Raw genomic sequence first — 57,671 nt, 5'->3', positions numbered from 1 at the left:
TATTCAATGAATTTTCCTCATGCTGGTGTGATTGAAACTCAGTTAGATGATCTTATATATAAGGAAGAAGATGATTGGGCTAATTATCCGAAAGGGGTCGTAGATGTTTTCCAAAAAGAAGGGAAATCCATTCCAGCAGGACTAGATTTGCTTTTTTACGGGAATATCCCTAACGGAGCGGGTCTTTCCTCATCAGCGTCGATTGAACTTGCAACCGGTGTTATGCTTAATGAACTTTTTAATTTAAATATTGATCGTGTACAAATTGTAAAATATGCTCAAAAGGCTGAAAATGAATTTGTCGGTGTAAATTGTGGAATCATGGATCAATTTGCCTGTGGAATGGGAAAAGAAGGTCATGCGATTTTACTTGATTGCCAATCGTTGGACTATAAATACACCCCGTTGCAATTATCAGATCATGTTCTCGTCATTGCCAACACGAATAAGCGCAGAGGATTAGCCGATTCGAAATACAATGAGCGCCGAGCTGAGTGTGAAAGAGCACTTGCCGAGTTGCAAAAAGAGCTTGATATTCAAACACTTAGCGATTTAACAGTCGATGAATTTGAAGCTCATAAATATTTGATAGAAAATGAAACGGATCGTAAACGTGCTAAACATGCAGTGTCAGAAAATGCACGTACATTAGTTGCTGTTGATAAATTAAACGATGGGGACCTTGAAGCATTTGGTAAATTAATGAATGCCTCGCACTTATCACTGATGAAAGATTATGAAGTAACAGGAAAAGAGCTAGATGCTCTTGTCGAAGCAGCGTGGAATGAAGATGTTCTTGGAGCTAGGATGACAGGAGCAGGATTTGGCGGCTGTACGATTAATCTTGTCAATAAAGAAAAGCTAGATGATTTTATTAAAAATGTCGGTGATGCGTATGAAGAAGCAACTGGTCTCAAAGCTGATTTCTATGTAGTCGGAATTGGCGATGGAGCAAAAGAAATCGTAGAGTGACAGACATTCAATTCGAGGAGGAATCAGGATGGCAATTTTAGTTTGCGGTGGAGCTGGATATATAGGAAGTCACGCGGTGGCTGAATTACTAGCACGTGGGGAAGATGTCGTCGTAATCGACAACTTACAAAAGGGACATTCTGCAGCACTTTTAGATGGAGCTGTATTTTATGATGGTGATTTACGGGATGAACCTTTTCTAGATCTCATTTTTACTGAAAATAATATAGATTCGATCATGCACTTTGCAGCCGATTCATTAGTGGGAGAGAGTGTCCTAAAACCGCTTCAATATTACGATAATAACGTAGGCGGCGCTATTTCCCTCGTTAAAGCGATGAACAAATACAATGTGAAAAATATTGTATTTTCATCGACCGCTGCTGTTTACGGAGAACCTAAGGAAATACCAATTCAAGAATCTGCTGTTACTAATCCAACCAATCCATATGGCGAAACGAAACTTGCTATTGAAAAAATGTTGAAATGGTGCGAACAGGCATACGGTATACACTATGTCGTCCTACGCTACTTCAATGTAGCTGGCGCCCATACGAATGGAATTATCGGTGAAGACCATACCCCTGAAACACATTTAATACCGATTATATTGGAAGCAGCGCTTGGAAAACGTGATGAAATTGCTATCTTTGGCGATGATTACGACACTCCGGACGGCACGTGCATCCGTGACTATATACATGTAATGGATCTAGTCGACGCTCATATTTTAGCGATTGAAAAATTACGGAAAACGGGTGAAAGTGGAACGTACAATTTGGGGAACGGAAATGGATTTAGTGTAAAAGAAGTTATTGAGACAGCCCGAAAAGTAACCGGAAAAGAAATCCCGGAAAAGGTAGCCCCTAGACGCGCTGGAGATCCGGCCAAACTCGTAGCCTCATCAGAAAAAGCGAAAAAAGAATTAGGCTGGAATCTAAAGCACGATTCACTCGAGTCCATGATTGAAAGTGCGTGGGCATGGTTCCAAAAACATCCGAATGGGTATGTGGAGTGATGGATAATTCTGTTCTATTGTAGGATAGACACATTCTATAATCGAATAATAGCAGGCAATTGGCGGATAAGAGATTCCAATTATCGAATGCGGTAGAATCCATCACCATACGGACCCCCAAAAAAGTTCTGAGAAAAAATAAAATGAAAGGAGCGATAGCATGTATATATATGAAGCTTTGGAAGAGCTGATTCAATATGGATTGAAAAAAAAGCTGATTGAAACGTGGGACGTTGATTTTGTACGGAATGAGTTACTTTCCACGTTAGGTCTTGAAGATTGGCAATCCGTTGATGTGAAGGCTTCGGACGACCATTCCCCCGCGAGAATTCTTGCCAATATTTTAGATTGGGCGGCGGAAAATGGTAGGCTTCCTCATAACACAGTCACGTTTCGAGATTTACTGGATACGGAATTAATGGGTGCTTTTATCGCTCGTCCATCAACGATTATTCATACGTTTTATGACATCTATAAAAATGAAGGTGCCGAGGCGGCTACTAGTTTTTTTTATCGTCTATCTCAAGATTCTCATTATATTCGTACCGACAGGGTGGCGAAAAATGAACATTGGTTTTCTCCGACTCCTTATGGCGATTTGGAGATTACGATCAATTTATCGAAGCCGGAAAAAGATCCCGTTGCCATTGCAGCCAATAAAAATAAAAAAGAAGCCGCTACTTATCCAGAATGTTTGCTTTGCAAGGAGAATGTCGGATATGCAGGACGAGTCGATCACCCGGCAAGACAAAATCATCGCATAATTCCGGTGAATTTAAATGGTGAAGAATGGTTTCTGCAATTTTCTCCATATGTTTACTACAATGAGCACGCGATTGTTTTTTCAGGAGAGCATCGACCAATGAAAATATCGAAGGCTGGCTTTGAAAGACTGCTAGCTTTCGCTGAACAGTTTCCTCATTATTTTATTGGTTCTAATGCAGATATTCCGATCGTCGGTGGGTCGATCTTAAGCCACGACCATTTCCAAGGCGGGAATCATGTATTCCCTATGGCGAAAGCGGAAATGGAAGATACTTTCACCATTCCAGGTTATGAAGAAATCGAAGCCGGAATCGTACGCTGGCCGATGTCAGTCATTCGTCTACGCGGTAAGGATCGCAGTCAAATGGCTGAACTTGCTTCTTATATTTTGAACTCGTGGAAATATTATAGCGACCCCGAAGTAGAAATCCATGCTTCAAGTGGATCAGAACCACATAATACGGTCACACCTATCGTCCGGATGGTGAACGGAATGTTTGAATTCGACATTGTCCTACGAAATAATCGTACGAATGACGAACATCCACTCGGTATTTTCCATCCTCACGATGAAGTCCATCATATTAAAAAAGAAAATATCGGTTTGATCGAAGTGATGGGACTCGCCGTTTTACCTGGAAGGTTAAAAGAAGAACTCCACGTCGTTGGGGAATATTTACTTGAGTCAAACTTTAAAACAAGACTGGAAGAAGACGATCTTACAAACAAACATGCCGATTGGGCTTGTAAAGTAATCGAAAAACATCCAGAACTTAACGAAAATAGTGTTCATGAAATTTTACGAGAAGAAGTTGGCCATGTTTTTTCTACAGTTCTTGAACATGCAGGTGTTTTTAAAAGAACGGCAGAAGGTAAAGCAGCATTTAAAAAGTTTATTGATCATATGATTAAAAATTCTTAAGCCAGCTTACTTGCTGGTTTTTTTTTTAGATAATTTTGCCTGCCGATATGGTAGACTAAGAGGAAAAGTACATAAATAGGATGGAGTGTTAAAAATATGCTTGGAGCCATTGAAGCAGGCGGTACGAAGTTCGTTTGTGCAGTCGGGAATGAGGACGGAACAATCATTGAACGAATTAAAATAGATACGTTAACGCCAGAACAAACGATGCCGGAAGTGATCCATTTTTTCAAAAAATATGATGTAAAGTCGCTTGGTATTGGATCTTTTGGTCCGGTTGATATAGATAAAAATAGTCCTACTTACGGAAATATTACATCTACTCCAAAACCGGGCTGGACGAACTATCCTTTCTTGAAAACGATGCAAGAAGCTTTACAAATTCCGATTGAGTTCAATACTGACGTAAATGTGGCTGCACTTGGCGAAATGTTGAAAGGAGCAGCTCAAGGACTTGATAGTTGCTTATACATAACAGTAGGAACTGGAGTTGGGGCTGGCGCTGTCGTCCAAGGGAATTTATTACAAGGACTATCTCATCCTGAAATGGGACATGTTTTAGTAAAACGACATCCAGACGATACATTCGAAGGATCTTGCCCATATCATAAGGATTGCTTAGAAGGAATGGCAGCTGGTCCAGCAATCGAAAAGCGTTGGGGACAAAAAGGACATGAGCTTCAGGATAAGCAGGAAGTGTGGGAAATCGAAGCATATTATCTTGCTCAGGCGCTCATGCAATACATTTTAACGATTTCACCAAAAAAAATCATCATGGGCGGCGGAGTCATGAAGCAAGCTCAAATTTTTCCGCTCGTTCGCAAACAAGTTCAAGAACTATTAAATGGGTATGTTCCCCTTCCACAAATCACCGAACATATTGAAGTCTACATTGTTCCGCCTTCACTAGGAGATGACGCAGGGATTACGGGAGCATTGATGCTTGCAAAGCGGGCTTTGGAAACGAGAAAAGCAACTAATTAGTAACAGCATAATCCTAATATTTTTTAGGATTATGCTGTTATTTTTTTAAGGCTCTTTTTGCTATTTTTTTTTAAATGGAGTGCTGATTTTGTATAAGAATAATGGAGGAATGAGACAAATTGACTATTTTGCTTTGTGTTACAGCACCAACACTATAGCAAAATTAGTTGAATTCTGGCGATATTCGTGAATATTTGTTTTTGAATGAATAATAGGAACTATCTGATATTTCAATTGACAAATCAACCAAACTTTTCTATGATTTTTTAAAAGCGATAAATGGTTTTCCATGGATCTATTTATCTTCAGCTAGAATCTTTATACTGCTATTGTGCAAACGCTTTCCAGATTTAGGGGTAGACTTAAAAAAAGAAAACGGGGTGCAGAGTATGGCAAAAAGAAAAGTATTTAGTTTTTTAGCAATCATTATGTTAGTACTTTCTATGGTTGGTTGCAGCAAGTCTTCCTCAGGTGGGAAAGACGGAAAAGTCACGCTTACTTTGTGGTATTGGAATCGATCAATTGATGACGAGTTGATCAAAAAGGTAAGCGATCAGTTCCCTGATATTAAGATCAATGCTCAAAAAATTGACGGCGGCGAGTATAAAACAAAGCTGCAAACAGCCTTGACAACTGGCACTGGCGCTCCGGATATTGTCGGATTAAACGACTGGGTAACAGAATTCCTTCCAAACCATGATAAGTTTGTAAATCTATTAGACTATGGTGCAGATAAAATTAAAAGTGATTATCTAGAGTGGAAATGGAATTTTGGTTTAACGCCTGACCAAAAGAACCTAATCGCTTTACCTATGGATACTGGTCCCACAGCACTATTTTACCGTGAAGATCTTTTTGCAGAGGCAGGCTTGCCAACTGATCCGGATGAAGTATCCAAGGAACTGGCATCTTGGGACGATTATATCGCGGCAGGTGAAAAATTACAGGCAGCTACTGGTGTAAAAATGTTTGATACGCTGAACAGGGTCTTCACTCAATCTTTGAGCCAGGGAGACAAAGCATATTTTGATGAGAATGATAATTTTATAGGTGATTCTGGAAATATTAAAGAATCTTGGGATAGAGCGATTACGGTTCATAAAAAAGGCCTATCCGCTAATCTTGACGATAGTACAGAATGGAATGCAGGTATGAATAATGGTCAAGTAGCATCATTTATTGGTGCTGTTTGGATGAAAAACATTTTGAAGGATGCGGCGCCAGATACTGATGGTAAATGGAGAATTGCTCGAGCTCCAGGTGGAGATGGAAACAACGGTGGATCTTTTATTGGGATATTGAAAAGCTCAAAGCATCCAGAAGAGGCTTATAAAGTCATTGAGTGGATGATGAATCCAGAAAATCAACTTCAATCCTATGTAAAGATGGATTTATTCCCATCGACTCCAAGTATTTTTGAAGATGAAAAAATGAGTAATCCAGAAGAGTTTTTCGGTAATCAAGAAACGACTAAAGTATTTTCAGAATCAGCTAAAAATGTAAAACCTAGATACTTTGGTGTTGATTATTCAAGGGTAAACTCTATTTATACTGAGACATTGTCAGATATTGCGAAATCAAATAAAGATCCTGACAAAGCTTGGGAAGAAGTATTAGATAAGGTAAAGAAAGAGCTTAATAGATAATAAACTTAGGAATCAGATGGAAAAACCATCTGATTCCTTATCATACTTAATCAACTGTATTTTCAACAAATAGGTGTTGAAAAGGAGAGATTGTTATGGAACACCCAATAAAGCCAACAGTAGGTAAGCCTATTGAAATCACTTCTAAGACAAGTCTTTGGAAGGAAATTTATAAGAATAGGGCACTATACTTATTTATTTCGCCTTTTTACATATTGTTTATCGTGTTCGGTTTGTTTCCTATTATATTTTCATTATATTTATCGTTCCAGAAATGGGACGGTATTGGCCAAATGGAGTTTGTGGGACTACGCCAATTTAAGTATTTACTATCCGACTCAATGTTCTGGCAAGCAGTTGGCAATACCTTTATTATTTGGTTTATTTCAACGATACCGATGCTTTGCGGAGCGCTGGTCATTGCCTTTCTACTAAATGCACCATTTGTCCGAGCTAAAGGTTTCTATCGATCCGCTTATTTCATTACAAATGTTACCTCGATTGTAGCTGTTACGATCATATTCAAATCTATTTTTGGAAATCAGTACGGGTTATTGAATTATATATTAACTATTATTGGACTTGAGCCTATTAAATGGCTGGATTCTACTTTCCTAGTAAAAGTAGTTATCGCTTCGATGGTCGTTTGGAGATGGACAGGATACAACGCCATTATTTATTTAGCTGGGTTGCAAGCGATACCTACTGACTTATACGAAGCGGCAAAAATCGATGGGGCCAATACAAGGCAGCAATTTTTCTATATTACAATTCCTCTGTTAAGGCCAGTTATCCTTTTTACCATTCTCATGACAACGATCGGATCCATGCAATTATTTACAGAGCCACAAGTATTGCTGGGTAATTCCGGTGGTGTTGGCGGAGCAGGGATGACCATCACCCTTTATATGTATAAACAAGGGTTTGTTGACAATCAATTCGGATACGCTTCAGTCGTATCTTGGGCGTTGTTCGTCATCATTGCTTTATTCTCGTTAATAAATTGGAAAATCTTTGACAAAACGGGAGCTAGATAAGACTAGAAAGGATGGATTGTTATGAGAATTAAGTCAATAATATTGCATGTATTATTATTGATTGGGGTTGGAATATCCATTTTTCCGTTTTACTGGCTTGCGGTAATGTCAACCAATAAAACGAGTGATATATTAAGATTTCCACCAAAGCTAATTTTCGGTTCAGAGCTAATCACGAACCTTACAAACGTCTTTAGTAACGTAGACTTTTTCCAGGCATTTTTGAACACTTTGTTTGTTACAGTTGTCCAAGTCATTTGTGTATTGTTTTTCTGTTCACTCGCTGGATTCACTTTTGCAAAATTCCAGTTTCCAGGTAAAAACTGGCTATTCGGTCTATTGCTTGTAACGATGATGATTCCTTCCCAGCTATCCTTTATCCCGTCCTATATCATCATTTCGAAACTCGGATGGGTTGGAACGTATAAAGCGTTAATCGTTCCTGGTCTGGCGAATGCGTTCGGAATCTTCTGGGTAAGGCAATTTTCCCAGGAAGCGATCAATGATAGTCTGCTAGATGCTGGCAGACTTGATGGTTGCAGCCATTTTCGCTTATATTGGAATGTTGGATTGCCCATTCTGCGACCAGCTTTAGCATTCTTAGGGATTTTTTCCTTTATCGGAGTATGGAACGACTATTTATGGCCATTAATCGTCTTAAATGACCCAGCACGATACACATTGCAATTAACCTTATCTCAACTTAATGGAATTTACACAACCGATTACGGAATGGTTATGGCCGGAACACTTCTTGCGACACTCCCACTAATCATTATGTTCTTATTCGTAAGTCAACAATTTATTTCCGGTATCGCAGCTGGGGCTGTAAAGGATTAAAAAGGAAGGGGACGGGTTCATTTGAACTCGTCCCCATTATTTCGGCGGTATATCCACCTCAAGATACAATTTTTCACCTTCCACGATGGTAGCCTGTCCATTCGTCATATCGATGATCCATTCGCTAAAAGTCCCCACTTCTGAATCTTCGACGTACACTTCTACCTCAACTTGCTCGGAATAATGAATTTCCTTTAGTTTGTATGTAGATGAGCGTATTTCATTTTCTAGTTTTCCAAGCCATGAGTAGTCGGCATCGATATGCATTACAGTCATTAATTTTCGTTCCACAACTCCGACAGCATTTAGTCCTTCAGTTGTCGATTTCCCATACGCGCGAATTAAGCCGCCTGCCCCGAGCTTGATGCCACCGAAATACCTCGTTACGACTACGACAGTATCTTTTAAATCCCGCTTCTTTAAAACTTCGAGAATGGGCACCCCTGCCGTTCCACTCGGCTCTCCATCGTCATTCGCTTTTTGAATCTGATTATGTTCGCCGATTAAATAAGCAGAGCAATTATGAGTGGCATTCCAATTTTTCTTTTTAATATCTTGAATGAACTGCTGAGCTTCTTCTTCTGTTTCAGCACGGCTAATATGGGCAATAAATCTTGATTTTTGAATAATGATTTCATGTTCTCCCTGTTTTTTTACAGTAAAATAGTTCGGAAGCAATGAACCCGCTCCTCTCACAATATGTAGTATAAGAAAAACTTAATGTGTATCAAAATTATACATGATATAATAAGGAAATAGAATCAAATCCATTTTTTATGAGAATCTCAGATAGGTCTTTTTGTCTATCGGTAGATAAAATGTCCTATTTGGTTACAGTTGATATTAAAGTTTTTTGGTCATTAAGGCTTATTTTGCTTGAATTTTCACTTCAAAAATAGTTGAAATATGCAAATTAATGTAAAATTAATTTAATGCGCAAAGGGGGGTATCCCTCGAGGTAAAAATGTTAAGAAAATTAGATGTTAAAGCGTTGGATTTTATAGTAGAGCAAATGATAGAAACCGTGGATAAAAGTAAGGATGAAATTTTTCGCATCGGCGAGCAATGCAGGCAGGAGCATGATTCTTTAATTGCAGAATTAAAAGAAATTAAAGAACAAGTGAAACATGTGATTGTTGAAGGCGATGAACTTGAAATTAAAGCCAGACTTGCTAGAAAGCGACTTTCCGAGGTCAGTAAAAATTTCCGTGCTTTTAGTGAAACAGAAGTCCGCGAAGTGTATGAAAATGCCCATGAGCTGCAAACGAGGCACACAATCAATGCTCAATTTGAAAAGCAATTGCGTCTAAGGCGTGATGACTTGGAAAGAAGGCTTTTAGGTCTTCAGGAAACGATTGACCGCGCCGAAACACTCGTCTCACAAATCACGATCATCTCTAACTATCTCGTTAGTGATATAAAAGATATTGGTGAAGTATTAGAAGATGCAAAAATGAAACAAGACTTTGGACTTCGCATTATCGAAGCCCAGGAAGAGGAAAGAAAACGAATTTCACGTGAAATTCATGATGGGCCAGCCCAGCTTTTGGCAAACGTTCTCATCAGATCTGACCTGGCTGAAAAAGTTCATAAAGAATTTGGCCCGGAGCAATCGCTGCTTGAAATCCGTAGTTTAAAAGAAATGATTCGCGCAGCATTATACGAGGTTCGCCGTATTATTTATGATTTACGTCCGATGGTGTTGGACGATTTGGGCCTTATTCCGACATTAAAAAGGTATTTAGCGACGATTGAAGAATATAACAAAGTAGTTAAAATAAAATTTGTTCATATTGGCGAGGATAAAAGGCTTCCATCTAAATATGAAGTAGCGCTTTTTCGCCTCATTCAAGAGTCGGTTCAGAATGCTCTGAAGCATTCGAAAGCCAGTGAGATAGTGGTGAAATTCGAAAGAAGACGCGACAGTATAAATGTTGTCGTGAAAGATAATGGTGTTGGATTTAATCCCGATGAAAAGAAAAGTGGTTCGTTTGGATTAATTGGCATGAAGGAGCGAATCGTTATCTTGGAAGGTGTCCTTTCCATTGACTCAAGTCCTTTGACAGGTACTGCTATCACTATGCAAATTCCATTATTGGATTGAGGGTAGCTCCTAATTGATTAGAGTAACAACCTTTTGCTAAAACAGCCAAAGTGTAATATATTACATCCTATGAAACAAGAAAAATGCTAAACATAGAAGCTTGAGGGGGAATTAGTAGTGACAACGAAAATCGTAATCATTGATGATCATCAATTGTTTCGTGAAGGAGTGAAAAGAATCCTTGAGTTTGAAAAATCTTTTACTGTCGTAGCCGAAGGAGAGGATGGCTCCGATGCAGTTGAACTAGTAGAAAAGTATTCGCCAGATGTCGTGCTTCTTGACATTAATATGAAAATGACAAACGGTATTGAAGCAACACGTCAGCTATTAGAGGCATATCCAGAAACAAAAGCAATGATTCTATCAATCCATGATGATGAAGCTTATGTGACACATGCATTAAAAACTGGGGCTTCAGGCTATATGCTGAAAGAAATGGATTCTGATGAACTGATAGAGGCTGTAAAAATTGTCGCTGATGGCGGATCATACATACATCCGAAGGTTACACATAAACTTATTGGAGAATATAGAAGACTGGCAAATCAAACAAATAGCAGCGGCGGCTACCAACAACCAGAAGTTCAAATCCCGCTTCATTTGTTGACAAGCAGAGAGTGCGAAGTGCTCCAGCTCCTCGCCGACGGAAAAAGCAACCGCGGCATTGGCGAAACACTTTTCATCAGCGAAAAAACAGTCAAAAACCACGTAAGCAACATCCTACAAAAAATGAACGTTAACGACCGCACCCAAGCCGTCGTCACAGCTATCAAAAATGGTTGGGTAGAAGTTCGCTAAAAATCTAAACGTTTGGAAAAAATCTGTTCAGACTAAGTTTGAATGGATTTTTTTTGTTTTTAATAGGAAAGTGTTCAATGTTGTATTTAAAAACTGTGTTGAGGTCACGCTTGGTACTCCAATGTGCCCTTTATTGTAGAAAAGTCGCGGTCGAGGTCACGATGAATCATAGAATGTTACTCTGTTCAGGCGCTACCAAACAAGTGTCCGTTTGAAACAATCAAAGTGCCCCTTCCTATACTAAAACCACTTTAAAAGTCCGTTTGAAAGGTTCAAAGCGCCTCCTCGTAAGAAAAACTATTAAAAAGCTGTATTCAAATGATTGCTCCCACTCTATTAAGTTACACCTAAGGCAACTCTATCAAAAATCCCTCTCACCAATGACCATGTCCCCACTCGAAATGCCTCTTTTCAAATATGGTTTAATTGGATAGAATGGGGAGAAGAACATGGAAGTTAGTGAGGTTGATATTTTTGAAGACGGTGGTTGTGACTGATAGTACTTCTTATATACCGAAGCATATACGTGAGATTTTAAATATACATATGATTCCTTTGATTGTTGTTATTAATGGTGAGACGTATCGTGAAGAGATTGATATTTCTGCAAATGATTTTTATGAAGAGGTTAGAAATGGGCAAAAGCTTCCAACGACGACCCAGCCGCCGATTGGGGAGTTTGAGGAATTGTACAATGAATTAGCGAAAGAATACGATGCGATTATCAGCATCCATCTTTCGAGCGGCATAAGCGGAACGTATCAAGGAGCGGTTGCAGCCGCCGATGTAATAGAAGGTGCCAAGGTGTACCCGTATGATTCCGAGATCAGCTGCATGGCTCAAGGTTTCTATGCACTAGAAGCTGCTATAATGGCCCAAGAAGGCAAGACCCCGGATGAAATACTAGCTCGCTTGGATGATCTAAAAGCATCTATGAGAGCGTATTTTATGGTAGATGACCTATCTCATCTTCAGCGCGGTGGAAGACTTTCGAGCGCACAGGCTTTAATTGGCAGCCTGTTAAACATTAAACCACTTCTCCATTTCGTAGATAAAGTCATCGTTCCGTTTGAAAAAATCCGCACGCGCAAGAAGGCGATGAAACGCATCGAAGAATTGCTTGGCGAGGATGCTCGAAAAGGAGAACCGCTTCAAGCAACCATCATCCATGCGAATCGTGTTGAAGATGCTGCGGTCTGGAAAAATGAATTATCCGCGCTTTATCCGAATGTTGAATTTACAATCAGCTATTTTGGCCCTGTCATTGGCACCCATCTCGGTGAAGGTGCAATGGGACTTTGCTGGACGAAAAAATAACAGTGGGTTGTTTCTCCTTCCCACTGTTTTTTTATAAAATAATCCTCGAGGTGATTTGATGAAAAATCTCACTCCCGACCTTCAACTCTTTCTCTCCGGTCGCTCCCTTCTTGCTTCAGAAATCCCCTTTCCTCGGGAAAAATTGGACGAGCAAATCTCCATTGGAAACATTAATACCATTCCGGGTATAGTTAAAAAATCAAAAAGATGGCATTGCAACCGATGTGCGAATTCTACTCAGAGGCTGTTTGCGAATTTTCCATGTGCCAATTGCCAAAACGAAGCAGGCTGCTTTTATTGCCGAAAGTGCATCATGATGGGACGAGTGGCATCATGTACTCCTCTATACACATGGAGCGGCCCTCCTATAAGTAGCCTACGAAAAAAGACATTCAAAATTCCGCGTCAAAAAATCTCTCACCCAACACCATCCAATTTACCAACAAAGTTTCGCCACACCTATTTATCATGGAATGGTCAACTCTCACCAGGCCAAAAAGTGGCATCGCAAGCAACTATCCAAGCTGTACACACAAAAACAGACATCTTGATTTGGGCGGTTTGCGGAGCGGGGAAAACAGAGGTGCTTTTTGAAGCAATTGATAAAGCACTTCTCTCAGGCTACCGTATTTGCATTGCCACTCCAAGAACAGATGTCGTATTAGAACTAGCACCCCGCTTTAAAAAAGTCTTTCCACATACAAAAGTCGTGGCATTGTACGGTGGCACCGAAGATCGCCACGTTTACGCACCACTCACTATCTCAACGACACACCAGCTCATGCGTTTTGAAAAAGCTTTCGATGTCATGATTGTCGATGAAGTCGATGCGTTTCCTTTTTCTTATGATGAAAGCTTACAATGGGCCGTGAAAAAATCCACAAAAAACACCGCGGCACGCATCTTCCTAACCGCCACACCAAATGAAAAATGGCAGGCCGAATGCAAGTACAGTAAAAGAAATCACATTAAAATCCCTTCCCGTTATCATCGGAAACCATTGCCAGTCCCAACATTTAAATGGTGCGGCGATTGGAGGAAGCAATTTCAAAAAGGACGAATTCCCAACAATGTAGAAGCATGGGTCAAAAAAAGAATCACTTCGAACAAGCAGGCACTCGTATTTTTACCCCATATTGAACTAATGGAAAAAGCCCTCCCACTTTTTCGCAAACTCCATCCAGAAATTGAATCCGTTCATGCAGAAGATCTCTACAGAAAAGAAAAAGTTGAAAAAATGCGCCGAAAAAAGATACCACTACTACTCACGACAACTATCTTAGAACGAGGTGTGACGTTCCCAAATATCGATGTCGCGGTCCTTGGAGCGGAGGATGACATCTTTACAGAAGCCGCACTCGTTCAAATCTCCGGACGTGTCGGACGCAGTTCGGAGTTTCCTAGCGGAGAAATTACTTTTTTCCACCACGGACGCACGAAAGCAATGATTCGCGCCCTTATCCATATTGATAATATGAACAAAGAAGCTTTGAAAAAGGGGATGATGGACAATTGACAAACCATTGCCTATATTGCGATGCACTTATAATGAATGAAATAGATTGGATTAACATCATTTTTCCTAAAAAGGAGCCAGCGTTATGTCAGAAATGTAGAGAAAAGCTAGAACTTATCAAGGGATACCTGTGCGATATATGTTCAAGACCTATTAAAGAACTGGATCCGAAATTCGTCACAGACCACACTTGTTTAGACTGTATTCGCTGGGAGCAGGACCCACAATTGAAAAGCACCCTTGATAAAAACTTCTCAATCTTTATATATAATGATTTTTTAAAAGAATTCATTGCGCGCTTCAAATTCCGTGGTGATTATGAGTTGGCAAAAGCTTTTTCCAAAGAAATCTCCTCACAATTAAAATACCTCGACCATGATATACTCGTTTCCATTCCACTCAGTGAAGAACGTATTAAAGAACGTGGGTTCAACCAATCAGAGGCTCTCGCGCGTGAAGCGGGGTTCTCCGCATTCGACCTCCTCATCCGAACCCACTCAGAGAAGCAATCAAAAAAATCTCGCGACGAGCGAATTACCCAAAAGCAAGTGTTTCAATTAAAAGAGCCCACCAACATCATTCAGGGAAAAAATATCCTCCTCATCGACGACATTTACACGACAGGATCCACGTTAAGGCAGGCTGCCAAAATTTTAAAAGAAGCTGGCGCTAATCAAGTTCAATCATTGACAGTCGCTAGGGGGTGAACTACCCACCACTTAGCTAACCTTTCGGTCTGCTTGAAGTTGTGGGCTTCTCGGGTAATAGCCACTTTTACTAGCTGACTAAGTTGACCGAGCTAACCCTCTTGTTCCAAGAGTTTTGATCGTTATGCTTTTTGCTAACATGCGTAGTCCTTCCCTTTTGATATTAATTGCTGAATTATGGTCACGATCTAGTACAAAACCGCAAGAACATTGATATACACGTTCTGATAATGGCATTTCTTTCTCCGCGCCACAGTGGGAACATCTTTTAGTAGAAGGGAACCATTTGTCAATTTTGATAAGCTGTTTTCCTTGCTCTTCCAACTTATATCGTAGGAACCCGGTGAACATTCCCCAACCATTATCATGAACACTTTTTCCAAAGTGGAGGGCTTGCGACATTCCTTTCATGTCCAAGTCCTCCATAATAACAGCATCATAGTTTGTTGATAATTTTTTTGACTTATGATGCAGAAAGTTTTTGCGTTGGTTAGCCGTCTTTTCTTGGAGTTTTGCGACTTTCATACGCTGTTTTTCCCAACGAAGGGAACCTTTTTTTCTTCGAGAAAGAATTCGTTGTTCTTTTGCCAGTTTGTCTAATGATTGTCGATAAAACCTTGGGTAATTGGCTTTCTTACCCTGTTCGCTTTCGACGTAAAGACCATCCATAGAAAAATCTAATCCCACCACATGCTGAATGATAGCTGGAGTAATCTCTTTCTCGTATTCTGTCAAAATAGAAATATAGTATTTTCCCGACTTTGTTTTGGTAATCGTACAGGATTTTATCTTGTAGTCAGCGGGGATTTCCCGATGTTGTTTTATTTTTACAAGTTTTAGTTTAGGTAATTTGATATGACCAGCTTTCAGTTTTATATTTCCGTTTACCATATTCGTTGTATAAGATTGCTTATTCTTTCGGCTTTTGAACTTTGGAAATTCAGCACGATCTTCAAAGAAATTTTTATATGCATTTTGTAAGTTAATCTGTGCGTTAGCTAAAGCTAATGAATCCACTTCTTTCAAAAATGGAAAATCACTTTTGTATTTAGCAGGAGTCGGAAATTTTTGTTTTTTAAGCATTTCTTTATCATCTTTGCATTTTTCATATGTTTCTATACGCTCTTCTAGCATTTTGTTATAAACAAAACGGACACAACCGAAAGTTTTGGTGAGTAATACTTCTTGAACCTTATTTGGCAACAAACGAAATTGGAAAGCTTTATATTGCTTAGTCATACTCCGACCTCATTTTAACAGAACGTTTGTTCTGATTGTATCATAGTGAGAGATTTTTGGCTATCGCCAACCGAAATTCATCTCCCACCTACTCATTGGGTTGATACCCTTCACATTCCTTGAGGATGGGAGACTTCTTTCAGAAAACCGTTAAAAAACTTGTGATGTTGCCGATATAAAAAATAAGAACAGCGAATGAAGGAGGGATTTTTCAATGGATTTATTAAACTGCCCAAACTGTGGCGAAATCTTTGTGAAAAATTCAGTTCGTGATGTATGCGATAAGTGCTATCGCGAAGAAGAAGCACTTTTTGATAAGGTGTACCGATTTTTACGAAAGCAAGAGAACAGGGCTTCAAGAATCGAAAGAGTTTCGGAGGCTACCGGAGCACCCGAAAAACTACTATATAAATGGTTGAAGCGTGGTCGTCTACATACGACACAATTTCCAAACTTAGGTTATCCTTGTGATAGATGTGGGAATATTATTAAAGAAGGTAAGCTTTGTGACGACTGTAAAACAGGCATTAAAGGTGAGTTAGACATATATGAAAAAGAGCAGGAACGCCTTGAAAAATTGAATAAAGCCGTTTATTACTCACAAGATCGGCGAAGATAGTAGAAAATTGGCGACAATTTCCTGTTAAACTTTTTTTGTAGACCACCGATAATAAAAGTACAAGACATAGATAGCGTAGTTAAAGCAATAATAATAAGACATAATGTGTTCCAACTACTGCGCTTTTCCTTAGATGGAAAGTTAGGAGGGACGTAATGAAGATTAATCCATTTCGACATGTGGATGCCAATCCGTATAAAAAACAGCTGAATAAACCGGAAAAAATTCAGACAACAGGTAAAACAGATAAAGTGGAAATTTCTGCTGAAGCGAAAGAAATGCAGAAACTGCCGTCAATCGTTAAAGAACGAGAAATGCGAGTGGCGGAATTAAAAAATCAAGTGCAAAACGGCAACTATAAATTAGACGTAAAGGAAGTTGCTAAAAGCATAGCGAAATTTTACCGACAATAAAAAAAGTAGCGACAGATCGAACGGATTCGAAGCATGGCTCAAGGAGGAGCAGCTAATGAAACGCGGCAAATAAAGAGGGTCTTTTTATGGCTCTATTTAAAGCTGCCGTCATTTCGAGAATCCAAGATAAAAGGGAATCTGCCCCAGAATCTTTGGGTGGGCAGATTCTTTTGTTTTTTACTACTGTCTCTGGAAGGAGATTGATATTATGCAAATTCAAAACGAAACGAAAACAGCTATTTTACCGCAAACCGATACCCCTGTAACGATCAAAGAAGGCGGAACATACACCGCAACTGTAAAGGAAAAGCTTCCGAATAATGAAGCGATTGTTCAGGTTAAGGGTCAGGACTTGCATGTAAAATTCGATGGGAACATGCCTGAATCAGGAAAAATTACGCTGCAAGTAATGGATATGAAACAAGAAATCCCTGTTGTAAAAGCGGTCGCGACACAAACGGCACCTACAGTCGATCGTGGTGCAAGCACAGCCCTTCCTGAAAATGTACGGCAGGCGATTCAAGTTCTGAATCAGTATCATATTCCAATCAATAGAGAAACATTGAACAACATTCGAGCTTACATAGAAAAAGGTCCTGGCACACCTGAACAAAGACTTGAAACGATTATTAATATGGCTAGGAAAAACCTTGATTTTAATCCACAGCAAATAAAAGCAGTGCATGAAGCTTTGCACGGGCGCGCACTTGGAGCAGTGTTGCATGACCTAGCATCGGAATTGGATCCGGATTTTAAGATGGAAAATCCTTCATTAATAAGAAATGAAGCTTATCCAGGTACTCAGCAGATTTACCAAGGAAATAGCGCACCTTCCGAGTCAAATGCATATCAAGCTGCCATTCGCGAAGCGTTGAAACAAGTGAGAACTACCCCTAATCTTTCAACGGTTTTGCAACTTATTAATGGGATGCAGGAAATTCCTGAATCATTGAGCCAGGCTGTAGAAAAGGCAGAGCAGTTGCATTCGTCAGGCAGGGAATTAGCTGCAAGGCAGGAACTCGCAACAACATTGACTAATCTAGCCGAAAATGATGCACCCGAACAAGAAGCGGAATTTGCGTATCGAATGAGCAATGAGATTTTAGCTACCATTCCCGTACAATCCCGGGATCTGATTGTCACGACCATTACGAAAAAACTTTCGCAAGCAGCTCTTGATTTTAAAGCAATCAAGCGAGACATCGTGAATACGTTACGGACTACGGAAAATCTTTTAAGACAATCTCCTATACAAGCTAGGCAGTCTCTTGAAGCAGTCATAAAACAACTAGACAATGCAATTTTAAAGAGCGACTTTATGTTATATACCGACATGGGGACAGAAAAAAAGTTGATGCAAGCAAGCTCTCAACTCCATGAAGCGAGAAAACTTCTTGGAAAAGGGGATTTTACGAAAGCGAGCGAAATCGTAACTCAAGTAAGAAATACGGTAGATAAATTGATGTTCCAGCCTTCTGATCAGCGAGTGCAACATTTTGTGTCAAAAGAAATGATAAATTTGGAGCGGCTTCCACTCGAAAAAGAGATCGTTCGTTCATTTGAAGAGCCTTACCAAATGTTAAGGCAGGAACCAACTGCGCGCCATGCGTTAGAATATATTCGACGATTGGGGCTAACTTATGATTCTGATATCGCTCACCGCCTCGTTTCAGGTGATGGATCCCGAACAGATGACGCCTCTTTAAAAAATAGTTTACTAAGATTAATCCAAGCTGAAGGAAATAATGCGGTAAGTCAAAGAGCGGAGCAGGCATTGAATAACTTAACAGGGCAGCAGCTTATGAGTAAGACAGACAACTCAGGACTGCAAACGATGCTATTTACACTTCCGATTATTTTGCGAGATCAATTGGAGAACGTAAAAGTATTTTTAAAATCCAGCCAGACGAAGCAAAAAATTGATTGGGAAAATTGCAGCTTATACTTTTTACTCGAAACAAAACGGATGGGAGATGTCGGCATTTTATTGACAGCAGTTGATAAAAACTTGTCCGTAACGATAAAAAATGATCGACTCGATTTTCAAAATAAAATGGAACATTTAGTAAAAGCAGCAAAAGGAAGACTATCGGAAATTGGCTATAACATTAGTACAATCCAATTCGCTAGACTGACTCCTTTAGAAAAAACGGGGGAGAGAAGAGAGCAAAGTAAGACCCCTAGTTTTACAGAAAGAGGGTATGATTTTTCAGTATGATGCCATCATATTTTAATCAAAAAAATCGGCGTTTGAAAAATGGACCATCTGCTGCCGTCATTCGCTACGATGAATCGCAAGGTAATGCTCCTCAAGTGGTTGCCCAAGGAACAGGGGCAGTCGCTATGAAAATCATGGAGCTTGCGAAGGAACACGGGGTAGCGATGCAAGAAGATGCTAGCTTAGTAGGACAATTGCTCGATATTGACCTAGGTGACAATGTCCCACCTCAGCTGTATTCTGTTATAGCGGAAATTTTACTTTTACTTGAGGAAATGGACAGAAGCTATTAAAAAATAATTGAAATATCCGATATGTAATATGAATGGAGGCAGGAAAATGGATTTTTTAACGAAAGAATTAATCTATCAAAAAACACCTCAACAACTAACTGCATTCCTATATGAAGCATGCATCGGTCATTTAAATGAAGCGATCGAGTGCATTGAAACGCAAAAATATCCGGAAGCCAACACAAAGCTTCAAAAAGTGAATGACATCATCGAGCGCCTTGGAGTTGGATTAAATTACGAAGCTGGCACAATCGCCAACCAACTTGATACGCTCTATAACTATATGGCAAACCAAGTGATCATGGGCAATTTGAAAAAGGACATTCCGATTTTGCAGGAAGTTTTAAGCATTTTGGAGCAATTAGCAAGTGCTTGGAATGAAGCCATGCTTATGGAAATTACAGATGGACAGCGTGAACTCTATCGAAAGACAAGCGCCTACGAAAAAAACGTCATGGTTACAAGCCGCGATTAATCGATGAAGGGGAAGAAAAACATGAGAATCAATCACAATATACAAGCGTTAAACGCATACCGAAACCTATCCCAAACAATGGGAAGCACATCAAAAAGCTTAGAAAAACTTTCATCTGGACTTCGCATTAACCGTGCGGCGGATGACGCTGCTGGACTAGCTATCTCTGAAAAAATGCGCTCGCAAATTCGCGGACTTGGTATGGCGGAGCGAAATGCGTTGGATGCAGTGTCTTTGATTCAGACTGCGGAAGGGGCATTGAATGAGACACATGCGATTTTACAGAGGATGCGCGAGTTGAGTGTTCAGGCGGCTAATGGGACGTTGGAGGATGAGGATAGAGGATCTATCCATTTAGAAATCGAGCAGCTAAGAGAAGAAATTGACCGAATAGCGGAGACGACTCAATTTAACCAGAAAGTTCTTTTAAATGGAGCTACCTCTGTATCTGGTAGTGCAATTGCATTATCACTAGTTTTCCAAATTGGAGCAAATAGTACAGAAAACTTAACTGTAGAACTAGAAACAATGAATTCGAAAAGTCTGGAAATAGAAACAATTGATGTTTCCACTGCATCGAGTGCATCCGATGCAATAGCAGCTGTCGATAATTCTATTAAAATAGTATCAGAACAACGCGCTAAACTCGGAGCCTACCAAAACCGGCTCGAACATACTGTAACTAACCTTCAGACTGCAAACGAAAACCTAACTGCAGCAGAGTCTCGTATTCGCGACCTTGATATGGCTCTTGAAATGACTAACTTTACGAGAAATAATATATTGAACCAAGCAGGACAAGCGATGTTGGCACAAGCTAATCAGTTGCCGCAAGGAATTTTACAGTTGTTGCAATAATTTTAGTGTTGATCAGCCTTTCTTAACTGGGGAGGCTGGGCTTTCGGTAATATAGTGCTGATATTCAGAAAGTAATCTACTAAGAATCGGTAGTAAAATGGAATATATCTGTAGTTATCGATTTATAATCGATAATAAACTTTCAATATTATGTAATAAGTATCAAAAAATCCGGAGTGATCTTCATGGAAGTGCGTAGGGTCGAAAAAACTGGAATCAATAGCGTACAGAAAAAAGAACAGCAAGCAACGGAATCGATTAGATTTTCCGAAGTAATGGCGAAAGGTCGCGAAAATATCGTTTATGAACGGATGGCCCAACTTCGCCAGGATATCGAAGCGCAAGGCCAGAAACTTGCTAAATCGCAGACAATCGAAGATTTTAAAAAATATAAGCAGCTCGTCAAATCTTTTATGGATGATGCCGTTAAGAACGGACTACAGCTTGAGGAGCAACGTGGTCTTGATTGGCGCGGACGTACAAAGGTATACAAAATCGTAAAAGAAGTGGACAAAAAGCTGATTGATTTGGCAAATACTGTCCTTGACAAAGAAAAAAGAGGGCTTGAAATCCTTAGTCTAGTCGGTGAAATCCAAGGACTACTCATAAACATATACACTTAAGAGGAGGGACCTCATACATGTCGGTCCAGCTACTCATAGAATCGATGGAAAAGCTGCTTAGGTTACATGAACAGTTGCATAATGCAGCATTGGAAAAAACGGAAGCCCTTAAAAAAAATGATATAAAAAGTTTGGACAAGTTGCTTCGTGAAGAACAAAAGCTTGTAACCTCCATACAAATTACGGAAAACAAGAGACAGCAAGCAACCGCTATTTTAACAAATGACGATAAAACAGCGACGATTTCGCAAATTATTCAACAACTGGAAGGTCCAAACAAAGATACGCTTTCCATTTTACAAGTAAAGCTGTCCAATGTGATATCAGAGTTGCAGGAAACGAATACACTCAACCAGCAACTACTGCAATATTCATTGCAATTTATTAACTTAAATCTTGATTTGCTCTCACCTGAACCTGAACTGCCCAACTATACAAAGTCACAGGGTGAAGCTAGCGAAAACGCACTAACAGGTCGATCAGTTTTTGATTCAAAAGCATAGACAATAAAAGGAGGACAGGCGATGCGTTCTACATTTATGGGCCTCGAAACGTCCAAGCGTGGTATGTATTCACAACAAAGTGCCATTTACGTAACTGGCCATAATATCGCTAATGCGAATACACCTGGATACACTCGCCAACGAGTAAATTTTGAAACAACGAAACCATATCCAGCGGCGTCGATGAATCGTCCGCAAATCCCGGGACAATTAGGAACCGGAGTGAAAGATGGAACAATACAACGAATCCGCGATCGATTTGTCGACGAACAGTTTCGTGGAGAAAATAATCAGTTCGGCTATTACGAGACGTTGGCTAAATCTATTTCTCAAATAGAAGACGTTATGAATGAACCAAGTGAAAACGGATTATCGAAAGCTATGGCTCAATTCTGGCAAGCGTTACAGGATTTAAGTACAAATCCAGAAGACGAAGGGGCAAGAAGGGTCGTCATCCAACGTGGGACTGGAGTAGTGGAAACCTTCCAATACTTATCCCGTTCATTAACAACGCTTCGAAATGATACGAAAAAAGAGCTAGATGCAACAGTAACCCAAATCAATAATCTCGCTACTCAAATTGCTTCTGTTAATAAGCAAATTAGTGAGGTAGAGCCTCATGGTTATTTGCCGAATGATCTATACGATGAGCGGGATCGTTTGATTGATGAACTGTCAAAACTAGTCCCAATTGAAACGACTGACATTCATTATGGAGGTAACTCTTTAGACATTGCTGAGGGTGGAAGGAATGTCTTTATTATCGATGCTAGAGGAAACCGAATAAACCTAGTTGATGGGGAAAAAACAACTAAGTTAGAAGATATTGATAAACTCTCACTTTCAGAGGGAAAAGGCAAATTAGCAGCACTCATTTATGCATATGGAAATGACGATGGTACTGGATTATATCCAGAAATCCTTGATCAACTTGATAAATATGCTTATTCGTTTGCTAAAGTTTTTAATGAGGTTCATAAAAAAGGCTTCGATTTGAATGGAACTCAAGGTGGGGACTTTTTTAATCTACCTGATTCGGGCGATTATAAAGGTGTAGCAGGTTCTATAAGTGTAAAAATTAAACTTCCTTCACAAGTAGCAGCATCTTCTGTGGCAAATGAAAAAGGTAACGGACAAAATGCATTGGAACTTGGTAAGGTAAAGGACCTAGTAATTACAAATTGGGAAATTGAAGATTTAAATATAACGGGTCTTCAAATCGAATCCGGCACACTACAATCATTTTACGAAGGAATAATAGGTGTCCTAGCGGTAAAAGGCCAGCAAGCGAATCGCCTTTATTACAATACAGGGGTTCTGCTAAATTCTGTAGAAAATAACCGGAAATCGATAAGTGAAGTTTCACTTGATGAAGAATTCTCCAACTTAATTCAATTTCAGCATGCATATGCAGCATCTGCAAGAATGATCTCAGTTGTAGATGAAATGCTGGATAAAATCATTAACGGCATGGGGAATGTCGGTAGATAAGGAGTGTGAGCCATGCGCGTAACTAATGGAATGATAGCTAAAAATGTCATGACTAATATAAACCAAAGCTATAGTCGTCTTGATAAGCTTTTTACGCAAGTCCAAACTCAGAAAAAAATTTCTCGTCCATCCGACGACCCTGTCGTTGCGATGAAAGGGATGTTTTATCGCATGAATGTCATTGAAGTCGAGCAATTTAAACGCAATTTTTCTGAAGCGCATAACTGGGTGGAAACAACGGACTCGGCAATTGGGGAAGCAAGTAAAGTACTAGCGCGGATTCGCGAATTGACCGTGCAAGCAAGTAACGAAACTTATGATGAAGGTCAATTAAAGGCAATAAAGGAAGAAATAGCCCAGCTAAAGGACCATATAAAATCAATTGCTAATTCAAAAGTTGGAAATAAATATATTTTCAATGGGACAGATACATTAACTCCTCCTATTGATGCAGAAGGTGTAGTTAATTTTAATACTAATAATGTTGAGTTTGAACTTGCTAAAGGGATTTATGTTCCTGTTAACATGCTTGGAGAAAGTGTATTTGGCACAGGTAATGATAGCATTTTTACAATGTTGGATGAGCTTGAAGAAGCTCTTGGAAATGGAGATTCGCAAGCTGTCGGTGGATTCTTAGACAAAATAGATGGTAGTGCTGATAGAATGCTTTCTGCAAGAGCAGAGCTAGGAGCTCGGACAAATCGTCTTGATTTCATGGAAGAACGAATCGATAACCAAGAAATTATCGCCAAACGCATTATGTCTGATAATGAGGACATTGAGTTTGAAAAGGTTGTTATGGAATTCAAACAACAAGAAGCAATTCACACTGCAGCAATGTCTGTTGGTGCGCGAATCATTCAACCGACATTAATGGATTTTTTAAGATAAGATAGAAGGGATGCTCTCTTAGTTTGGGACATCCCTTTACATTTACAATGAAGGGGCTTGGTGAACGTGCAAATCCCACAAATTAGAATGGAATCCCAGTTTGCGAAAATAGGAATGGAGACAGTATCTGCTAGACAATCGATACAGCAGCCAAATGCTGATCTTCATATTGAGCAGCCACAAGCTGACATGAAAATGCGAACAATTCCAGGCCGATTAACGATTGATCAATCGCAAGCATGGGAAGATATGGATATCAAAAGTATTTTTCAACGTGTGAGAGAAAATGCGCAACGTGGAAGACAGAAGCTTTTAGAAGGAATTGCCCGCGTCGCTAGAGAAGGTAATGAAATGCTTGATATTCATTCAGGACGAGATGTTTTGGTTGAGCAGGCGAAGCGAAAAGCAAATCCACCACCCGTTGATACGAATATCAATTGGGTACCATCACCTTTTTCTGTTATCATTCATTATGAGCCTGGTAAAACAGATATTCAATTTCAGACAAGAAAACCAGTTATTGATGCCAGAATAAGAAAACCCATTATTTCGTACGTGCCAGGTGATGTAAATATCTACTTAAGACAACAAAACAGCCTGAAAATTGACTTTGTAAAATAGAAAGTGGAGCGTGAACTTATGTATATACAAACTAAATACCACAGCGAAGTCGAAATCCAAGAAAATGAAATTTTGACGTTTGAAAAAGGCATCCCTGGATTCCCGGAAGAAAAGAAATTTACTTTGTTGCCATTGCCTGATATGACTTCGGTTTCGATTATGCAATCGGTTGAAACAGCTGGGCTAGCATTCGTTATCGCTGATCCGTATAGTTTTTTTGAAAAATATAATATTATGTTAGATGAAAATACAGTAGAACAATTGGAGATAAAAAGCGAAGCAGATGTAAGTGCCTTCGTAATTTTAACTGTGCAAGATCCATTTGAAGAGAGCACAGCTAATTTACAAGCACCAATAGTTGTTAATATAAATACAAATAGAGCTAAACAAGTTATCTTAAACAACGAAAACTATAAAACAAAGCACCCGCTCTTGGGGCAACTGGCAAAGAGGTGACGAGATGCTCGTACTGACAAGAAAAAAAGGCGAGTCCATTCAAATTGGCGACGACATCGAAATCACAATTGCTTCTATAAAAGGCGATCAAGTCAAAATTGGTATTAACGCTCCAAAGCATGTGGAAATACACCGTAAAGAAGTGTGGATGAATATCCAAAGTGAGAATACCATGGCATCTGCAGAAGTAAGTGATTTATTCGGAATATTAGCGAAGGCGAAAAAATAAATAAGATTAACGAAGATTAACCACTGTCAATCGAAAGGTGAATTGACAGTTTTTTATTTTTTATAAAAATATCGTCAAAAACTATTAAACTTTCATGAACAGTGACGATATTACTAGTGAAGCGAATCACAGGGTGCGGCCGACCCTCAACATTCGCAAAAATAAACACACGATTCACAAGGAAGTGAATCGCACATTCAAGGAGGAAAAAAAGGTATGATTATCAATCATAACATTGCTGCTTTGAATACGCATCGTCAATTAGGTGCTGCATTTAATGCACAATCAAAATCAATGGAAAAATTATCTTCTGGTCTTCGCATTAACCGTGCTGGCGATGATGCAGCTGGATTAGCAATTTCTGAGAAAATGCGTGCACAAGTAAAAGGTCTAGACCAAGCTACACGTAATGCTCAAGATGGAATTTCTTTAATCCAAACAGCTGAAGGTGCATTGAATGAAACTCATTCAATCCTTCAACGTATGCGTGAACTAGCAGTTCAAGCATCGAATGACACAAATACTGCAACAGATCGTGGAGAAATCCAAAAAGAAATTAACCAATTAACTTCCGAAATTAACCGTATTGCCAATACTACCGAGTTCAACACGAAAGCATTATTAAGCGGTGGAGCAGCGGGTGGAGCAGCGGGTACTAAATTCACGGCTACTTTCCAAATTGGTGCAAATATGTCACAAGCAATGGAAGTAGAAATTTTTAAAATGGATGCAGAGGCACTTGGTCTTGTTGGGACTAAAAATTCAAGCCATGTTTCTGGAGCGTCAGTTGGTGCACTTACTAAAGGTACTAAAGTAGACAAGGCAAAATATGCAGCTGATGATGGTGTAAATAACGGTACAGATAACACAAAAATTGGAGCGGCCCTAGATGTTTCAGACCATGAAAAAGCTACTGCAGCAATTAAAGCAATTGACAATGCACTTGAAACAGTTTCTGCTCAACGCTCAAGCTTAGGTGCGTTCCAAAATCGCCTAGAACACACAATCAACAACCTTGGAGCTTCTTCTGAAAACCTAACTGCAGCAGAATCACGCATTAGAGACGTCGATATGGCGAAAGAGATTATGGAACAAACTAAGAGTTCTATTCTTTCACAAGCAGCTCAAGCTATGCTTGCGCAAGCTAACCAAGCTCCACAAGGAGTATTGCAGTTACTTCGTTAATTTTTATTAAAACGAATCCTGGCGTCGCTGGGATTCGTTTTTTTGCTCAGTTTTATAAGTATAAAGAAAGAGCAATATTCTAGAAATACACTATCTTTAATTCTAGTATTCGAACAAACGAATATGATTAAAGTTATCTTCTATTTAAATGCCCCTATTTTATTACTATCATTTATTAACCTTTTTTGCCTCGCATAGATAATATTTGACAATGTAATAATGTAAACAATTTCAACCCGAACTAGTCTTAACTCTACTCGAATTTTGTCGATATATTAAATAGGTATGATAATATGTAATAAAACAATTAACGGAGGCATTCCGATTTATGAAACTAATATTTCAAGAACAAACTATACAGCTTGAAGATTATTCAACAGTTGAAACTGTAATAGATAAAATCAACAAATTATTATCAGATGAATTTTATTTTAGTCACCTTATTGTTGATGGTGTCGAAGTTTATGAGGATCCAAGACAATATTTACAGGGCCAACTCCATATGATAGATCAACTGGAAGTAGTAACAAAGACGATCGGGGAGTTTGTTAATGATTTATTGCTGACAGCGGAAGATTATATTTATCGTGCAATTCCAGAAGTGAAAATTTTAACGGAAGATTTTTATCAGAATCCCACTTCAGAAAGCTGGAGTAAATTCTCCCAATTGCTAGAAGGTATGCTGTGGTTGAATCAAGCAGTTCAAATAATTGATGGTACAAAAAAAAGACCCAGCAATTGGTTCGATTATATGAAACAAAGTGAGAATTTAGTCAATGTGCTAAAAAGTTTAGAAGAGGCAATGGAAAATAATGATGGAATATTGATTGCAGACTTACTATTATATGAAATTATTCCAATCTTTGAATCTTTTAGCACTGTTATTCGGACTACAATTGATACGGAAGGTTATCGTATTGGAGTTAATTAATAACGAAAATGGTCTTTTAAGCCAATAAGCATCATTTGGAGGGCTAACTATGTTAGAAGAAAAAACAATCTTAGTCACTGGAGGAACGGGTTCATTCGGTAAAAAATTTATTGCTAGGGTGCTAAAAGAAAAAATAAAAAAAGTAATTGTGTTCAGTCGTGATGAACTGAAGCAATATGAAATGGCACAAGAATTCAGAGATGAACGAATCCGTTTTTTTATCGGTGATGTTCGTGATAAGGATCGTTTATACCGTGCGTTTGATGGGGTTGATATTGTTATTCATGCAGCGGCGATGAAACATGTGGAAGCATGTGAATATAATCCATTTGAGGCAGTAAAGACGAATATTTACGGTGCGCAAAACATCATTGAGGCTGCGATTGATCGTAATGTAAAAAAAGTGATTGCGCTTAGCACCGATAAAGCAGCGGCACCCGTTAATTTGTATGGTGCAACAAAACTTGCATCTGATAAACTATTTGTCTCAGCTAATTCCTATGTAGGCAGTAAGCAAACACGGTTCGCTGTTGTACGTTATGGTAATGTTGTCGGTAGCCGGGGAAGTGTTATTCCGTTCTTTAATAAAATGAAAGAAATGGGAAAACTTCCAATCACTGATAAACGCATGACGCGTTTCTGGATTACACTTGATCAAGGCGTTCAATTTGTATTAGATAACCTTCAACGGATGCATGGTGGAGAAATATTTGTTCCAAAAATTCCGAGTATGAATATTATCGATTTGGCGAAAGCGATAGCTCCTGATTGTGAAATCGAAATAATTGGAATTCGCCCTGGTGAAAAACTCCATGAGGTAATGATTACGACAGATGATGCTCGTCATACTGAAGAATTTGAGGACTATTATGTTATAACACCGGAGTTTTCCTGGTGGAGTAGAAAAAAATCAGTAGGTAAAAAAGTTAAAGAAAACTTTGTGTATTCAAGTGAATCTAATCAACAATGGCTTACAATAGAGCAGTTACGAGAGATGTCCAATCAATTTGGCATTTAATGGAGGATGAATATGTTCTTCGACAGAAATGTAAAGCGAATAGAAAATAGGTTGCAACCATATAAATTGATGCTAGAAAAAATAAAGAAAGATGACGAACTAGAAAATTATATTTTAGATAAAACAAAAACTGACAACCCAACCTTGAAAATTGAAAAAAACCATAAAACTTTATTTTTGCATAGTAAATATTCACCAGTAGAGGAGGCGAAAACAGTAATTGGTGAATATGAAAGAAAGGTGAACGAGGTTGAACATATCATTTTTTGTGGAGTGGGACTAGGTTATCATGTGGAGCAGTTGATGAGTCAATATACAAATAAAACATTTTCATTAATTGAATATAATCCATTTGTATTTCTTCGATTTTTAGAGAGTCGTTCACTCGATAATATACCTTTTGAAAGAATGAGCTTTCTTTATTTACCGAATGAGGAAATCACAATTAATACTTTTATAAAGACTATAGTAGGGATAGTGGGAAAAGAGTCATTAATAATTACCCTGCCATCTTATACCCGACTATTTAAAGATGAAACAGCTATTTTTTATGAGATTTATAAAGATGCATTGCAATTAGCTAGTTCATCAATAACCGCGAAAGCAGCTTTTGGAAAGCGATGGATATTAAATAGCTTAATGAACTTGCCAACTACATTAATCACGCCAAACATTAAAGAAAAAAAGAGTTTCTTTAAGGGAAAACCAATTATTATTGCTTCAGCGGGTCCATCTTTAACTGATGATATAGAACATTTAAAATACATAAAAGAAAATGGCTTAGCTTATATTTTTGCTGTTGGATCTGCAAACAAAGCGTTATTGAGTAATAATATTGTCCCGGATGCTGTCATAACTTATGATCCACAACCTAATAATGTGAATGTTTATAAAGAAATGATCTCCGCAGGAAGAGATAATATACCTATGATTTTTGGTACGAGCGTAGGGTATGAAACCATTGAGAATTACAAAGGACCTAAATTTCATGTGGTGACATCTGTTGATACAATAAGTAACTTCTATTTAGAACGAAATGCCAATGATAGTGATGTTTCTGATGCTACTACAGTTGCACTAATAGCTGTTCAAATAGCCCATTTTTTAGAGGTCAAAATGATTATATTAACAGGACAAAACTTGGCATTTAAAAGCAAACGTTTCTATGCACAAGGAGTTCAATATGGCAATTGGTCTGGTGAAGTTCGAGAAGATAAAGAAGGTAGCAATATTATTACAGTTCAAGACGTGTACGGTAATCCTATTCAAACAAGCCTAGGTTTAAATAGTATGAAAAAGGATTTTGAAGACTACCTTGAGGCAAATCCTAAATTAAGAGTGATCAACACTACAAAAGGAGGAGCAGTGATAAAGGGTGCTCCATTCCTTCCTATTGAAAAGATAATAAATGATGAATTGAAGGAAAAGGTTGTCGATTCACTTTGGTTTAAAACGACAGAAAGATTGCAACATCCAAAAGTATTAAACCAAGTGAGAAAAATTGAACGGGCAGTCGACAAGTTTTATCAAGATTTTGGTAAATGTTTGATTCTACTGAGAAAAATGGATGAACAAAAAATATCAAAAAACTTCAAGCAAATTAATCAATTGTTCAATAAATTTAATGTAGACTTTGAGAAGTTAATAAGTAATGGTTTTTATCAACTATTTATTAGCACCGTCGTCCAAGTAGAACATGAACAACTAAATAAGATAATTAGAAAGAATTATACAGAATTAGATCAAATCAGGAAAATTGAAGTTATTATTTCAGTTCATACTTTCTTTTTACAAGTAGTAAAAGAAGTATTCGACGAGATGATTGTACATGTAAAAGAATCACTTCATCAAAGGTTATATGAGTTATTTGATACTAATTGGAAATTATATAAACACAATGACGGAGTTTTTCATTTCGAAGGGAAATGGGAACGGGAAAAAGTCATTTTTAATGATTATAGTAGTGGTAAATTAACTAAAAAAATCAATAAACACATTTTTTCCTCATCTAGTACAAAAGGATCAAAGGTAATTTTTCGATTTAAAGGAACAAAACTAAGAATCATAGCTGCAGAACATGCTAAGTTTGCTAGTAATCTTAAAATCATAATAGATGGCAAAATAAAGACATTTACTACAAAAGTATTTACAATTAATGAAAATGTGCTTCCTAACCTTCAAAAAATTGTCTTAGAAGTACAAGGATTGTCTAACAAGTTACATGATGTTTCTATTGAAATGTCCAAAGCAGAAAAGTTTGGGTTCCAAGGTATACAAATAAATCCTGACGGACGCATTTTTCATATCGATGAAGTTACAAGCATGGAAGAGATGAAAGTTAGGAATAGAATTCGTTGCCACCTCACTGGTGATCTAATAGAAGGTATTGCAACAATTACAAACATTGGTGAAGAAACAACTCAGCAGATGCCTGTTTATTCTACAGATGTTTATGGAGACTTTTATTTAATCAAAGTCTTTGAAGACGAAAATGGTAATTCAAAATATGTTTGTAATAGAAATTTAGGGATTAATAAGGTTGAATATAAAATGGGTTATAAATCTAAGGAAATTATAATTAATGAGATACCTTTAATGAATTCAAATAAAAATGAATACGGTAAAGTTTACTGTAGTTCTACTCATTCAAATAATTATAATACTTGGTCAGCTTTTAAAGCTTTTAATAAGAAAATTATGGGTGTATTAAATGCATGGGCTACGAAAAAGGGTATAACACATGGATGGCTCGAATACGAATTCAATAATCCAAAAGTAATAAATTGTTATTCTATGTTAAGTCAAGACCCACAAAACACTCATTACAATACATTAAAAAGAATGCCTAAAAGTTGGGTTTTAGAAGGATGGGACGGAGGAAAATGGATTCTTTTAGATGAAAGATCTAGAGTGGAAAATTGGCAGTATTCACAAAAAAAATATTTTTCATTTATGAATAATATCTCATTTAAAAGATATAGATTTACATTTAGTGAAAATAATGGTGATACTGAATTTTTATCAATAGGTGAGATTGAATTGGTGTAGTAGTTATGAAATTTGAAACAAATTGTAATCAAAAAAGTACACGATAGGTGAGCATATGATATTAGACAGAATTATAACTACATTACTAGATTATAGCAATTTATTATCGAATCAAATAATTGTAATATTCGGTTCTGGGAAAGGAGGGAAGCTTACATACTTTGCCCTTAAACAACTAGGATACAGCTCATTAAGAGTTGTAGATAACGATCAAAAAAAGTGGGGAAACTATGTGGGTAATCAAATAATTGAAAATCCACGAGAAGTATTGTTGCCTAGAAATAAAAATATCAAAATTCTAATTGCCAGTGATTTTTATACAGAAATTGCAGATCAACTTAAAACATACAATTATGTAGAATTAATTGATTTTTTCCCTGCATTAAATGAAATACAAAGAATTAAACAAAATTTCCAAAAGAAGATTGAAGAAAATTTGAAAATTGAAGATGATAGGCGATTAGCAGCAAAGCATAAAACAATAGCTGGTGTTAATATAGGCAAATACACTTATGGATATAAAAGATTCTGTTACCCAGGAACTCTATTAGAAAGTATAGGATCGTTTACTTCAATAAATCGTACTGCCGAAATAAGTAATCCAAATCATTCTCTAAGTTGTATAACAACACATCCTTTCTTAAGTTACAAAAGGGATCAAGTCCTTGGTCCTGAGAAAGTACCAGGGTTTTTAAATGATGAAGATATTATACCAATTGAAAAAATAGCAAATAACGGTAAGGTTTCTGTTGGAAATGATGTATGGATAGGAGCAGGGGTAATTGTTTTACCTTCAGTTAAAATTGGTAATGGTGCAGTAATAGGTGCAGGGGCAGTTGTAACGAAAGATGTTCCTGATTATGCAATTGTAGTAGGGGTTCCTGCAAGGATCATAAAATATAGATTCTCAAAAGAAGAAATAGAAATATTAAATAGGATTAAATGGTGGGACTGGGAAGATGAATACATTCGAGATAATGCAAAACTATTTTTTAATAAAAAGGATTTCTTCCAAAAATTTTCTATTTATTAGGAGACAAGTGAAATTATGCAAAGTAGGCAGTATGGAAAACAAAAATATTAGTATTTGGATTTAGCAAAGGCTCAAAATTTTTATAAGTAAAGTTGAAATTGTAGGATACATCGAAAATAATCATTCAAAGCATAGAAGGAGCAAATCATGAATATAAGAAGATGATTAAAAGGAATTTGTGCTGAAATAGAAACTTTCACTGATTGAGAGTTATCGATTTATATGTTTTGGAGGATAGTGAAGAATGGTTTTGAGTGGCACCATTCTATCCGAAGAATTACAATGATAAAGAGATAAAAAATATTAAACTGTATGTAAGGAGGGGCTTAATATTTGGGGGAAAGTCACACAAACTTAGACTACATTTTTTCTACGGAATTTATTAAGAAATTCAATTTAAGATCTATTCGTTTTAATAAAAATAATAATTTCCTCATATTTTATACTGATACAGTCAATAGTTATATAGACAAAGAAATATCGTCAAAAAAAATCTTTAATAAGGCAAAATTCTTTTTAGAAACACCAAAAATAAAATTTAAAATAGTTTGCCCCAAGACAAGTATTATTATTCAGGATTCATTTTATTCTTACTATTTAAATATATTATTAATAGAGAATATTATTGACTTGGTTGACAAAAATAATATTGTCAAATTAACTAGAGATTTACAAGCTTCGTTGGAAAAGAAAATTAGAGAGATGTTTATATTATGGGGCAATTTAAGTAGAAAAAATAAGATGGAAATCAATAAAATACTTCGTAATAGAATAATTAAGTTTGAAATATTTAATCGAGAATTTGAAACAGTTTATAGATATGAACAATACGTTGAATTAACAAATAAGCTTTATAATTTAGCTCGGCAAAAAAATGAAGTAAAAAATATTTTATCTCTAGATAGCTCCACAAAGATTGCCATATATGGTGCTGGTAATATAGGGAGAATTCTTTTTAAAATTTTGAAACAAAATAATATAAAAACAAAAATTTTTATTGATCAATATTCAAGCAATGATAGTTTTCAGGGAACTCCAATTATTAGTGCAGAGGCTTTAATGCATAATAGAATTTATGACATAATTATCGTAACACCGATTTACGATTTTGATATTATATATAATAAATTAAAAGACTATACGGATAAACCGATTATTTCGCTAAATGAATTATTATAAAAACATGGTGGGAATAAATGAAAAAAAAAATAACTGTAATTATTCCAATGTATAATACCGAATGCTATATCGCAAATTGCTTGGATTCTTTAAAAAACCAAACGTATAAAAACTTTGAAGCATTAATAATTGACGATGGATCAAGTGATAATAGTTATAAAATTGCTCATGAATATTCAAAAGAGGATAATAGATTTAAGGTGTTTCGACAGGAAAATAAGGGAGCCTCTGCTGCAAGAAATATGGGCCTTAAGCTTGCAAATGGATACTATATATATTTTCTAGATAGTGATGATTATATAAATGAAAAAACTTTTGAGAAATGTATTAGGGAATTCGAACATAATGATGTAGATCTCGTTACATTTGATGCAAAATGCTTCCTCGAAAAGGAATACTTAGACCAAAGAGGTAGGGATTATGAATTTAGTATATCTTCATTTTACGATAGAAGTGACATACTTCCTTTTAAAAAAATGAGCGGGTACGAATATTTAAAAATAAGTATTCATGAAAATAAATTTAGAGGGAATTCGGTATTATTTATTGTAAAAAAAGAAGTGTTAGAAAAGGGAAATGATAAATTTATAGAACACCTTACTTATTTTGAAGACTATATTTTTCTTTACTACTTAATTAAAAATATTAATAAAGTCAAGTACTTACCCGAACCATTGTATTTTAGGCGATTAACAGGGAATTCCTTAGTTACAAAGGATAGTAATAAAGAGCGAATGTTCAAAGATTCGCTAAGATGTTTAAAGATTTTAACAGAAAATCATATTGAAAATGAGCCGAATTATGAAACAATAAATAAAATGTACAAAAAAATGTTTCTTGAAATTGCTAAAAATTTATATGGGAAAATTGAACAGAAACAAAGAGTCCTAGTTCCAATAAAAATTCTAGAAGATCCATTTATGTTTCAGCTATATACTATTGACTATTACAGCTTAATTAAAAATAAGTTAGTAGAACAATATAACGATAATTTAAGAAAATTAGAGTCGCTTGTAGAACATTTATAGTAGGTGTTTTAATAATGTTAAATATAATAATATTCGGGACTGGAAGTAGTGCTGAAAAATTTCTTACAACAATAGATACTAGTAAAGTTAAAGTCATTTGTTTTACTGATAATGATTATAAGAAACATTTTAAGAAATATCATGGTTATGATGTTTTTCCTCCAAATAGAATTCCTGAATTCAACTTTGATTATATTTTTATTGCAAGCCAATATTCAATTGATATAATGCAACAGTTACTAGAATTAGGGGTTTTTTATCAAAAGATTATTCCAACTGATTATACTCTACACAATGCATTAACTAAATCTAGGCATGAAGATATTTATAAAAATATTAGTATTAAGGAAAAGCAAACTAAGTATAAATTAGAAATTGGGTTAATTAATTATAATTATTCTAATTATAATGGATACTCATTATTCAAAAACATGCCGAATTTTATAAGTGAAAAGTACAAAGTGGAGTTAATTGAAGAAAAAAAAATCGATGAATTAAAGACATATGATGTGATTTGTTCTTCTCATTTCGATGGGATTTATGAAGGTGAACAGATTAATATTGAGATGTGGCATGGCTTTCCATTGAAACAAATGGGAGTTATTAATGAAGGTACAGTTAACGATCAGTTCTTAAATTATCAACAAAAAAGAATAGAAAACACACATTTAATCTTATCTTATTCACAGCTATATAATACATTTTTTAACAGTTGTTTCCCAAGTAATGCAAAAAAATATAAAATTACAGGGATGCCTCGTAATGATTTACTTTTTGAGAAAGGAAGCTTGAATAAACTTGAAAAAATAGTAAATAAAAAACTCAATAATAGCAATATAATTTTTTATCTTCCGACTTGGAGGAAAGGTAAGAATTACAAAAAAGAAACAAATAAAGAGTGGAATCAATTAATTGGCTTTGGTGATGAAAATGAAGAGAGTTTTGTAGAAATGGTAGAAAAAAACAATTTGTTTGTGGTAGTTAAACTTCATCCATTTGAATTTAATACATATAAAGATTTAAATATTTTCAAGCATGAACGAATATTTCTACTTTCCGATACACACCTTGTGAATAAGAAAATCCACTTATATGAAATTTTAGGAGCGGCTAAGTTATTAATAACAGATTATTCATCAGTATTTTTTGATTCGCTTTTGATTGATTTACCAGTTATATTTGCTCCTATTGATTTAAAAGAGTATAGCGAAAGTAGAGGATTTTTGATTGAACCGTATGATTATCTTACACCGGGACCAACAGTACATACACTTAAAGAATTAGAAAAAGAGATTATTTACTTGATAAAAGGTCAAGATGCATATAAGAACAAAAGAGCAGAAATTAAGAGTTTAATATTTAAATATTTTGATAATAAATCAAGCTTGAGGGTATGGACTGAAATAGATAACTATCTTGAGTCATGTAAAAATGAAAAAAATAAGTTGATATAAGAGAAACTTTTAATAAGGAGTTATTATTTTGTTACAACTAACAGCTTTAATGTCTGTGTATAATGGTGAAAAGCATATAGAGGAAACTATAAAAAGTGTATTAGATCAATCATTTAAGGATTTTGAATTTGTAATAGTTAATGATGGATCAACCGACAATACTCTTGAGATTTTAAAAACGCAAACTGATTCGAGATTGAAAATATATTCTTTCAAAGAAAATCAAGGAATTCCAACAGCTTTGAATTATGGAATTAATAATTCGAGTGGAAAGTATATTGTAAAAATCGATGGGGATGATATTCAACATCATGAACGATTTGAAAAACAATTATTATTTATGACGAAAAATCCAGAAATTGTTCTTTCTAAAACACTTTTAAGTTATTTTCCAGATGATTCAGAGGTTGAAAAATCACACCGATATCTAACTTTTAAGAAATATATTGAGAATTATAAAAATTCCTCAAAGACTATGGAGGATATTGCTACTAGATTAAAATGGTATTGTTGTATATCTCACTCTACGATGATGATTAGAAAAGAAATTATAAAAAATTACCGTTATAGAAACCTCCCTATTTTTGAAGATTATGATCTTTTTTACAGAATGAATGAAGATGGATTAAAGATGGGCCATTTAGAAGAGAACTTAGTTCGTGTTAGACTATCAAATTATTCAACTACAACCAGAAAGGAAAAAAGTTTATTTGACGAGTATGCTTATCTTATTAAGGAAAAGAGTTTTAACAGCTTTAAAAAGAATGAATTTATTTTCATTTGGGGAGCAGGTGAATTTGGTCGTTCAGTTTTAAATACACTAATGAAAAAAGGTTGGAGAATTCGCGGTTTTATTGACTCAGACGTTAAAAAAGAAGGTACATTAATAGATGGGAACATGACTTTTTCTCCAGCTATAATTGATAATTCTAAGAAAAATAAAGTTATCATTGCTTCACAACCAGGCATGTTTGAAATAATAGACTTTTTAAAAGGTTATAATTATCAATCAGAGTTAGATTTTATGGTTATTAGATAAGAATTTCATTGTGAATGTAAAAAATGAACAGATTTTTTAAAAAATAACATCCACAGTTCGTATTTCCTGCATCCAGCGAAAGCTCAACAAGTAAGATACTTCATTTTGCTAGTTTCGCTGATATAATACGGTTTACGAATGGATGCTGTTCTTAAAGGGATTACAACCTAGAATATTGACATAGATCTATCATGTCATTAGGAAGTGATGTAATAATGAAGAAAGTAATAACTTATGGAACGTTTGATTTACTACATTGGGGACATATACGTTTACTTGAAAGAGCTCGGCAATTGGGAGACCATTTAACTGTTGCACTTTCAACTGATGAATTTAATGCACTAAAACATAAACATGCTTATCATTCATATGAACACCGAAAATATATATTAGAGTCAATCCGATATGTGGATAAAGTAATCCCAGAGTTATCGTGGGAACAGAAAGTTTCGGATATTAAAAAAGAAAAGATCGACATTTTTGTTATGGGAGACGACTGGTCAGAAGAATTTGACTTCTTAAAACCATATTGCGAAGTTATTTATTTGCCAAGAACACTAAACATATCAACTTCAAAAATTAAAAGTGATATAAACGTAATAAGCGGTCGTAATCATTAAAAGGTAAGGTTCAATTGCACAACCTATTTCTTAGAATGATTGTAGACTTTGATGTACTAAAAAATGAGACATTAGGTGTGTGTTACTTTTGATAAAAATAGGGTTGTATTGCTCGACTATTTTTCATTATTTTATATACGAAAACATTGTAAAATATTTACCCAATAATTATATATTCATTTCGCCTATGTTCAACACGTTAGATAATATTATAGAATTAAAAGCTTTTATAGAAAAAAAAGGTTATGACTTAATTGAAGAAGATAAAATACTTATTGAAGAAGTTTCAATTGATGTCATAATCAGTCCATATTGGAAACCAACATTCGAAATCTATCCAACAAATATTAAAATGGTCCGTTTAATGTACGGATATGCAAAAGATGATTGGAATTATGCCGAGTGGAACGAGAATTATGATTTGATATTTAGTTACGGAAACTATTCACAGCAAAAATTAAAAAGATTTCATAATAGTATCCCCGTAGGAAATCCAAGAATAGTAGAGATTGAAGGTAAATCAGAGATTGGCTTGATACAAGATATTAATGGTCAATTACTTTCAGAATTCATAAATTCTGAAAAGCAGACAATTTTGTATGCTCCTACTTGGGGAGAATTTAGTAGTTTTTCAAAAATTGTTCCTTATTTAACAGAGCTTAGTAAGCATTACAATATTATACTGAAAGCTCACCATCTTTTATCAATAAAAGAGTGGAGTCATTTACATTACTTAATAGACAATTATACAATATTTTGTTGTAATGAGAGTGTTGATATATTCTCTCTTATCCCGAACTCGGATTTATTGATTAGTGATTATAGTGGAGCAATTTTTGATGGGATACTGTGTGGGCTTCCAACTGTGTTAGTCAATGGAAAGGCACGCTACCAAGAAGAAAAACTGACACATCTTGAATGCGAAATGAGAAAATATTTAAAGGTTTTACAAACTAATTCTTTTTCATTTTTATTAAATGATATTAATGATGTTATCAATAATTTTGACTATAAAATAAAGATTAGAAACATTCAAAATGAGCTGTATGTTAATCTAGATTCTCCACTAAAAATATTAAATCAAATTCAACAATTACTCGTGTCTTTACATCATTCCTCAAAAAAGAAGATAGAGCGTAATAAAAGGGCTATACTTCTTCGGTTATTAGAATCATGTGATAAAGACATTGTAATATGTGGATGTGGGGAATATGGTCTAGGTGTTTTATCTTTTTGTGAAATGAATGGAAAAAAAGTGGGCTTTTTTATTGATAATTTTAAGAAAGAATCCTCCTTAATACAGGTACCCATAATAAATATCAATGATTTTCTTCCTTTGCCTTTTACCAAAAAAGAACAGTTTTTTTATTTAATTGCTACTAAAGGTGGAGCAAATCAGTTTGAAAAAATACTTATAGATAATGGGTTAAGAGAGGACAGTCATTTTTATATTTTATAAAATTGTTATTGTAATTAGAGGGAGATTTATGACCATAGCAGCTGTTGTACCAACATATAACTCGGAATTATATATTGAACAAACAATTTTAAGCCTTTGTAATCAGACATTGTCATTTGATCAAATTATTATTGTTGATGACGGGAGTAAGGACGATACAGTGGAAATTTTGAAAGAAATGAAAGAAAAATTTCCTATTATCAAGCTTATTCAAATGAGTAACAACTCTGGAGCTGCAAATGCAAGAAACATTGGAGTTGAAAATACAGAATGTGAATGGATATTATTTATGGATTCTGATGATATTGCTCACCCTTCACTGCTGGAAGAACTTACTTCACATTTGGAATATTTGAACAGTAATAATGAAGAAGAAATATATAATCTCGTCCATTCGAACTCCCGACATATAAATGAAGATGGTATATTTATAGATGAATTACTTTATGGGCAAGAATATAACTCGAAAGAGGCATTTGGATATTTGTTATTAAGAAATACGATTACAACATCCGGAGTATTAATAAATAGAGATGAATTTCAAAAACATGGGGGCTTTCAAAAACAGTATCTTTATTCGGAGGACTGGGATTTATGGCTCCGACTAGCAGAAAATAGTGGTATAGCTCATGTGAAAAAAACGTTAGTAGATATAAGACGACATTCAAAAAATTTATCTAGAAACATAAGAAATATGCTTGATTACGAACGGAAAATATTAGAAAACTATTCATATGACAAAATTAAAACAGCCATTTTTAAACGATCACTTCCAAAGTTACGTAACACATGTGATTACGTAGCGCTTTTATATCGCCTAGATCAATGGGATTTGGGTTTCCACCATTTACTAAGTCTAGAGGAAAATGAAACAGATGCTCAATTACTTTTTTTAAAAGGGTTATACTTCTTGAAAAAAGAAAGATTGAATGAAGCAGAGAAATCTTTTAAGAATGTAATTTATATAGATCCGAACGATGGAGCGTCCTTAAATAATTTAGGGGTAATTAAGTTGCTACAGGGATATGAGGACGTAGGGCATAAGTTCCTGGATAAAAGTATAGCGTTATATCCTAATTATATGGATGCTAACCATAACTTGAAATTGAATTCACCTTATTCTATTAAGGATGTTAAATTCACTTGGAGAAGACTACGTTCAAAACTAATTTCGTATGTAAGTCACTAATAATTTATTTTTTCCAATTCAAATCATTTTATGAAGTGAGGGACTTTAGTGAATGTACTAATTACAAGTATCTCAGGAAAAGTACCCTTAATACAAACTGTAGAGAAAGCTATGAAAAAAATAAACTCCAATTCTGTACTATATGGTGGGGATGTTGATGATCAATGTATAGGGAAATATTTTGTTGATCGTTTTTGGTTAATGCCACCTCTAAAAGATATGACTAAAGAGACGTTTGTAAGTTATTGCACCTCTAAAAATATTACAATCATATTTCCAACTAGAGATGCGGATCTTCTTTATTTTTCATCTTTTCTATCTTACTTTACTAATAATGGACTTTATATAATGGTATCTAATAAAAAATCGCTTGAAATAACCATGAACAAAATGAACTTTTTTAAAATAGGTGTTGAAAAAGGTTTTCCGGTGACCATGTCTTCCTTTGAAATCGATACTCTTTACGCTGATACATTTGTTGTCAAAGAATGTGAAGGGTCGGGATCAAAGAACATTGCAATAAACGTATCTAGGGAACAAGCGATACTTCATGCAAAACAATTAAAAGGTCCCCTGTTCCAACCTTATATTAAAGGGGAAGAGTTTAGTATTGATGTATACGTAGATAAACTTGGAAAAAGTAAAGGCGTTATTGTAAGGAAGAGAATTCAAATAAAGGATGGAGAATCCCAAATTACAAGAACGATTAGACATAAAGAGTTAGAGAGACTTGGTGCAGAAATGGCTGAGATGTTTTGCTTATACGGACATGTCATGTTTCAGGTTATTGTCGATTTAAAGGGGAAACCTCATATTATTGAATGTAATCCGCGATTTGGAGGAGCATCCACATTAAGCATTGCAGCTGGACTTGATAGTTTTTATTGGTTCCAATTAGAAGCTGCAGGTGAGGATTTACACAACTATCCATTTCATAGAAGTGAAAAAGAATTAACATTAATCAGACATGCAAAGGACATGATTGTATGAAAGTAATCGTTTTTGATCTTGATGATACTTTATACGACGAATTAACCTATGTAAAAAGTGGCTTTCTGCAGGTAGCCACTTTTTTAGGTTACGAATTTAATATTTCTTCAAAAGAGTTAATAACTTGGATGTGGGAACGTTTGCAAACCCATGGAAGGGGAGCTATCTTTGATGATGTTTTGCAAAATTACGGTCACTATACAAAAACAATGGCTAAACGTTGTGTGGCTGTATATAGAACTCACTTACCAAATATCTCCTTGCCCCAATCTACAGTTGAATGCCTTACCGGTTTATCCGGAGCCCCACTATATATAGTGACGGATGGAAATAAAATTGTACAACATAATAAGTTACAGGCATTAGGATTGTATACTATGGTAAAGCATTGTTATGTTACCCATCGATACGGTAAGCATCATGCGAAACCTTCCCCATATTGCTTTTTAAATATAGTAAAAAAAGAAAAGATTGCGTCTAAAGATGTCATTTATATAGGTGATAATCCTCTGAAAGATTTTGTAGGCATTAAACCTTTAGGATTTAAAACAATCCGAATTATGACTGGGCAACATAAGGATATTGAAATGCCAATTGAATATGAAGCTGATGAACGAATTGAGTCGTTAACTCAATTGAAAAATATGATTGAAAATATGTAAACGAAGTATGGAGCTTTTACTCAAAGTATAATAATTTTTACGGAAGTGATTGTATGAGAATAATCGTGATCATCCAAGCAAGAATGGGTTCTACGCGGTTGCCGGGAAAAGTATTGAAGCCATTAGGTGAGAATGATGTACTTGCATATGTTGTTGAAAGATGCAGAAAAATAAAAGGAATAGCAGATGTTATAGTTGCTACATCGGTGCTGGAGCAAGATAATCAAATTGAAGAATGGTGTGCACAACGTGGTGTTTCTTGTTTTCGAGGGTCAGAAGATGATGTATTGGATCGATATGTTCAATGTGCGAAGCCTTATAATCCTGATTATGTCATGCGTGTCACATCAGATTGTCCATTCGTTGATTTTGGAATGGCTAATGAGATTGTTTCTCTCATAGAAAAAAAGCAGGTGGATATAGTTGATTTAGATGGAGAACTGCCAAGAGGGCTAGCTGTTGAATTAATATCATATCCTGCATTACTGTATATTCATCAACATGGTCAAGAACAACGTCATCGAGAACATGTAACCTACTATGCATATGAATATAGAAATGAATTTAGTCGTGTAAAGTATATGGTTCCAGAAAACCGCCAATTTCCAGTGCTAAGAATTACTCTAGATACACAAGAGGATTACGATTTATGTAGAATGATAGCAGCAAATTTTAATAATCCAATTGTGCCAAGTGATGAAGTTGTTAGCTTCCTAAATAATCACCCCGACATAGCAAAAATAAATCAACATATCGAACAAAAGCCAGTAGTATGAGGAATAAGATGAACATTTTAATTCGAACAGATGCATCTGTAGAAATCGGTACTGGTCATGTTATGAGGTGTTTGACTGTTGCGCAAGAAATGCATAAATATGGACACCAAGTTACGTTTGTAATGAGAAATCTGTATGGGCATCTAGCGAATCTGGTTAAACAACATGGTTTTAGTGTAAAAATGATTCATTATATAGGAGATTTTAAACTGGAAGAAGATGTAAGGGAAACTAAGGGTTTTTTATTGAAAAAAATGTACGATATTTGTGTGGTGGATCATTACAGCATTGATATTGATTGGGAAGAGGAAATTCGTCCATATGTGAAAAAAATAATTGCTATCGATGATCTAGCTAATCGTCACCATGATTGTGATCTATTACTGGATCAAAATATGGTAAGGAATTATTTGAAGAGATACGACGAACTTATACCTAAACATTGTGAAAAGCTATTGGGACCTCGATATTTAGTTTTACGTGAAGAATTCATTAAAGTTCGTCAAATGGCAAAACCTAAAAACGGTCAGATAAGCCGTTTATTAGTTTTTATGGGAGGTAGTGACCCTACTGGTGAAACAGAAAAGGTCCTAAGAGCAATAGATGAATTTGATACAAGCTTTCCCCAAATTGATGTTGTTGTTGGAGCGGCGAACCCTAATAAAGAATTCATCCGAACATTTTGCAAGAAACTTGAACTTTCTTATCATTGTCAAATTAATTACTTAGCCACATTAATGTCAAAGGCGGATTTTTCTATAGGGGCAGGAGGAAGCACATCGTGGGAACGATGCTATTTAGGATTGCCGTCGTCTAGTACAATTGTAGCTAATAATCAAATAGAGGCTACTGAAGAAGCATCAAGGTTAGGCTTACTTTTTAACCTAGGAAATCATAAAAATGTTACTATTGAAACGTATAAATTTTTACTTATGAACCTTGAACACATGGAACAAGAATTACAATCAATGAGCAGGCTAGGTTTAAGTTTTACTGAAAGTCCAGAAGGTCCTAGTAGTTGGGTCGAAAGAATGTTAGAAATGTGGTGATAGAATGTGCAAAGTACAAATAGGTAATCGAATTATTGGAAAAGATGAAAAACCTTTTATTATCGCTGAAATGTCTGGTAATCACAATCAATCTTTAGAGAGGGCTTTAAAAATAGTGGATCTTGCCGCAGAAGCAGGCGTGGATGCAATCAAACTACAAACATATACACCTGAAACGATGACGTTGGATATTCATACTGGTGAGTTTTTTATAGAAAATGATACGAGTTTATGGAAAGGTCAATCTCTATACAACTTATATAAGGAAGCGTATACCCCATGGGAATGGCACGAAGAGATATTTAATCGATGTAAGGAACTAGGAATTATTGCCTTTAGCTCTCCGTTTGATGAAACAGCTGTGGATTTTTTAGAAACGTTAGATGTTCCAGCATACAAAATTGCTTCATTTGAAAATGTTGATATCCCATTAATAAAAAAGGTTGCAGCAACGGGTAAGCCAATTATCATTTCAACTGGAATGGCAACTGTCGCCGAGATAGATGAAGCTGTACAAGCGGTTCGAGAACAGGGAAACAACCAGATTATTTTGTTAAAGTGTACTAGTACCTATCCAGCAACTCCTGAAAACTCAAATATTTATACTATTCCACATATGAAAGATTTGTTTAGAACGGAAGTTGGATTATCTGATCATACTATGGGTATAGGAACATCTATTGCTGCAGTAACACTAGGGGCAGTAGTCATAGAAAAACATTTCACTATTTCTAGAGCGGAAGGTGGGGTTGATGCAGCATTTTCATTAGAGCCACAAGAAATGAAAATGCTAGTAGAAGAAACTAATCGAGCATGGAAAAGCCTTGGGAGTATTATATATGGACCAACAGAAGCTGAAGTATCTTCCCTTGATCACCGTCGTTCCTTATATATTGGAAAAGATTTGAAGAGTGGAGATGTGTTAACGAGAGAAAATGTACGTGTCGTTCGTCCCGGTCATGGTCTCCCACCGAAATATTTGGAACTGGTGCTTGGAAAAAATGTTAAAAAAGATGTATTAAAAGGGACACCAGTTAGTTGGGAGTTATTATTGTGATAAAGAGGGATTCATTTTTATCATATGGTCGTCAATGGATTGATGAAGATGATATAGCGACCGTTGTGGAAACATTGCGGTCACCATTTTTAACACAAGGACCAAAAGTAGCAGAATTTGAAAATGCCATTGCAAATTATGTTGGAGCCAAATATGCTGTAGCATTTTCAAATGGAACAGCGGCATTACATGGTGCCTGCTATACTGCTGGTATTTCAGCAGGCGATGAAGTTATAACTTCGCCAATCACTTTTGCTGCAACATCCAATGCAGTTTTATATTGCGGAGGTACTCCAGTTTTTGCTGATATTGATAAAAAAACTTATAACCTAAATTCAAAAGAAGTAAGAAAAAGAATAACTAATAAAACTAGAGCGATAATACCTGTTGATTTTACTGGCCAACCTGTTGATTTAGATGCATTCTTGGAGATTGCTGAAAAGCAAAATATAGTAGTGATTCAAGATGGAGCTCATTCCCTTGGAGCTACCTATAAAGGACGTAAAGTTGGTACACAGGCCCATATGACAATGTTTAGTTTCCATCCAGTAAAGCCTATTACAACGGGAGAGGGAGGAGTTATTACAACAAATTCCATCCATTTTGCTGAAAAGCTAAGACAGTTTAGAAGCCATGGAATAAGCAAGACACCTTATTCAGTAGAGCAAGGTGATTGGTATTATGAGATGACTGATTTAGGGTACAATTACCGAATGAACGATATTCAAGCGGCTCTAGGATTGTCACAATTACAAAAAATTGATGGATTTATAAAACGGCGCCGTGAAATAGCCTCAATTTATACTAGAACGTTGAAAAACATTCAGGGAATTATTTTACCAGAACAGCTGACTGATACTGAATCAGGATGGCATTTGTATATGATTCAGCTAGACAGTTCTAGGTTGAAAAAATCACGCCGAGAGATTTTTAATAAAATGCGGGAACTTAATATTGGAGTACATGTTCACTATATTCCGGTATATTGGCACCCATACTATCAAAAATTAGGTTATAAAAAGGGTATTTGTCCGATTGCAGAGAATTGGTATAAACAGACAATGACGTTGCCTATTCATCCTAGCATGTCGGATGGGGATGTAAATGATGTAGTAGAGGCATTAAAAGTAGTGGTTCGATAGGATTAAGACTATAATTAAATTGTTGTGGTATTCAAGCATGTGTTTTTAACTTAAGAGGTTAGATGATGCTTTAAAGAAGTAACAATTGAATACTGGGTTTTTATACACCTGATGAGGAGAAAATTATGGCAGAAAATCAAAGTATATCAATTCCAGCACATCATAATATATATAATGGATCATCAGGTAGAGATCTTAGAATTGATTTTTCTATTCCACAATCTGGAGTTACAGCAGAAACTGGAATATTAATATTTGTTCCTGGATTTGGTGGAAATATTGAATCTAACGTTTATAAAAAAATGCGGGAGAGATTTGCGGATAAGTATAATTTAGTCACTCTTCAATGTGCTTATTTCGGTGATGAATATATGCAAGGGGTAGAAAATTTTAACTTGAAAAATGGGATTAGTGATATTTCAAAATACCTTAATTCAGAAGAAATGACGAGTCTCAAAAGGAATCCTTCCGATTTATTAAACTTGTTATCCAATAAATCCCTAACTATTCCTGTTGTAGCAAAACTGAATGAGACGGAAGATAACTTTAATGATATGGGATATATGCAATCAATTGATATCATTACCTCACTAGAAGCAATCCAAATTATTTTGAAGGAGAACAATCTACCTTATAATGAACAGAAAATAATTGGTTATGGTCATTCACATGGAGCATACCTTTTACATTTGGTTAATCGAATGGCTCCTCATCTATTTTCATACATAATAGATAATTCTGCATGGATTGAGCCTGTGTATTTATCTACTAATCGTTACCTATTTCAACAGTACGGATCCATGACATTACAGATTGAATTTGATTATCTATCGAAGTATAAAATTTTAGATAAAGAAGCGCTGAATTTATATACCCTTTATAATAAATTTGAAAATCAGTCAAAAATAATAATATTTCAAGGAACAGATGATAATTTGATAGACCATAAATTGAAAATGAAAATAGTTTCGGATATTAAAAATGCTGAATTTATATTGATTGATGAAAAAGATATAGATAATCACATATTCCGATCAAATAAACATGGATTAGATGCAAACTTTATAGCAATGTTTGATTATGCCTATGGGAAAATGGGTGACTTTGTGAATGGAGCAGAAAAAAGGACCAACAATGAAACATATCTATCAAAAACACGAATTGTAGTCGATTACTTACACGGTTTGCCAGTCTTTCAGTTTCGTTGATAATAATTTATGAATGTTGCTTTTCAAAAATACTTCCATAAAAAATTTACCTCACTGTACACGCACACAGGGGAGGTTCTTTAGTATACAGTTCATCTATTCAATATGGATCATATTTCTCTACATTTAAAAAAGAGTTTTTTTAAACAAAAGTGAAAAATCGGATAGTGTAAGGAGGAATTGAGGGTGAAACACGATCAATACGAAAAAATTCGAAATAAAGCACTAAATCTATTCGAAAAGGCGAATATTATTTTAACAGATTCAGAAAAAGAAAATGTAGAAGTCGCTGATTTTGGATTAGGTAAAATAGAAAATACGGGTTTGCAATTAGTTACATATGTAAATACAGATCTAGTTTGTGCAAAGGAACTAGCTTTACTTCCGAATCAAACTTGTCCCGAACATAAACATCCTAAAAGAGATTTTGATGATGGAAAAGAGGAAACCTTCAGGTGTAGATATGGGATAGTATATCTCTATGTGGAAGGAGAACCAGTAGTGAATCCGGCTACACAACCTCCAAAAGATGATGAAAAATATTATACTGCCTTTCATGAAATCATATTAAAACCTGGTGAGCAATATACAATCCTTCCAAATACCCTTCACTGGTTTAAGGCTAGCAGTGAAGGAGCAGTTGTATCTGAGTTCTCTACTAAGAGCACAGATGAAGATGATATTTTTACAGATTCAAGGATTAAAAGAATACCGGAAATAGAGTAAATAGATAATTGGAAGAAGTTACAGCTCTAATAGGTGTTTATTAAACCGTTCTCGTTTTACAGAGGACGGTTTTTTATGTATAGAAGGGGCCGTTATAAAATCTTAATAAGAGCCCAGTGCTAATTTATTGAACTAGGTCTAAAGTAACGGAAAAATTAGCCGATATACAATATTGAATATCAATATTCACACATTTATATGCTGAAAACATTATTGCTAGTGAATCCGGATTCAAGATGCAGATTTGTCTAAAGAAATGATGAAAAAAATTAAAAACGATATTCTTATACAACTTCACAGGCAATCCTTTCACAAGCAAATTAAGATCCAATGTTATTATTGGAGTTACTTAAATAATTCGTTTGTTTAAACAACTTAACACGTCTATACCTCCAAAGTGGAGTTGGTATGGACAAAGATAAAGACAAAGACACCAAGGGGATGCATGATGATTATCAAACATAACATCACAGCTTTAAACACACAAAGACAATTGAACTATGCTGTAAATAAACAATCAAAGTCCATGATGAAGTTAAGCTCAGGCCTTAGGATTAATAGTGCTTCAGATGATGCAGCAGGTTTGGCTATTTCCGAAAAAATGCGTGCGCAAATAAAGGGATTAACACAGGCATCAAGGAATATCCAAGATTCTATATCATTGATTCAAACAGGAGAAGGCGGACTTCAAGAAATCCATTCTCTTTTACAAAGAGGACGCGAGTTGATGGTTCAGGCTGCAAATGATACAAATGCCGAAAGTGATTTGGAGGCAATTCAATCAGAAGTGTCACAGTTGTTAGAGGAAATTGATCATATTGCAGCGACAACCGAATTTAATGGAATTAGTCTCTTAGGTGGACAAGTCGTTGTTCCACCACCCGCTCCAGGTTCATTTGGAGGCTGGCCAGGTGCACCAACACAAACTGTTCAGAGTAAGGAACTAGATCCAAATCTTTCATTAAAAGAAAAAATTGCTACGGTAATGCGATGGTCGATGCTTGAGCAAAGTGAAAATAGAATTCAAGAATTTTATGGATTGGGAAATGATCCAAATCAGGAAAAAATAAATATGAATGTCAGTTTCGTTAATGAACCTGGCCAATCGTATTTGGCATACGTTAGTTATTATGTAAATAATTCTACCCAGCAAGGATATAATCTTAGCCTTGTGGTGAATGAAGCTTATTTTAATGAAATTGGTTGGCCAGATGGTGGATCCTACCCGATGTATCTTGACAGAACGATTGCTCACGAATTAACCCACGCGATGATGGCAACCTCTATGCGTTTTGGGGAAATGCCGAAGTGGTTTAAAGAAGGGACAGCTGAATTTATCGAAGGTGGAGATGAGCGGTTACTGGCTGATTTAAGTTATCACGGTGTGAATGGAATAATTAATGCATTTGGAAATGGAACAGATAGTAGTTGGAAGGGAAAAAGTTTAGATTATTCTGCTGGATACCTTGCTACCCGCTATTTGCATGAACAATTAAAATTGGATGGAAATGGTGGAATAAAGTCTTTTATGCAAGCATTATCGGGTCCGTCACAACCTTCCATGGATATAGCAATTGCCAATGCATCCAATGGAAAATATGCTAATATGCAAGCTTTTTACACGGATTTTAAAACAAATGGAGGTGCATATTTACAACAATTGATCGACGATGGAAAACTAAGCAACCATGATGTAGGAGCAATAGGTGGAGAAGACGCTGATAATGGCGAACTCCTGAATGCAAGAGATGTCATAAAAGATGTCTATAATCCATTAGATCAGCCATTAGATAGATTTAATTTAATATGGCCTTCTGGTATGGAAATCGTCAGTGGCGAGTATACAGCAAATTCTGCTTTTACTACTCTGAATCAAATGCCGATATTCCGTACCATAGTATTTCAAACAGGTGCAAACGCTGGACAAACAGTTGAGTTAGATTTAATATCAGCGGATATTACTACATTGGGATTAAGGGGATTAAGCGCTACTACTGATGCGAATTCAGGAATATCAGCTTTTGATCGTGCAATCCAAAGTGTTTCTAGCCACCGCTCTTATTTTGGTGCTATGCAAAATCGTCTTGAACACGCTTTTGAATTAAATGAAAATTACAATGAACAGATTACATCAGCTGAATCGCGGATAAGAGATGTAGATGTAGCTAAAGAATATATGGAAATGACAAAACAACAAATTTTACTTCAAGCATCACAAACAATTCTAACGCACGCTCATCAACAACCCGAAGGTATTTTACAGCTTCTGCGCTAGGAAAAATGATTTAGGTAGTTACTTTTACATAAAAACTAAACTTTCTTTGAAAAAGGTCATGGACACTGATTAATTCGCCATGACCTTTTAATTAATGGATGAAGCTATTCCAAAAACTAGCAAATTAATATCGTTCATACTACATTTAAAATAATTAATATTACTAATATCATGTTAATCATAATTAGTTGGTGATAATTTTTTATGCTCATTTGCCATTCCCTAACCGTTTATATCATAAATTAAAAAGAAGGTGACTACATATGACACTAATGAAATGCCCAAAATGTGGTGCTGGATTAATAGAGGATGCCTCCGAGATTATAAAAGAAAGAGAGGATGGCGGTGTTGAGGTGGATGCTTATTCCGCTTACGTATGTGAGAAAAATTGTGGTTACACAAAGCTGATAGATCCCGTCCCGGAAATTATTGCCCAGCAAGGTGAGGATCGGCTGTTGTTGTTATATCCAAATGAACAGGGGAGAATTTTAGAACTACATGATTCTGTCATATGGCCGCCAATGCACTTCCAGTCCATTCTTGCACGAGGTTATTGGGAGTATTATACCGGGAATCATGATGTTATGTTATTGCTTGAAAATGCACGCGATAGTGAATCTGCCTATCTCACACCACCAAATTTATTTCAATTTGCAACGAGTGAACTTTCGCAGGATGCTTTTTTGTGTTGGCTTCTTTCATGGGGGCAAAAAGGATATCGTTATCATGATGAACCATTACATAATGTCGCGTTAGATTTTGTATCATCCATTTTTACTGCTCACCATTTAAGCGCACCACCTATTCGTTCAATTGAAATAATTAGGCAATTTAAATCGCTTGATGTGCTAGCGATTATCAATAATGAATATGCAATTTTAATTGAAGATAAGACCTATACGAAAAATCATTCAAACCAGCTTGTTCGTTATCGTGAGACTGTGCGCAAGGAATACCCTAATCTCATTCAGTTGCCTATTTATTTTAAAATAGCGGACCAAAGCCATTATCGATCTGTGGAATCTGCAGGATATTTCCCATTCACACGAAAAATGATGTTGAACATTATGGAGAAAGGTAAAGATGTTCAAAACTCCATATTTGTTGATTACTTACGACATTTACAATCTATAGAACAGCAAGTTTCAGCATTTTGGAGTATTCCTATTTCAGAGTGGGATGCATTTGCCTGGCAAGGATTTTATCAAGAATTACAAAAAGAAATTGCTGGAGATTGGGGTTATGTCTCAAATCCAAAAGGAGGATTTTGGGGATTTTGGTGGCAACAACAAAAAAAGCAGCGATATTATTTCCAATTAGAAAAGCAAAAACTTTGTGTGAAAGTTGTGGCAGAAGAGGGAGAGAACAAACGGGAACTTCGAGAACGAACGATGAAGGAAGTTTTATGTAGATCCGAAAAGGAAAATCTTTCTTTGCAGAAACCGGCACGAACGAGAAGTGGTAAAACGATGACGGTTGCTGAGAAGTTGGACTATATCATAGTGAATGACGCTGGTTTGGTTGATATAAAAGCAACAATTGAGGGATTGAAGAGATTTTAATCATCTACCTTCTGGCATGTTTTCCATAGTTGTTGATTATTCGAATTCTAATGGCTCTACGCAGTAGAAAGTAGAAGTCAATTGAGGAGAGAAAGCTTTGATCCAAATAAGATATTAAGAATTCCGCTTTTCGAAACTTATCTATGGTTCAATCGTAAATTAATATATACAAATTTTTCGGAGCGTGATTTTTATGGAGAATAACAACAAATCTAAAAACAACTTTACTTGGTGGATTGCAATAGGTATTGCCATTGGCGCAGGATTAGGTGTTGCTTTAGACAATCTAGCGGTAGGAATTGCCATAGGAGTAGCGTTAGGTGCGGGATTAGGAAGCGCTAGTAGTAAAAAGAAATAACATGAAAATTTGCTAGTAACTTCCTTCACTGTGATGTATCTCACATCATGATTTTTGATTTATACTATATAATGAAAGAAAGACGCATCGGGAGGGAAGAAAGTGAAGGAACCTCGATTACAAACGGTATACGATGAAATCGGTGGAGATAAAATAGAGGAATTAGTCAATGCATTTTATCCTCGGGTATATGCTGATCCAAATATTAGTCCGCTTTTTGAAGGGGACATGCATATAATCATGGAAAAACAAAGGAAGTTTTTGACTCAGTTTTTAGGCGGCCCTGCACTCTACAGTATGGAATACGGTCCGCCCGCAATGAGGCATCGACATCTTCCTTTTAAAATAACGCCCAGCCGTGCAAACAGCTGGCTTCGTTGTATGAAAGAAGCGTTTGATGAAGTGGGGCTAAGTGATCATCCAGCGGGTGAGATGTTTTTTAGCAGGCTCACACAAGTGGCTGGAATTATGGTGAATTCCGAAGAGGATGATTGAGAAAATCATCCTCTTCCTAATGAAATGAGGGAAAATCAGTGGTTATATTTTACAAAATTTTAGTGTTTATACATATATTTTCCGCAATTTTAGGAATGGGTCCGGGATTTGTGTTGAGCCAAATTGGAAGGACAGCAAAAACGATTAATGAATTAAGGCTTGCTTATAAAATTAAAAACCGACTTCATGTTTTTGTTATGATTGGCGGAACGTTATTACTTGTTTCAGGCTTGCTAATGGGTGCAATTAATACAAGCTTATTTCGCACGGTCTGGTATGTTGTAAGTTTGCTGCTCTTTTTACTTGCGCTCGCGATGGGACCAATTGTGTTATCACCCATTTCAAAACCTCTTAAAGCAAAAATTGAAGCACACGAAGGTAACGAGATTCCCGAAGAATATATTCGTGAAGGAAAGAAACTTGTTTTCTACGAAAATATCGCTAGCTTCATTTTTTTAGTCATTATAGCATTAATGATTTTGAAGCCGTTTTAAGGGAAACGATATTGGTATGTAAAGTATTGAAAATTTGTTGTATTATCCTAAACAAATCGCTAATAGAACTTAGAAACTTCTAATAGAAGTGCAAATCATCTAATAGAATCTTCAAACTTCTAATAGAACTCATCAATCATCATGTAGAAATAAAGAAAAAAATTTCTAAAGATATGGACATATGATAAGAAAGCTTGCAGCAGCTAATATAAACCTAAAAGATGCAGGATTTTGTTCAGAATCAAGAGTTATTTTTACTGAGGTAATCACCAATCGCCTTCTGATGACTGCCAACCATGTTTTCAGGGAGTCGCGATAAATCAAAATACTCAAGATTTAAAGATTCATCGCCATCTACCCTCAAAGATCCATCTAAAATATCTCTGGTCTCATACACAATCGTTACCACATAAAATTGGTCCCCGTTCTCTGCTCTTACAAAGTTTTGTGGACCTGAATAAACGGAAACTAATTCTATTTCGCCGATTACTAACCCTGTTTCTTCCAATACTTCTCGTCTTGCACAATCCTCTGTAGATTCGGTTAGTTCCATCAATCCCCCTGGCAGTCCCCATACACCGTAAGGATAGCTTCGTTGCTGCAATAATACTTTATTTTCTTCATTTATAATAATAACGACCGAGCCGACCAATATGACTGGTCTTTTTCCGATCATTTTCCGTAATTCTTTTACGTAACCCATACGATTCACCTTCCTCTAATATACATTATGACCTTCCGTTAGATGTTTGTCAGTGTCAGATTAGCATCAGTGGATAATTGTTTTACACCGATACTATTAGAGGCTAAGGGGGAAGCTGATGATTGTTCAATTTAAGCTCCAGCTGTTGTATATGGAAAAGTCAATTTGTCGAAGAATTGATAATGATTAAATTTAGGTGAAATACATTTCTATATCATTGTGGGGTGAAGGTGGAACAGAACAAACTAAAAAGCTGTCAACACGACAGCTTTCTTCTTCAATCTAGTAATAAATATATATCCATTTCTCCAATATTCTCCAAATTGATTGTCAGCTGAATCGCCTTTTCATATCCAGATAATGTCGTATTTCCCTTCATGATGGTCGGAGAAGTAATATCAGTTTTGATCCCATTTTCGACAATAATTGTAGAGAGGCAGCCAGCAATCATATTTCCAAGCTCTCCACTAAAGGATGCGAGCATATCCCCTTCCAACGGCATCCCAAACATAACCTCGCTGATGGAGCTGAAAACGTTAGGCGTGGAAGATAATATTAAATTTCCTTTAACGTCTCCCGTAATTCCAATCAGAACACCATATTCAAGATGCAGTGATTTTCCTAATAATTGTGGTTTTTTTATATCATGTTGGATTGGAACGACGTTTTTAAATGACGTGAAAGTGCCATTTAACAAGTCCCTAACCGTTTTATTTCTCTGTTCAATAGACGTTGGCAAATTACTCACTCTCCTTAAAAAAATAAGCTATTCCAAAAAGAATAGCCAAAAGATACTTATATTAGAGGTTTAATATAAGAATATTGCATTTGGTAACCAGGCGATCATAGCGGGTAGGAAATATTACCTACTCAACCTTAGACCCTTAGCTTTGCGTCCTATCTTTTCAAATAGTTTGCCTTTTTCAATATGTTTAATATGCGACTTTGTATACAGTACTAAAGTATATAACACTTTTCTACATTATTCTACATTTTTATACAAATATTAACAAAGATGCTCACCTCCCTTATTACATAATTCTTGATTGAAAGTGAAACAGTAAATAGAAAAGGTTAGTTGGAGATGATGCAATGAAAAGATATTGTATGGTGATTGTATCTATGGTCTTATTGTTTACTTTTTCCCATATCTCTCCAGTTTTTGCAGCAAAAAATCCGAAGACCATATTGGAATATCATCACGATGTGACAGGTGATGGTCAACCTGAAAAGATTACGGTGTACGGAACTCCACTTAAAGATAATAAAGATTACTACTATGAAGTTTGGGCAGAAGTTGAAGGGAAAGGAATTAGTAAAATCCAAATTAACTATGAAGGTGGATTTGAACCAAAGCTCGAATTTGCTGATTTAAACCATGATGGTGTAGATGATATTCTCTTTTCGAGCGCGACAGGGGGAAGTGGAGGCATCTATAACTATGCACTCCATACAGTAAAAGATGGAAAGATTTATGAAATACCATTGCCGGAGCCACTCTCTATCGAAAGTTCCTTTCAGAATAACTTCAAGGCGATTATGACGATTCCAGGAATGAAAAATCCGATTCATTTAGACCTTTCTAGTCGTAAAGAGGATTATATTAAGTTAGGCCTTTATCAAAAAAATGGTATGTTAAATGAGCCAAACGAGCTAATGATTGATCCTATTGCTTACTTCAAAATTGTGAAAATAAAAGGAAAGGAAGGATATGGTTTAAAAAGCTATCGGCAGGTGAGTGGAGCGGTCCATGCGGATGTAATTGGGATTGTAGAGGTACGATCCTACTATGAAAATGGCAAATGGAATATGATTGATGTTCAGTGGAAGCCTACTAAGATAACCCGGTGAGAAGCGAATCTCACCGGGGCTTATACATTATCTAGTTCGAAGATCAAGCCACTTAATTTCATCTTCAGTCAATTTAATATCAGCTGCTTGTCTACAAGATACCATTTCTTGTTTGTTTTGTGGTCCAATGATGGCAGCCGTTGGGAAGCTTTGGTTCAATACATAAGCTAAGCTGATTTGAATTGTTTCGACGCCTTTTTCCTTTGCAAGCTGTTCGGCGCGGCGGTAACGCTCCCAGTTGTCATCATTATAAAATACGCGCACTAAATCTTCATTGGAGCGATCTTCAGGTGTAAATCTTCCAGTGAAGAATCCACGCGCTTGGGATGACCATGAAAATAGAGGCATATTACTTCCTTCATGCCATGCAAGCATTGGATCATCAACCGAAACACATCCAGCCCAATATGGTTCTTGCGCTTTTGCAAGACTTAAGTTAGGACTGCTGAATGAAAAGCCGACAAGACCGTTCTTTTCTGCGTAATCGTTTGCTTCTTGAAGTCTTTCAATTGACCAGTTGGACCCACCAAAAGCTCCAATGCGTCCGGCTTCCACGTGTGCGTTTAGTGTTTCCAAAATTTCGCCGACCGGCACTTCTGGATTATCGCGGTGTAGAGCATATAATTCCACATGGTCAGTCCGAAGTCTTTCCAAGCTGATTTTTAGTTCTTCATCAATCGCTTGTTTGCTGACACGAGGTCCTTCGTGGTTTGGATGAGCACCTTTCGTTAAAATGATGACGTCATCACGACGTTTGTTTTCTTCCATCCAAATACCGATTGCTTCTTCACTTTTTCCTCCATAATAAATGAAGGCAGTGTCAATCGTATTACCGCCAATTTCCAAATAATTGTTTAAAACATCTGTGACAAGATCCATTTTTTCTGGTGTAAAATAATCTGAACCCATTACAAGGCTCGATATGTCTTTATCTACACCTTTAACGCGAATACTTTTCATTAAAGCTCATCCCCTTTAATTTAAAATAATTCTTTCTCTTTTTTCTGCGGATTCTAAAGCTGCTTTTACTGCTCTCATATTTTTTAGAATATCGTCGAATGGGAACTTAACTGGCTTCCTATCAAGCACACTTTCTGCAAAACTATCAGCTTGTAATTTATAAGAATTGATATTATCATCGGGAACGGTTTCAGGTTTCCCGCCTTTAATAATTTCATATGATTGGTCGCCAAGGAATGCTGCTTTCAATACGATTCTTCCGTCAGAACCGAGTATTTCCAGCTCATTTCGGAACTCAGCCCACATCGCGCAATCAAATGTCAAAGCAACACCGTTAGAAAACTCCATTAATCCTGATGCCATCATATCGACATGATCGTGTTCAGGCGAGAAGAAAGCATGAGTTGTAACGGCCTGTGGTTCTTCTTCCAAAATTAATCGAGCAGCACTAATCGGGTAGCAGCCAACATCATAAATGGACCCGCCGCCCCATTCTTTTTTATAGCGGATATTGTTGTAATCGCCTGCATTATTAAACGTAAAAACTCCGTGAATCCCACGTATTTCACCGATTTCACCATTTTTAATCCGTTTTTTAATATCTTCATATCTTTTTTGGTGGCGA

General features: G+C 36.1%; 57 protein-coding genes and 1 riboswitch (2 of these 58 cut by a window edge). Of the genes, 51 read left to right on the top strand and 6 right to left on the bottom strand.

Annotated features, from left to right (window positions below; genetic code table 11):
• The 7 genes from KHA97_RS10715 to KHA97_RS10685 all read left to right on the top strand — a co-directional run.
• Nucleotides 1–972, top strand: partial view of a galactokinase gene (locus KHA97_RS10715; RefSeq protein WP_213124744.1) — the 3' portion only. 198 nt of this gene lie to the left of the window's left edge; only the last 972 of its 1,170 coding nucleotides appear in the window; its start codon lies off the left edge, out of view; the stop codon is at nucleotides 970–972.
• A gap of 28 nt (nucleotides 973–1,000) precedes the next feature.
• Complete coding sequence (galE, locus tag KHA97_RS10710) at nucleotides 1,001–1,990, top strand: UDP-glucose 4-epimerase GalE (RefSeq protein ID WP_213124743.1); 990 nt, start codon at nucleotides 1,001–1,003, stop codon at nucleotides 1,988–1,990.
• Between the two features lie 160 nt (nucleotides 1,991–2,150).
• Nucleotides 2,151–3,677 carry a UDP-glucose--hexose-1-phosphate uridylyltransferase gene (galT, locus tag KHA97_RS10705; RefSeq protein ID WP_213124742.1) on the top strand — a complete coding sequence of 509 codons (1,527 nt, stop codon included), beginning with the start codon at nucleotides 2,151–2,153 and terminating at the stop codon, nucleotides 3,675–3,677.
• Nucleotides 3,678–3,773: 96 nt separating this feature from the next.
• Nucleotides 3,774–4,661 carry an ROK family protein gene (locus KHA97_RS10700; RefSeq protein ID WP_213124741.1) on the top strand — a complete coding sequence of 296 codons (888 nt, stop codon included), beginning with the start codon at nucleotides 3,774–3,776 and terminating at the stop codon, nucleotides 4,659–4,661.
• Between the two features lie 389 nt (nucleotides 4,662–5,050).
• On the top strand, nucleotides 5,051–6,307 hold the full coding sequence (locus KHA97_RS10695; RefSeq protein WP_213124740.1) for an ABC transporter substrate-binding protein: 1,257 nt from the start codon (nucleotides 5,051–5,053) through the stop codon (nucleotides 6,305–6,307).
• Between the two features lie 95 nt (nucleotides 6,308–6,402).
• Entirely contained in the window at nucleotides 6,403–7,344 is a 942-nt protein-coding gene (locus tag KHA97_RS10690) for a carbohydrate ABC transporter permease (protein ID WP_213124739.1), read from the top strand.
• Nucleotides 7,345–7,365: 21 nt separating this feature from the next.
• The gene (locus tag KHA97_RS10685; RefSeq protein ID WP_213124738.1) at nucleotides 7,366–8,184 is read left to right on the top strand and encodes a carbohydrate ABC transporter permease; all 819 of its coding nucleotides are present in this window, start codon (nucleotides 7,366–7,368) and stop codon (nucleotides 8,182–8,184) included.
• A gap of 36 nt (nucleotides 8,185–8,220) precedes the next feature.
• Here the strand turns inward: KHA97_RS10685 and KHA97_RS10680 are convergent, their stop codons facing one another.
• The gene (locus tag KHA97_RS10680) at nucleotides 8,221–8,862 is read right to left on the bottom strand and encodes a YigZ family protein (protein ID WP_213124737.1); all 642 of its coding nucleotides are present in this window, start codon (nucleotides 8,860–8,862) and stop codon (nucleotides 8,221–8,223) included.
• Between the two features lie 286 nt (nucleotides 8,863–9,148).
• Between KHA97_RS10680 and KHA97_RS10675 the strand changes: the two genes are divergently transcribed.
• The 5 genes from KHA97_RS10675 (at nucleotide 9,149) to KHA97_RS10655 (ending at nucleotide 14,626) form a co-directional block, all read left to right on the top strand.
• Nucleotides 9,149–10,288: a sensor histidine kinase gene (locus tag KHA97_RS10675; RefSeq protein ID WP_213124736.1), complete on the top strand. Its 1,140-nt coding sequence runs from the start codon at nucleotides 9,149–9,151 to the stop codon at nucleotides 10,286–10,288.
• A 117-nt stretch (nucleotides 10,289–10,405) separates the two neighbouring features.
• Nucleotides 10,406–11,086 (top strand): response regulator, encoded by a 681-nt coding sequence (locus tag KHA97_RS10670; protein WP_213124735.1) that lies wholly within the window; start codon nucleotides 10,406–10,408, stop codon nucleotides 11,084–11,086.
• Nucleotides 11,087–11,560: 474 nt separating this feature from the next.
• Nucleotides 11,561–12,403, top strand: a complete 843-nt coding sequence (locus KHA97_RS10665) for a DegV family protein (protein ID WP_213124734.1) — start codon at nucleotides 11,561–11,563, stop codon at nucleotides 12,401–12,403.
• A 58-nt stretch (nucleotides 12,404–12,461) separates the two neighbouring features.
• A complete protein-coding gene (locus KHA97_RS10660; protein WP_213124733.1) occupies nucleotides 12,462–13,919 on the top strand; it encodes a DEAD/DEAH box helicase in 1,458 nt (485 codons plus the stop codon).
• A gap of 32 nt (nucleotides 13,920–13,951) precedes the next feature.
• Nucleotides 13,952–14,626, top strand: coding sequence for a ComF family protein (locus KHA97_RS10655; protein ID WP_233713442.1), 675 nt, complete (start codon nucleotides 13,952–13,954; stop codon nucleotides 14,624–14,626).
• Nucleotides 14,627–14,704: 78 nt separating this feature from the next.
• Here KHA97_RS10655 and KHA97_RS10650 read toward each other — a convergent pair whose 3' ends face one another.
• A complete protein-coding gene (locus KHA97_RS10650; protein WP_213124731.1) occupies nucleotides 14,705–15,865 on the bottom strand; it encodes an RNA-guided endonuclease TnpB family protein in 1,161 nt (386 codons plus the stop codon).
• A gap of 214 nt (nucleotides 15,866–16,079) precedes the next feature.
• Here KHA97_RS10650 and KHA97_RS10645 point away from each other — a divergent pair, with 214 nt between their 5' ends.
• The 38 genes from KHA97_RS10645 to KHA97_RS10460 all read left to right on the top strand — a co-directional run bounded on the left by KHA97_RS10645 (nucleotide 16,080) and on the right by KHA97_RS10460 (nucleotide 53,532).
• Entirely contained in the window at nucleotides 16,080–16,484 is a 405-nt protein-coding gene (locus tag KHA97_RS10645) for a TIGR03826 family flagellar region protein (RefSeq protein WP_213124730.1), read from the top strand.
• Between the two features lie 155 nt (nucleotides 16,485–16,639).
• Nucleotides 16,640–16,897, top strand: a complete 258-nt coding sequence (gene flgM, locus KHA97_RS10640; protein ID WP_213124729.1) for a flagellar biosynthesis anti-sigma factor FlgM — start codon at nucleotides 16,640–16,642, stop codon at nucleotides 16,895–16,897.
• A gap of 208 nt (nucleotides 16,898–17,105) precedes the next feature.
• Entirely contained in the window at nucleotides 17,106–19,115 is a 2,010-nt protein-coding gene (locus KHA97_RS10635; RefSeq protein ID WP_213124728.1) for a hypothetical protein, read from the top strand.
• Entirely contained in the window at nucleotides 19,112–19,408 is a 297-nt protein-coding gene (locus KHA97_RS10630; protein ID WP_213124727.1) for an EscU/YscU/HrcU family type III secretion system export apparatus switch protein, read from the top strand. Before KHA97_RS10635 ends, KHA97_RS10630 begins: the two co-directional genes overlap by 4 nt.
• Nucleotides 19,409–19,454: 46 nt before the next feature.
• Nucleotides 19,455–19,883 (top strand): flagellar export chaperone FliS, encoded by a 429-nt coding sequence (fliS, locus tag KHA97_RS10625; RefSeq protein ID WP_213124726.1) that lies wholly within the window; start codon nucleotides 19,455–19,457, stop codon nucleotides 19,881–19,883.
• Nucleotides 19,884–19,904: 21 nt separating this feature from the next.
• A complete protein-coding gene (locus KHA97_RS10620) occupies nucleotides 19,905–20,741 on the top strand; it encodes a flagellin N-terminal helical domain-containing protein (protein ID WP_213124725.1) in 837 nt (278 codons plus the stop codon).
• A 185-nt stretch (nucleotides 20,742–20,926) separates the two neighbouring features.
• Nucleotides 20,927–21,364, top strand: coding sequence for a YaaR family protein (locus tag KHA97_RS10615; protein ID WP_213124724.1), 438 nt, complete (start codon nucleotides 20,927–20,929; stop codon nucleotides 21,362–21,364).
• A 17-nt stretch (nucleotides 21,365–21,381) separates the two neighbouring features.
• Complete coding sequence (locus tag KHA97_RS10610) at nucleotides 21,382–21,867, top strand: flagellar protein FlgN (protein ID WP_213124723.1); 486 nt, start codon at nucleotides 21,382–21,384, stop codon at nucleotides 21,865–21,867.
• 21 nt (nucleotides 21,868–21,888) lie between these two features.
• Nucleotides 21,889–23,358: a flagellar hook-associated protein FlgK gene (gene flgK, locus KHA97_RS10605; protein WP_213124722.1), complete on the top strand. Its 1,470-nt coding sequence runs from the start codon at nucleotides 21,889–21,891 to the stop codon at nucleotides 23,356–23,358.
• A 12-nt stretch (nucleotides 23,359–23,370) separates the two neighbouring features.
• Nucleotides 23,371–24,249 (top strand): flagellar hook-associated protein FlgL, encoded by an 879-nt coding sequence (gene flgL / locus KHA97_RS10600; protein WP_213124721.1) that lies wholly within the window; start codon nucleotides 23,371–23,373, stop codon nucleotides 24,247–24,249.
• A gap of 66 nt (nucleotides 24,250–24,315) precedes the next feature.
• A complete protein-coding gene (locus KHA97_RS10595) occupies nucleotides 24,316–24,870 on the top strand; it encodes a DUF6470 family protein (protein ID WP_213124720.1) in 555 nt (184 codons plus the stop codon).
• 18 nt (nucleotides 24,871–24,888) lie between these two features.
• Entirely contained in the window at nucleotides 24,889–25,326 is a 438-nt protein-coding gene (gene fliW / locus KHA97_RS10590) for a flagellar assembly protein FliW (RefSeq protein ID WP_213124719.1), read from the top strand.
• A gap of 4 nt (nucleotides 25,327–25,330) precedes the next feature.
• Complete coding sequence (gene csrA, locus KHA97_RS10585; protein WP_213124718.1) at nucleotides 25,331–25,555, top strand: carbon storage regulator CsrA; 225 nt, start codon at nucleotides 25,331–25,333, stop codon at nucleotides 25,553–25,555.
• 216 nt (nucleotides 25,556–25,771) lie between these two features.
• Nucleotides 25,772–26,740: a flagellin Hag gene (hag, locus tag KHA97_RS10580; protein ID WP_213124717.1), complete on the top strand. Its 969-nt coding sequence runs from the start codon at nucleotides 25,772–25,774 to the stop codon at nucleotides 26,738–26,740.
• Between the two features lie 328 nt (nucleotides 26,741–27,068).
• The gene (locus KHA97_RS10575; RefSeq protein WP_213124716.1) at nucleotides 27,069–27,671 is read left to right on the top strand and encodes a hypothetical protein; all 603 of its coding nucleotides are present in this window, start codon (nucleotides 27,069–27,071) and stop codon (nucleotides 27,669–27,671) included.
• Between the two features lie 49 nt (nucleotides 27,672–27,720).
• A complete protein-coding gene (gene pseB, locus KHA97_RS10570; RefSeq protein ID WP_213124715.1) occupies nucleotides 27,721–28,689 on the top strand; it encodes a UDP-N-acetylglucosamine 4,6-dehydratase (inverting) in 969 nt (322 codons plus the stop codon).
• A 12-nt stretch (nucleotides 28,690–28,701) separates the two neighbouring features.
• Nucleotides 28,702–31,737: a 6-hydroxymethylpterin diphosphokinase MptE-like protein gene (locus tag KHA97_RS10565; RefSeq protein ID WP_213124714.1), complete on the top strand. Its 3,036-nt coding sequence runs from the start codon at nucleotides 28,702–28,704 to the stop codon at nucleotides 31,735–31,737.
• 55 nt (nucleotides 31,738–31,792) lie between these two features.
• A complete protein-coding gene (locus tag KHA97_RS24430; protein ID WP_213124713.1) occupies nucleotides 31,793–32,770 on the top strand; it encodes a CatB-related O-acetyltransferase in 978 nt (325 codons plus the stop codon).
• A 333-nt stretch (nucleotides 32,771–33,103) separates the two neighbouring features.
• Nucleotides 33,104–33,949, top strand: coding sequence for a hypothetical protein (locus KHA97_RS10555; RefSeq protein WP_213124712.1), 846 nt, complete (start codon nucleotides 33,104–33,106; stop codon nucleotides 33,947–33,949).
• 17 nt (nucleotides 33,950–33,966) lie between these two features.
• On the top strand, nucleotides 33,967–34,977 hold the full coding sequence (locus KHA97_RS10550) for a glycosyltransferase family 2 protein (protein ID WP_213124711.1): 1,011 nt from the start codon (nucleotides 33,967–33,969) through the stop codon (nucleotides 34,975–34,977).
• A gap of 14 nt (nucleotides 34,978–34,991) precedes the next feature.
• A complete protein-coding gene (locus tag KHA97_RS10545) occupies nucleotides 34,992–36,431 on the top strand; it encodes a CDP-glycerol glycerophosphotransferase family protein (protein WP_213124710.1) in 1,440 nt (479 codons plus the stop codon).
• A gap of 28 nt (nucleotides 36,432–36,459) precedes the next feature.
• Nucleotides 36,460–37,470: a glycosyltransferase gene (locus KHA97_RS10540; protein ID WP_213124709.1), complete on the top strand. Its 1,011-nt coding sequence runs from the start codon at nucleotides 36,460–36,462 to the stop codon at nucleotides 37,468–37,470.
• Between the two features lie 215 nt (nucleotides 37,471–37,685).
• Nucleotides 37,686–38,090 carry a glycerol-3-phosphate cytidylyltransferase gene (gene tagD / locus KHA97_RS10535; RefSeq protein ID WP_213124708.1) on the top strand — a complete coding sequence of 135 codons (405 nt, stop codon included), beginning with the start codon at nucleotides 37,686–37,688 and terminating at the stop codon, nucleotides 38,088–38,090.
• A gap of 88 nt (nucleotides 38,091–38,178) precedes the next feature.
• Entirely contained in the window at nucleotides 38,179–39,549 is a 1,371-nt protein-coding gene (locus tag KHA97_RS10530) for a CDP-glycerol glycerophosphotransferase family protein (RefSeq protein ID WP_213124707.1), read from the top strand.
• A gap of 28 nt (nucleotides 39,550–39,577) precedes the next feature.
• On the top strand, nucleotides 39,578–40,738 hold the full coding sequence (locus KHA97_RS10525) for a glycosyltransferase family 2 protein (RefSeq protein WP_213124706.1): 1,161 nt from the start codon (nucleotides 39,578–39,580) through the stop codon (nucleotides 40,736–40,738).
• Between the two features lie 48 nt (nucleotides 40,739–40,786).
• Nucleotides 40,787–41,728, top strand: a complete 942-nt coding sequence (locus KHA97_RS24425) for an ATP-grasp domain-containing protein (RefSeq protein WP_213124705.1) — start codon at nucleotides 40,787–40,789, stop codon at nucleotides 41,726–41,728.
• On the top strand, nucleotides 41,725–42,390 hold the full coding sequence (locus tag KHA97_RS10515) for an HAD family hydrolase (RefSeq protein WP_213124704.1): 666 nt from the start codon (nucleotides 41,725–41,727) through the stop codon (nucleotides 42,388–42,390). Before KHA97_RS24425 ends, KHA97_RS10515 begins: the two co-directional genes overlap by 4 nt.
• A gap of 53 nt (nucleotides 42,391–42,443) precedes the next feature.
• Entirely contained in the window at nucleotides 42,444–43,166 is a 723-nt protein-coding gene (locus KHA97_RS10510; RefSeq protein ID WP_213124703.1) for a cytidylyltransferase domain-containing protein, read from the top strand.
• An 8-nt stretch (nucleotides 43,167–43,174) separates the two neighbouring features.
• On the top strand, nucleotides 43,175–44,215 hold the full coding sequence (gene pseG / locus KHA97_RS10505) for a UDP-2,4-diacetamido-2,4,6-trideoxy-beta-L-altropyranose hydrolase (protein WP_213124702.1): 1,041 nt from the start codon (nucleotides 43,175–43,177) through the stop codon (nucleotides 44,213–44,215).
• 4 nt (nucleotides 44,216–44,219) lie between these two features.
• The gene (gene pseI / locus KHA97_RS10500) at nucleotides 44,220–45,272 is read left to right on the top strand and encodes a pseudaminic acid synthase (protein WP_213124701.1); all 1,053 of its coding nucleotides are present in this window, start codon (nucleotides 44,220–44,222) and stop codon (nucleotides 45,270–45,272) included.
• The gene (pseC, locus tag KHA97_RS10495) at nucleotides 45,269–46,414 is read left to right on the top strand and encodes a UDP-4-amino-4,6-dideoxy-N-acetyl-beta-L-altrosamine transaminase (protein WP_213124700.1); all 1,146 of its coding nucleotides are present in this window, start codon (nucleotides 45,269–45,271) and stop codon (nucleotides 46,412–46,414) included. The genes pseI and pseC overlap by 4 nt, the downstream gene beginning before the upstream one ends.
• A 125-nt stretch (nucleotides 46,415–46,539) precedes the next feature.
• Entirely contained in the window at nucleotides 46,540–47,622 is a 1,083-nt protein-coding gene (locus tag KHA97_RS10490) for a DUF2920 family protein (protein ID WP_213124699.1), read from the top strand.
• A gap of 186 nt (nucleotides 47,623–47,808) precedes the next feature.
• Nucleotides 47,809–48,348 carry a D-lyxose/D-mannose family sugar isomerase gene (locus KHA97_RS10485; protein WP_213124698.1) on the top strand — a complete coding sequence of 180 codons (540 nt, stop codon included), beginning with the start codon at nucleotides 47,809–47,811 and terminating at the stop codon, nucleotides 48,346–48,348.
• Between the two features lie 448 nt (nucleotides 48,349–48,796).
• The gene (locus tag KHA97_RS10480; protein WP_213124697.1) at nucleotides 48,797–50,623 is read left to right on the top strand and encodes a flagellinolysin; all 1,827 of its coding nucleotides are present in this window, start codon (nucleotides 48,797–48,799) and stop codon (nucleotides 50,621–50,623) included.
• A gap of 263 nt (nucleotides 50,624–50,886) precedes the next feature.
• Nucleotides 50,887–52,185 carry a PD-(D/E)XK nuclease family protein gene (locus KHA97_RS10475; protein WP_213124696.1) on the top strand — a complete coding sequence of 433 codons (1,299 nt, stop codon included), beginning with the start codon at nucleotides 50,887–50,889 and terminating at the stop codon, nucleotides 52,183–52,185.
• A gap of 193 nt (nucleotides 52,186–52,378) precedes the next feature.
• The gene (locus KHA97_RS10470) at nucleotides 52,379–52,543 is read left to right on the top strand and encodes a hypothetical protein (RefSeq protein WP_213124695.1); all 165 of its coding nucleotides are present in this window, start codon (nucleotides 52,379–52,381) and stop codon (nucleotides 52,541–52,543) included.
• Between the two features lie 102 nt (nucleotides 52,544–52,645).
• Nucleotides 52,646–53,038 (top strand): globin domain-containing protein, encoded by a 393-nt coding sequence (locus KHA97_RS10465; protein WP_213124694.1) that lies wholly within the window; start codon nucleotides 52,646–52,648, stop codon nucleotides 53,036–53,038.
• Nucleotides 53,039–53,076: 38 nt separating this feature from the next.
• Complete coding sequence (locus KHA97_RS10460; protein ID WP_213124693.1) at nucleotides 53,077–53,532, top strand: DUF2269 family protein; 456 nt, start codon at nucleotides 53,077–53,079, stop codon at nucleotides 53,530–53,532.
• Between the two features lie 241 nt (nucleotides 53,533–53,773).
• Here the strand turns inward: KHA97_RS10460 and KHA97_RS10455 are convergent, their stop codons facing one another.
• Nucleotides 53,774–54,235: an NUDIX hydrolase gene (locus KHA97_RS10455; protein WP_213124692.1), complete on the bottom strand. Its 462-nt coding sequence runs from the start codon at nucleotides 54,233–54,235 to the stop codon at nucleotides 53,774–53,776.
• 277 nt (nucleotides 54,236–54,512) lie between these two features.
• Nucleotides 54,513–54,983 carry a chemotaxis protein CheX gene (locus tag KHA97_RS10450; RefSeq protein ID WP_325167439.1) on the bottom strand — a complete coding sequence of 157 codons (471 nt, stop codon included), beginning with the start codon at nucleotides 54,981–54,983 and terminating at the stop codon, nucleotides 54,513–54,515.
• Between the two features lie 79 nt (nucleotides 54,984–55,062).
• Nucleotides 55,063–55,164, bottom strand: a riboswitch (cyclic di-GMP riboswitch).
• Nucleotides 55,165–55,327: 163 nt separating this feature from the next.
• Between KHA97_RS10450 and KHA97_RS10445 the strand changes: the two genes are divergently transcribed.
• Entirely contained in the window at nucleotides 55,328–56,086 is a 759-nt protein-coding gene (locus KHA97_RS10445) for an FG-GAP repeat domain-containing protein (protein ID WP_213124690.1), read from the top strand.
• Between the two features lie 27 nt (nucleotides 56,087–56,113).
• Here the strand turns inward: KHA97_RS10445 and KHA97_RS10440 are convergent, their stop codons facing one another.
• A complete protein-coding gene (locus KHA97_RS10440; protein ID WP_213124689.1) occupies nucleotides 56,114–57,046 on the bottom strand; it encodes an aldo/keto reductase in 933 nt (310 codons plus the stop codon).
• 15 nt (nucleotides 57,047–57,061) lie between these two features.
• Nucleotides 57,062–57,671 carry the 3' portion of a Gfo/Idh/MocA family protein gene (locus tag KHA97_RS10435; protein ID WP_213124688.1) on the bottom strand. 383 nt of this gene lie beyond the right edge of the window, so 610 of the gene's 993 nt are visible here — the last part of the coding sequence; its start codon lies off the right edge, out of view; the stop codon is at nucleotides 57,062–57,064.

The sequence above is a fragment of the Lederbergia citri genome (assembly GCF_018343625.1).
In the GTDB taxonomy this organism is placed as follows: Bacteria; Bacillota; Bacilli; order Bacillales; family Bacillaceae_C; genus Lederbergia; species Lederbergia citri.
The sequence above is the reverse complement of the archived record's forward strand: the minus strand, read 5'-3'. Positions and strand labels throughout refer to the sequence as shown.

Bases quoted from the DNA above. Each gene is read 5' to 3' on its own strand.
- KHA97_RS10445 (WP_213124690.1), top strand. From the start codon at position 55,328: ATGAAAAGATATTGTATGGTGATTGTATCTATGGTCTTATTGTTTACT.
- pseB (WP_213124715.1), top strand. From the start codon at position 27,721: ATGTTAGAAGAAAAAACAATCTTAGTCACTGGAGGAACGGGTTCATTC.
- KHA97_RS10635 (WP_213124728.1), top strand. From the start codon at position 17,106: ATGCAAATTCAAAACGAAACGAAAACAGCTATTTTACCGCAAACCGAT.
- KHA97_RS10645 (WP_213124730.1), top strand. From the start codon at position 16,080: ATGGATTTATTAAACTGCCCAAACTGTGGCGAAATCTTTGTGAAAAAT.
- KHA97_RS10615 (WP_213124724.1), top strand. From the start codon at position 20,927: ATGGAAGTGCGTAGGGTCGAAAAAACTGGAATCAATAGCGTACAGAAA.
- KHA97_RS10565 (WP_213124714.1), top strand. From the start codon at position 28,702: ATGTTCTTCGACAGAAATGTAAAGCGAATAGAAAATAGGTTGCAACCA.
- KHA97_RS10675 (WP_213124736.1), top strand. From the start codon at position 9,149: ATGTTAAGAAAATTAGATGTTAAAGCGTTGGATTTTATAGTAGAGCAA.
- KHA97_RS10575 (WP_213124716.1), top strand. From the start codon at position 27,069: ATGAAACTAATATTTCAAGAACAAACTATACAGCTTGAAGATTATTCA.
- KHA97_RS10525 (WP_213124706.1), top strand. From the start codon at position 39,578: ATGACCATAGCAGCTGTTGTACCAACATATAACTCGGAATTATATATT.
- KHA97_RS10490 (WP_213124699.1), top strand. From the start codon at position 46,540: ATGGCAGAAAATCAAAGTATATCAATTCCAGCACATCATAATATATAT.
- KHA97_RS10700 (WP_213124741.1), top strand. From the start codon at position 3,774: ATGCTTGGAGCCATTGAAGCAGGCGGTACGAAGTTCGTTTGTGCAGTC.
- KHA97_RS10660 (WP_213124733.1), top strand. From the start codon at position 12,462: ATGAAAAATCTCACTCCCGACCTTCAACTCTTTCTCTCCGGTCGCTCC.
- KHA97_RS10545 (WP_213124710.1), top strand. From the start codon at position 34,992: ATGTTAAATATAATAATATTCGGGACTGGAAGTAGTGCTGAAAAATTT.
- flgL (WP_213124721.1), top strand. From the start codon at position 23,371: ATGCGCGTAACTAATGGAATGATAGCTAAAAATGTCATGACTAATATA.
- flgK (WP_213124722.1), top strand. From the start codon at position 21,889: ATGCGTTCTACATTTATGGGCCTCGAAACGTCCAAGCGTGGTATGTAT.
- hag (WP_213124717.1), top strand. From the start codon at position 25,772: ATGATTATCAATCATAACATTGCTGCTTTGAATACGCATCGTCAATTA.
- KHA97_RS10470 (WP_213124695.1), top strand. From the start codon at position 52,379: ATGGAGAATAACAACAAATCTAAAAACAACTTTACTTGGTGGATTGCA.
- KHA97_RS10440 (WP_213124689.1), bottom strand. From the start codon at position 57,046: ATGAAAAGTATTCGCGTTAAAGGTGTAGATAAAGACATATCGAGCCTT.
- KHA97_RS10550 (WP_213124711.1), top strand. From the start codon at position 33,967: ATGAAAAAAAAAATAACTGTAATTATTCCAATGTATAATACCGAATGC.
- KHA97_RS10455 (WP_213124692.1), bottom strand. From the start codon at position 54,235: ATGGGTTACGTAAAAGAATTACGGAAAATGATCGGAAAAAGACCAGTC.
- KHA97_RS24430 (WP_213124713.1), top strand. From the start codon at position 31,793: ATGATATTAGACAGAATTATAACTACATTACTAGATTATAGCAATTTA.
- fliW (WP_213124719.1), top strand. From the start codon at position 24,889: ATGTATATACAAACTAAATACCACAGCGAAGTCGAAATCCAAGAAAAT.
- galT (WP_213124742.1), top strand. From the start codon at position 2,151: ATGTATATATATGAAGCTTTGGAAGAGCTGATTCAATATGGATTGAAA.
- pseG (WP_213124702.1), top strand. From the start codon at position 43,175: ATGAACATTTTAATTCGAACAGATGCATCTGTAGAAATCGGTACTGGT.
- flgM (WP_213124729.1), top strand. From the start codon at position 16,640: ATGAAGATTAATCCATTTCGACATGTGGATGCCAATCCGTATAAAAAA.
- KHA97_RS10655 (WP_233713442.1), top strand. From the start codon at position 13,952: ATGAATGAAATAGATTGGATTAACATCATTTTTCCTAAAAAGGAGCCA.
- KHA97_RS10690 (WP_213124739.1), top strand. From the start codon at position 6,403: ATGGAACACCCAATAAAGCCAACAGTAGGTAAGCCTATTGAAATCACT.
- galE (WP_213124743.1), top strand. From the start codon at position 1,001: ATGGCAATTTTAGTTTGCGGTGGAGCTGGATATATAGGAAGTCACGCG.
- KHA97_RS10480 (WP_213124697.1), top strand. From the start codon at position 48,797: ATGATTATCAAACATAACATCACAGCTTTAAACACACAAAGACAATTG.
- KHA97_RS10620 (WP_213124725.1), top strand. From the start codon at position 19,905: ATGAGAATCAATCACAATATACAAGCGTTAAACGCATACCGAAACCTA.
- KHA97_RS10475 (WP_213124696.1), top strand. From the start codon at position 50,887: ATGACACTAATGAAATGCCCAAAATGTGGTGCTGGATTAATAGAGGAT.
- KHA97_RS10650 (WP_213124731.1), bottom strand. From the start codon at position 15,865: ATGACTAAGCAATATAAAGCTTTCCAATTTCGTTTGTTGCCAAATAAG.
- csrA (WP_213124718.1), top strand. From the start codon at position 25,331: ATGCTCGTACTGACAAGAAAAAAAGGCGAGTCCATTCAAATTGGCGAC.
- KHA97_RS10610 (WP_213124723.1), top strand. From the start codon at position 21,382: ATGTCGGTCCAGCTACTCATAGAATCGATGGAAAAGCTGCTTAGGTTA.
- fliS (WP_213124726.1), top strand. From the start codon at position 19,455: ATGGATTTTTTAACGAAAGAATTAATCTATCAAAAAACACCTCAACAA.
- tagD (WP_213124708.1), top strand. From the start codon at position 37,686: ATGAAGAAAGTAATAACTTATGGAACGTTTGATTTACTACATTGGGGA.
- KHA97_RS10515 (WP_213124704.1), top strand. From the start codon at position 41,725: ATGAAAGTAATCGTTTTTGATCTTGATGATACTTTATACGACGAATTA.
- KHA97_RS10685 (WP_213124738.1), top strand. From the start codon at position 7,366: ATGAGAATTAAGTCAATAATATTGCATGTATTATTATTGATTGGGGTT.
- KHA97_RS10510 (WP_213124703.1), top strand. From the start codon at position 42,444: ATGAGAATAATCGTGATCATCCAAGCAAGAATGGGTTCTACGCGGTTG.
- KHA97_RS10630 (WP_213124727.1), top strand. From the start codon at position 19,112: ATGATGCCATCATATTTTAATCAAAAAAATCGGCGTTTGAAAAATGGA.
- KHA97_RS10695 (WP_213124740.1), top strand. From the start codon at position 5,051: ATGGCAAAAAGAAAAGTATTTAGTTTTTTAGCAATCATTATGTTAGTA.
- pseI (WP_213124701.1), top strand. From the start codon at position 44,220: ATGTGCAAAGTACAAATAGGTAATCGAATTATTGGAAAAGATGAAAAA.